The organism is Pseudomonas sp. LBUM1672, assembly GCF_059695655.1.
Window position 1 is genome coordinate 2,620,418 of record NZ_CP166781.1, and the last position, 57,671, is coordinate 2,678,088.

General features: G+C 58.0%; 40 protein-coding genes and 4 pseudogenes. 27 read left to right on the top strand and 17 right to left on the bottom strand.

The window, feature by feature from the left end; genetic code table 11:
• Window positions 1-128: 128 nt before the first annotated feature.
• A complete protein-coding gene (locus tag ACA053_RS12085) occupies window positions 129-377 on the bottom strand; it encodes a hypothetical protein (RefSeq protein WP_497317441.1) in 249 nt (82 codons plus the stop codon).
• A 178-nt stretch (window positions 378-555) separates the two neighbouring features.
• On the opposite strand from ACA053_RS12085, the gene ACA053_RS12090 reads away from it, so the two are divergent.
• The 3 genes from ACA053_RS12090 (at window position 556) to ACA053_RS12100 (ending at window position 1,509) form a co-directional block, all read left to right on the top strand.
• A complete protein-coding gene (locus ACA053_RS12090; RefSeq protein WP_109630027.1) occupies window positions 556-774 on the top strand; it encodes a hypothetical protein in 219 nt (72 codons plus the stop codon).
• A gap of 72 nt (window positions 775-846) precedes the next feature.
• On the top strand, window positions 847-1,182 hold the full coding sequence (locus ACA053_RS12095) for a hypothetical protein (protein ID WP_109630030.1): 336 nt from the start codon (window positions 847-849) through the stop codon (window positions 1,180-1,182).
• A gap of 105 nt (window positions 1,183-1,287) precedes the next feature.
• Window positions 1,288-1,509, top strand: coding sequence for a hypothetical protein (locus ACA053_RS12100; RefSeq protein ID WP_497317443.1), 222 nt, complete (start codon window positions 1,288-1,290; stop codon window positions 1,507-1,509).
• Between the two features lie 19 nt (window positions 1,510-1,528).
• On the opposite strand, the gene ACA053_RS12105 is transcribed toward ACA053_RS12100, so the two are convergent.
• From ACA053_RS12105 to ACA053_RS12115, 3 genes are all read right to left on the bottom strand, one after another.
• Window positions 1,529-1,759, bottom strand: a complete 231-nt coding sequence (locus ACA053_RS12105; RefSeq protein ID WP_497317445.1) for a DUF6555 family protein — start codon at window positions 1,757-1,759, stop codon at window positions 1,529-1,531.
• Between the two features lie 120 nt (window positions 1,760-1,879).
• The gene (locus ACA053_RS12110) at window positions 1,880-2,119 is read right to left on the bottom strand and encodes a hypothetical protein (RefSeq protein ID WP_109630037.1); all 240 of its coding nucleotides are present in this window, start codon (window positions 2,117-2,119) and stop codon (window positions 1,880-1,882) included.
• A 120-nt stretch (window positions 2,120-2,239) separates the two neighbouring features.
• Window positions 2,240-2,428, bottom strand: coding sequence for a hypothetical protein (locus tag ACA053_RS12115; RefSeq protein WP_109630039.1), 189 nt, complete (start codon window positions 2,426-2,428; stop codon window positions 2,240-2,242).
• Between the two features lie 218 nt (window positions 2,429-2,646).
• Between ACA053_RS12115 and ACA053_RS12120 the strand changes: the two are divergent.
• Window positions 2,647-2,964 (top strand): annotated as a pseudogene (locus ACA053_RS12120) (LysR substrate-binding domain-containing protein); the annotation flags it as partial.
• On the opposite strand, the gene ACA053_RS12125 reads toward ACA053_RS12120, so the two are convergent.
• Window positions 2,954-4,549, bottom strand: a complete 1,596-nt coding sequence (locus ACA053_RS12125) for a lactate dehydrogenase (protein WP_497395641.1) — start codon at window positions 4,547-4,549, stop codon at window positions 2,954-2,956. The pseudogene ACA053_RS12120 and the gene ACA053_RS12125 overlap by 11 nt on opposite strands.
• A 155-nt stretch (window positions 4,550-4,704) precedes the next feature.
• Here ACA053_RS12125 and ACA053_RS12130 point away from each other — a divergent pair, with 155 nt between their 5' ends.
• On the top strand, window positions 4,705-4,932 hold the full coding sequence (locus ACA053_RS12130) for a PLD nuclease N-terminal domain-containing protein (RefSeq protein WP_497317450.1): 228 nt from the start codon (window positions 4,705-4,707) through the stop codon (window positions 4,930-4,932).
• 137 nt (window positions 4,933-5,069) lie between these two features.
• On the top strand, window positions 5,070-5,267 hold the full coding sequence (locus tag ACA053_RS12135; protein WP_497317452.1) for a hypothetical protein: 198 nt from the start codon (window positions 5,070-5,072) through the stop codon (window positions 5,265-5,267).
• Window positions 5,268-5,382: 115 nt separating this feature from the next.
• On the opposite strand, the gene ACA053_RS12140 is transcribed toward ACA053_RS12135, so the two are convergent.
• The 4 genes from ACA053_RS12140 to ACA053_RS12155 all read right to left on the bottom strand — a co-directional run bounded on the left by ACA053_RS12140 (window position 5,383) and on the right by ACA053_RS12155 (window position 9,939).
• Entirely contained in the window at window positions 5,383-6,288 is a 906-nt protein-coding gene (locus ACA053_RS12140; RefSeq protein WP_497395643.1) for an amino acid ABC transporter substrate-binding protein, read from the bottom strand.
• Between the two features lie 48 nt (window positions 6,289-6,336).
• Entirely contained in the window at window positions 6,337-7,677 is a 1,341-nt protein-coding gene (gene potE / locus ACA053_RS12145) for a putrescine-ornithine antiporter (protein ID WP_497395645.1), read from the bottom strand.
• A gap of 300 nt (window positions 7,678-7,977) precedes the next feature.
• Window positions 7,978-9,015, bottom strand: coding sequence for an AraC family transcriptional regulator ligand-binding domain-containing protein (locus ACA053_RS12150; RefSeq protein ID WP_497317458.1), 1,038 nt, complete (start codon window positions 9,013-9,015; stop codon window positions 7,978-7,980).
• Window positions 9,016-9,024: 9 nt separating this feature from the next.
• Entirely contained in the window at window positions 9,025-9,939 is a 915-nt protein-coding gene (locus ACA053_RS12155; protein ID WP_497395647.1) for a GGDEF domain-containing protein, read from the bottom strand.
• A 496-nt stretch (window positions 9,940-10,435) separates the two neighbouring features.
• On the opposite strand from ACA053_RS12155, the gene ACA053_RS12160 reads away from it, so the two are divergent.
• The 5 genes from ACA053_RS12160 to ACA053_RS12180 all read left to right on the top strand — a co-directional run bounded on the left by ACA053_RS12160 (window position 10,436) and on the right by ACA053_RS12180 (window position 17,002).
• Window positions 10,436-12,964, top strand: coding sequence for a TonB-dependent receptor (locus tag ACA053_RS12160; protein ID WP_497395649.1), 2,529 nt, complete (start codon window positions 10,436-10,438; stop codon window positions 12,962-12,964).
• A gap of 63 nt (window positions 12,965-13,027) precedes the next feature.
• Window positions 13,028-14,941 (top strand): phytase, encoded by a 1,914-nt coding sequence (locus tag ACA053_RS12165; RefSeq protein ID WP_497395651.1) that lies wholly within the window; start codon window positions 13,028-13,030, stop codon window positions 14,939-14,941.
• A 96-nt stretch (window positions 14,942-15,037) separates the two neighbouring features.
• Complete coding sequence (tolQ, locus tag ACA053_RS12170) at window positions 15,038-15,739, top strand: protein TolQ (RefSeq protein ID WP_497395653.1); 702 nt, start codon at window positions 15,038-15,040, stop codon at window positions 15,737-15,739.
• Window positions 15,740-15,752: 13 nt separating this feature from the next.
• Window positions 15,753-16,199 carry a protein TolR gene (gene tolR, locus ACA053_RS12175; protein WP_109630070.1) on the top strand — a complete coding sequence of 149 codons (447 nt, stop codon included), beginning with the start codon at window positions 15,753-15,755 and terminating at the stop codon, window positions 16,197-16,199.
• Window positions 16,196-17,002 (top strand): energy transducer TonB, encoded by an 807-nt coding sequence (locus ACA053_RS12180; protein ID WP_497395655.1) that lies wholly within the window; start codon window positions 16,196-16,198, stop codon window positions 17,000-17,002. Before tolR ends, ACA053_RS12180 begins: the two co-directional genes overlap by 4 nt.
• A gap of 32 nt (window positions 17,003-17,034) precedes the next feature.
• Here the strand turns inward: ACA053_RS12180 and ACA053_RS12185 are convergent, their stop codons facing one another.
• Window positions 17,035-17,931 (bottom strand): LysR family transcriptional regulator, encoded by an 897-nt coding sequence (locus tag ACA053_RS12185; protein ID WP_497395657.1) that lies wholly within the window; start codon window positions 17,929-17,931, stop codon window positions 17,035-17,037.
• Between the two features lie 107 nt (window positions 17,932-18,038).
• On the opposite strand from ACA053_RS12185, the gene ACA053_RS12190 reads away from it, so the two are divergent.
• From ACA053_RS12190 to ACA053_RS12225, 8 genes are all read left to right on the top strand, one after another.
• Entirely contained in the window at window positions 18,039-19,208 is a 1,170-nt protein-coding gene (locus ACA053_RS12190; protein ID WP_497395659.1) for an MFS transporter, read from the top strand.
• Window positions 19,209-19,251: 43 nt separating this feature from the next.
• Window positions 19,252-20,076 (top strand): hypothetical protein, encoded by an 825-nt coding sequence (locus ACA053_RS12195; protein ID WP_497396151.1) that lies wholly within the window; start codon window positions 19,252-19,254, stop codon window positions 20,074-20,076.
• A 166-nt stretch (window positions 20,077-20,242) separates the two neighbouring features.
• Window positions 20,243-21,484 (top strand): ATP-grasp domain-containing protein, encoded by a 1,242-nt coding sequence (locus ACA053_RS12200; protein WP_497395661.1) that lies wholly within the window; start codon window positions 20,243-20,245, stop codon window positions 21,482-21,484.
• Between the two features lie 87 nt (window positions 21,485-21,571).
• Window positions 21,572-22,600, top strand: a complete 1,029-nt coding sequence (locus ACA053_RS12205; protein ID WP_497395663.1) for an AbrB family transcriptional regulator — start codon at window positions 21,572-21,574, stop codon at window positions 22,598-22,600.
• 48 nt (window positions 22,601-22,648) lie between these two features.
• Window positions 22,649-23,656 (top strand): 4-hydroxy-2-oxovalerate aldolase, encoded by a 1,008-nt coding sequence (gene dmpG / locus ACA053_RS12210; protein WP_497395665.1) that lies wholly within the window; start codon window positions 22,649-22,651, stop codon window positions 23,654-23,656.
• 16 nt (window positions 23,657-23,672) lie between these two features.
• Window positions 23,673-24,551 carry an acetaldehyde dehydrogenase (acetylating) gene (locus tag ACA053_RS12215; RefSeq protein ID WP_497317477.1) on the top strand — a complete coding sequence of 293 codons (879 nt, stop codon included), beginning with the start codon at window positions 23,673-23,675 and terminating at the stop codon, window positions 24,549-24,551.
• Between the two features lie 23 nt (window positions 24,552-24,574).
• On the top strand, window positions 24,575-25,762 hold the full coding sequence (locus tag ACA053_RS12220; protein WP_497395667.1) for an aminotransferase class I/II-fold pyridoxal phosphate-dependent enzyme: 1,188 nt from the start codon (window positions 24,575-24,577) through the stop codon (window positions 25,760-25,762).
• Between the two features lie 130 nt (window positions 25,763-25,892).
• On the top strand, window positions 25,893-27,416 hold the full coding sequence (locus tag ACA053_RS12225; protein ID WP_497395669.1) for an FAD/NAD(P)-binding protein: 1,524 nt from the start codon (window positions 25,893-25,895) through the stop codon (window positions 27,414-27,416).
• Between the two features lie 215 nt (window positions 27,417-27,631).
• Here the strand turns inward: ACA053_RS12225 and ACA053_RS12230 are convergent.
• Window positions 27,632-27,907 (bottom strand): annotated as a pseudogene (locus ACA053_RS12230) (helix-turn-helix transcriptional regulator); the annotation flags it as partial.
• Between the two features lie 937 nt (window positions 27,908-28,844).
• Here ACA053_RS12230 and ACA053_RS12235 point away from each other — a divergent pair.
• Together ACA053_RS12235 and ACA053_RS12240 are read left to right on the top strand one after the other, a co-directional pair.
• Entirely contained in the window at window positions 28,845-29,498 is a 654-nt protein-coding gene (locus ACA053_RS12235; RefSeq protein ID WP_497395671.1) for a hypothetical protein, read from the top strand.
• Window positions 29,499-29,706: 208 nt separating this feature from the next.
• Window positions 29,707-30,336, top strand: a complete 630-nt coding sequence (locus tag ACA053_RS12240; protein WP_057024601.1) for a DUF3885 domain-containing protein — start codon at window positions 29,707-29,709, stop codon at window positions 30,334-30,336.
• Window positions 30,337-30,441: 105 nt separating this feature from the next.
• Here ACA053_RS12240 and ACA053_RS12245 read toward each other — a convergent pair whose 3' ends face one another.
• The 4 genes and pseudogenes from ACA053_RS12245 to ACA053_RS12260 form a co-directional block, all read right to left on the bottom strand.
• Window positions 30,442-31,062 carry a tyrosine-type recombinase/integrase gene (locus ACA053_RS12245; protein ID WP_497395673.1) on the bottom strand — a complete coding sequence of 207 codons (621 nt, stop codon included), beginning with the start codon at window positions 31,060-31,062 and terminating at the stop codon, window positions 30,442-30,444.
• A gap of 141 nt (window positions 31,063-31,203) precedes the next feature.
• Window positions 31,204-31,674, bottom strand: a complete 471-nt coding sequence (locus ACA053_RS12250; RefSeq protein ID WP_497395675.1) for a hypothetical protein — start codon at window positions 31,672-31,674, stop codon at window positions 31,204-31,206.
• 447 nt (window positions 31,675-32,121) lie between these two features.
• Window positions 32,122-33,291, bottom strand: coding sequence for a restriction endonuclease subunit S (locus ACA053_RS12255; protein WP_497396153.1), 1,170 nt, complete (start codon window positions 33,289-33,291; stop codon window positions 32,122-32,124).
• Between the two features lie 84 nt (window positions 33,292-33,375).
• A pseudogene (locus ACA053_RS12260) lies at window positions 33,376-33,774 on the bottom strand (restriction endonuclease subunit S); the annotation flags it as partial.
• Window positions 33,775-34,371: 597 nt separating this feature from the next.
• Here ACA053_RS12260 and ACA053_RS12265 point away from each other — a divergent pair.
• From ACA053_RS12265 to ACA053_RS12285, 5 genes and pseudogenes are all read left to right on the top strand, one after another.
• Window positions 34,372-36,078 carry a ShlB/FhaC/HecB family hemolysin secretion/activation protein gene (locus tag ACA053_RS12265; RefSeq protein WP_497395677.1) on the top strand — a complete coding sequence of 569 codons (1,707 nt, stop codon included), beginning with the start codon at window positions 34,372-34,374 and terminating at the stop codon, window positions 36,076-36,078.
• Window positions 36,079-36,102: 24 nt separating this feature from the next.
• Window positions 36,103-49,431 (top strand): two-partner secretion domain-containing protein, encoded by a 13,329-nt coding sequence (locus tag ACA053_RS12270; protein WP_497395679.1) that lies wholly within the window; start codon window positions 36,103-36,105, stop codon window positions 49,429-49,431.
• Window positions 49,428-49,949, top strand: coding sequence for a hypothetical protein (locus ACA053_RS12275; RefSeq protein ID WP_497395681.1), 522 nt, complete (start codon window positions 49,428-49,430; stop codon window positions 49,947-49,949). Before ACA053_RS12270 ends, ACA053_RS12275 begins: the two co-directional genes overlap by 4 nt.
• A gap of 46 nt (window positions 49,950-49,995) precedes the next feature.
• Window positions 49,996-50,240, top strand: a pseudogene (locus ACA053_RS12280) (hypothetical protein); the annotation flags it as partial.
• A 654-nt stretch (window positions 50,241-50,894) separates the two neighbouring features.
• Entirely contained in the window at window positions 50,895-51,542 is a 648-nt protein-coding gene (locus ACA053_RS12285; protein ID WP_497395683.1) for a hypothetical protein, read from the top strand.
• 221 nt (window positions 51,543-51,763) lie between these two features.
• On the opposite strand, the gene ACA053_RS12290 is transcribed toward ACA053_RS12285, so the two are convergent.
• Window positions 51,764-52,426 carry a TetR/AcrR family transcriptional regulator gene (locus tag ACA053_RS12290; RefSeq protein WP_497395685.1) on the bottom strand — a complete coding sequence of 221 codons (663 nt, stop codon included), beginning with the start codon at window positions 52,424-52,426 and terminating at the stop codon, window positions 51,764-51,766.
• A gap of 93 nt (window positions 52,427-52,519) precedes the next feature.
• Here ACA053_RS12290 and ACA053_RS12295 point away from each other — a divergent pair, with 93 nt between their 5' ends.
• Complete coding sequence (locus ACA053_RS12295) at window positions 52,520-53,155, top strand: NAD(P)H-dependent oxidoreductase (RefSeq protein WP_198132750.1); 636 nt, start codon at window positions 52,520-52,522, stop codon at window positions 53,153-53,155.
• Between the two features lie 70 nt (window positions 53,156-53,225).
• Here the strand turns inward: ACA053_RS12295 and ACA053_RS12300 are convergent, their stop codons facing one another.
• On the bottom strand, window positions 53,226-57,107 hold the full coding sequence (locus ACA053_RS12300) for a hypothetical protein (protein WP_497395687.1): 3,882 nt from the start codon (window positions 57,105-57,107) through the stop codon (window positions 53,226-53,228).
• Window positions 57,108-57,671: the final 564 nt, after the last annotated feature.

A 57,671-nucleotide genomic window follows, 5' to 3' on the forward strand; every position in this document is an offset into this window, starting at 1 on the left:
CGGATAAATGGCGAGACACTTGTAATAAACCTGTTTCCGGCTAGCCCGGTACGCCGCACTGGCTAGTAACCTCCACCGCCAGCACGACGACCAGCGCGAATGGAAGCTTGTTCATGACAAGGCTCCCGCTATCGCGCTTTTTGAGCTTTCGTCCGACTGATGATTTTGGCTTTCACTTCTTCGGCATAGCCCGCCAGTCGCTGTTCATCGCCTTGAAATAGATTGCACAACTTCATGGCCGCTTGCGCATCAACATCATTGCCAGCCAGGCGTAGTTGCTCTGCAATGCGCAAGAGTTCCACCGCCGACCACCTCAGGTCTGACGCAAGTCCTTGCAGATCACGCCGAAGTTCATTTTCATCCTCGTTGAGCCACATGATGACCTCCTGCAAATACCCCGCTACAAAAGAGTAGTCCCAATTAACGGACAAGGCGTCTGTTCGTCGGCTGCTCAATGAATGGAAGACGCACCGCTTGTCGGGAGAATGAGCGCGAACGAACAGACGTGATGTCGTACTGAGGTGGCGAATTTTCGCTAGGGCAAGGGAACCTCAAATGACCAGTACCGATGATTTCAGATTCCATGCACATGAGTTGATTGTTGACCTGGACGCAGCCACCACGGAGATGATGAAGCTGATTACGGCCCATCAGTTGAGCGGGCCGGAGTGGGAACGGGTCACTCTATGGCAGCATGAAGCGTATGAGCGATGGATGACGTATTTGAACGAACGGTCTTATCCAGCGCCCGGCGATCACAATGCGGCTCCCTGAGGGCTGATTCTATTGATGGATGTCCGGTCCGCTACGCGCTACATTTCCCGTTTTTCAGGATAAGGAAGCGTCATGCGAATGTTGATTGGGGGATTAGCGATGACGATGCTGGCGGGTTGTTCATTGCCGGCATCCCTGGTTCCAGGTGAGCCTAACGTCAGCAAGTACAGTAATAAACCGCCCAAAGAGTACGCCGCGTGTCTTTTGCCATTATGGCAACAGGAAGTCTCCAGAACGACTCAGACTGCGATTTCCAATGGTTACCGGATCAACGCGCCCAGCATCATCACGGCTGACGAGATTCTGGACATCGTGAAATACAAGGACGGCAGTCGCGTATCGCTGTATCAGGGGCCGCCGTGGGCCAAATCGGACGCGATGCGTAAAGCGGTTCGCAGCTGCTTGTAACACTCGCTTCTTCTGAGCTTCATAGATAAGCGCCGTACGTCGGAATCGAGGAACGGTCATTCATTCAGAAACTTCCAAGTGAAAAACTGGCCTTGGAGTTGGGTGATGAATGACGATCAAAAGAAACAAGCCCTGGCGGCCTGGTACAAACTTCTGAACGAGCCGGAAATTCGCATGGATGTTGAAGAGCAGTACGACGAGTTGCTCAAGGCCGCCGACGAGATGGAACGTATCGGGCTGATCAACAGCACGGAATGGCGCAAGTTAGTGAAGGAAGCGGGTACCGCATTTGCAAAAGCGATAGAGGGTGTGGACGGCGGCACGTAGGTGGGCCGCACACTGGCGTTTAAGGTAACTCCTCCCAATTGACCTGTATCAAGCCATGTTCCTGTGCATGGCTGCGCACAGCATCGAAATTTTGTTGGTCGTGATTGTCCCCGTACGAAAGCCCGATTCCCGAATGCAGGCAGGCGTAGTACCAAGCGTCTGCCTCAGTCATGTGGGAGTCGGGTTGTACAAAAATATTCCGAGTCTTGTTGAAGCCATACGTGATTTGAAAATATCGAGGGCGGGTCATCCGAATCTCCAGGTGCTGCCACTACGACATTGATGGCGTAGTGCCAGTTCCTTCTATTTTCGGACTTTTGTCTGCTTCAACAAAACGCCAGGTTTTTCCGTCATTCATTTATGCACGCGCTCATGGCGTGTTCTCGCGGGGGCGCTCAGCCAGCATGCATTGAAGGCATTCAGTGTTGAGCTGCAAGCATTCCTTGTCGGCCTCTATCCGTGTCAGGTAGGTGGTGGGAAGTCTTCGTTTTTCTTCATTGTCGTAGAGGTTGAACCCGATGGGGGCGGTTTTGCAGTAGAAGCGCGTTCCGTTGCGCGTTGATCCCGTTTCCGTGGGTATTGCAGGAACAACAACGAATCTTGGAATCATCCTCGCGTACTCCTTCCGAATTCACCTTAACGTGTAGCGGCTACTGGCCACCACCGCAAGGGAGCGCTTGAAGTATCCGATGAACAGAGCAGATCTGTTGAACTGTACGGACAGAAGCCATCAGGAAGTCGGGCGGCGGCGCTCGACGCCAGAAGGGTTTCCGGTGTCTATCAGCCTTCGCTCTGCCAGGACATTATCAAGAGCCTGGCGGGCATTGCGGTCCAGCTCATTCTCTCTCTCTTTGAGTGCAAGCAAGATTGGGTTGGACCAGGCGCGATAGGTTTTCTCGGCTTTGTAAATGGACGTCATCTATCCTCCTTGATCACGCGCCCGCTGGGGAAGCAGGGCCTCTCGATTCGGTAGAAACCCTAGTCGAGGAAACGGCTTTGCGCCAGTGAGGCGCACTGCAATGGTGCGCCTGGGGGGAGCGTTGATTGCTCTATCGAGGAGCGCCATTGCGCTTTGATCAGAGATTTAGACGGTGTAAATCAGATACACAGCAACGATCAGGGATGAGCCGGGTAATCACGTTCCGGGGTGACGAGCAAACCATCCAGCTCAACGTGCATGGCCGCCTGCAAAGTAACAACGCCGACATCTTGCGCGAAGCGGCAATCGCGGACGGCGGGGTGACCCTGCTGGCCGACTGGCTGGTGCGCGACGACGTCGCCGCAGGCCGGCTGACCCGTTTGCTGGAACATTACGAAGTCAATCCCGGCAGTGCGAGCAGTTGCATCAATGCGCTGTATTTGCCCAATCACCGGGGTTCCAGCCGCATCAATGTGTTCATCGATTTTCTGGAGGAGATCCTCACGCCGCTCACTCCGTGCACCGTCAACCCTTGAGCTCGCGCGGATCGCTGATCAGCATCACGTTGTCCTGAATAGCGGCCAGGGTGTATTCGAGCAATGACGTGCCCCGTCCCAGTGTCGCGGCCTTGTCCTGCTCCAGTGCCTGTTGCAGAACGACAAGGTAATTTTGCGTCTTCGAGGCCGAGGCAGGGATCACATTGTCCTCTTCCAAATGCCCCTTTACGTATTTGGAAATGCGCGTGGACTGGCTTGCCGAATGGCTGACGGATGCTTCAACCAACTCACCTTCGACATAACCGATGCGGCTGGTGCTGCTGGCCTGATCGTTGATCTGGTAGTACCGGTAGTTTTGCGATTCCGAGTCAGTGGTCAGTTCCAGCTTTTGCCCGGCATACAGTGGCTTATGGTACTGGGCTGTCAGATGTGATTGCTGGTTCTGGACAAGGGTGCGGTTGAGCCGATTCAGACCTTTGGATTGCGTGGCTTGGGATAAGTCGTAGCTAAACGAATCGAGCTCGCCAGGCCGTGCGGGATTGCCATTTACAGTCTTCTCGGTGACCGTCGCGCTGAAATCGGCGAGGCCGGAGAGCAAGCTGCGGTCGGTGTCTGTCAGATGGTTCGAGCCAGGGGGCTGCTGCACGGTTGCGGCGAGGCTTTCCGAGTAATTTGTGTGTACGGTCTTGAACGCACTCTCGAACATCGATAGCAGGCGTGAGTCGCCATCGCCTCGATCGCGCGCCGCTTCTATTTGACGCAGGTAGCTCTCGAGCGCCTTGGCCTTCTGAGTGCTGTTGCCGAGAATCGCAGCATTTTTCAAGTCCGCGGCGATGTTGAGATCGCCCGCCGCGCCACTCATGCGCACGCGGCGCTGGCTTGCATCGGCATGCAGATCAAGGGTCTGCGTGCTGTCATCGCTGAGCTTGAACCGTGTGACCAGGTCGACCGAAGAAAACACCTTGGAATCGAACTGCATCAGCGCCTCCAGCTTGAGTTGCGGCGGCACCGCAGTCAGTCCTTGAATGGCCGACTCAAAGCCATCCGCCATTGCGCCCAGCGCAGCCAGTTCTTCTTTGCTCAGATCACCACCCTCGACCTGCGCCTGCACCGCCAGCGCATTGTCCTGGCTGGACAGGGTCAATTGGACAGTCTTGCCACTCGCTGTTTTCAGCGTGAGGCTAATGGAATTGTCCGCGACGCCACTGTGAAGTTTGGCTTGGGCAGCCGCCAGCTCACCGACCTCAAGCGGCCTTCCAGTCGATGAGCGAATCACTGACTGGGAAATGTTTTTGTTGGTTTCAGCCAATTGCAAAAGCAGTGAAGCGCCCAGGTTCTGGAACCGGCCGGCAGTCGACGAATTCCCGAAATTGCCCCTCATGTGCATGGACGCTTTGTCGTGCTGCAGGTATTCCCAGGAAAGCGGTGCATCAAGCTCCGCTATCACACCCCGAGAGGTATACGTCTGTGCATCAATGGCTTTGTTGTCTTGCAGCAAAGTGACTATCGACGAGGGCGAAGACACGGTGGCTGTCGATTCGGCGGGATGGCCGACGAGCACGGAGGTCGCTACTTTTGCGACCGTCAGTGGCTGTGTGGCGGAGATAGAAGAGATTACGGTCACGGCTGCTCCATGCTGATGAGGTCCTGGGTAATTTGTCGGCGGTGGATGCGACAACTTGAGGTTTGGGTGCGGGAGGTAAAACCTGCGAATTGAAACTTTGAACACCTTCCATCGCGACCGGCCTAATCCACTATATGAATCAGGAGGGCATGATCATGTCCGAAGCCGCCAGTTATTTTGCAATTGCCGTAGCAGTGATTATCTTGCTCGTCGACCTGTGGGCAATTGTCAGTGTGTTCCGCAGTGACAAGCCTGTGGGCATCAAAGCCGCCTGGGCCATCGGGTTGATCGTTTTCCCGGTGCTCGGATTGGTTGTCTGGGGGATTGCCGGACCGCGCGGGATCAAGGAAGGGCCTACATCACCTGAACACAGCAAGGGGTGAGCCGATTCAGACGGAGCAAAAAAATCGCCTGATCGCCGGGCCTTTTTCGCCGTTCGTCCAATGCCTGGCACTTGCTCTGCGCTCTCTGCTCTCAATTACAAGCACGGACATCCCGCGCATCAGAACGGAGAACCCGCATGGACATTGATGAAAATGCACCTGGAAACATTTCTCAGGCAGGCGTAACGAGGGGCACGGATAACGAAGCAGGTCACGATCCCAAGGGGAAGGACCCTGAGGTTGCGCTGCCGCCGGACGACGAAGCGCCTGTCGATGAAGAGTTGGCGGATGTAGACGCCGACAACTCGGTGTCGAGCGAGCATCCCAGGCCGTAAAGATTTCCAACGCCATGGCAAGACGTCCCGCTGACCGCGATGACATTGGCGACCGAGCCGAAAGGGGGCAAGTGTGTCCTGCGCACTTGTCGACCACGTTGATTCTGGTTTTTATCTAAGGTATCGCATAGACCTTGAAGAGCTTTCTGGTCGTCTCGCTGACGCCACCGAGGTACTTGTCGAATCCCTGCTCAATCTCGCCCGACCTGTACATTTCACTGAGCGCAGTATCAACCAGCAAACGAAAATTCTCATCGTTTCGGTCCACTGCCATTGCGGTGGGTGAGTACTCAAAAACGCGTTCGAGCAGCACCAGGTTGGTTGCCGACTTATCTGTGGCGAGGAGGTTCTGGAGCATCATGCGTTCGGCGAAGAACGCGTCGGCTTTGCCTTCGGAGACCAGCGTGAGGCCTGCGGCGGTGTTTTCGACGGTGACCAGAGTGGCCACCACGCCCAGTAGTCGCATCTGCTGACGAATCCATGTTTCGGTGACACCGCCAGCCGTGGCGGCATAGGTTTGGTTGGACAGCCCATGGTTGACCGTCGCTCGCCAGGTTGGCCCGGTCCGAGCCACCTTGCCATTCAGCACATTGAGCAACGCCTCTGATGCATCTTGGCGCACCACGGCCGAGAGGCCGGCCGTGTAGATCGGTACCGAGTAGCTCACTACCTTGCGCCGCTCCAGTGTGGGGGGCGTCGGTGTACAAAGAATATCGACCTTCCCCGAGCTGACGGCGCTCATCTCGTCGGTGACCGTGACGGGCAGGTAACGTATTTGCAAGCCGGGCAAACCCAACTCAGTCTTCACCTTGTCGGCGATTTTCAGGCAGAGATCGATGGCATAACCGCTGGCTTTATCGGCTGCCTGGACACTGAAAGGTGCAAAGTCCGGCAGGTAACCGAGGGTGAAGGTATTGCTCGCCCGCACGCGTTCAAGGGTATTGGCATTGGCCAGTACGGACACCAGCATGAGCAAGCAGACGAGCAGCAGGTTGTTGGTGTTGGTCAGTTTCACGTTCATATCCTGATTCCCCTAATTCAGATGTCTGTGCAGTTCTGAAATCAACGGTCAAGGGGTGTCGGCCCGGGTCTGCGCGGCGGGAGCTGCCTCGACACTACGTTTGGCGAGGAAACCATAAAGCAGGTAGCCGAATACCAGGACGAGGGTGCCGCCGAACACGGCGTCTCTGCCGCAGGCATACAGGGCGTACAAGGAATAGGCCACGGCGACCAATAACAATAGGGTGTTGCGGGTGTACACGCCGAAACTGACCTTGGCTTTGTACATCATGATCAGCAGGCCGGTGGCCGCCGTCACGTAGGGGATGAGGTTGGTCACTGCCGCCAGGCTGACAAGTTTTGCGAATTGGGCGCTGGCATTGGGCGAAATGGTCGATAGTGCCAGCAACGTCTGCAAGACACCGCAGACCAGCATTCCGACTATAGGGGCATTCCGTGCGCTGACCTTGGCGAACAGTTTCAGGAACATACCCTGGTCAGCCGTCATCTTGGCGGTTTGCGCCAAGGTGAACTGCCAGCCCAGCAGCGAACCGACACAGGCCATCACCGCCAGCGCCATGATGATGTTGCCCACCGTGGGGTTGAACATGTGTGCATAGACGAGCGCGAAAGGGGCCGATGAGTTGGCCAGTTCGGCATTGGGGATGATGCCTTGAATAACGGTTGTCGACAGCACATAAACCACTGCCGCACCCAGCGTGCCAAACAGGCACGCCAGCGGTACCGTGCGTTTGGGATCTTCCACTGCATCGGAGGCCTGTGCTGCCGATTCCATGCCGAGGAAGGCCCACAGGGTCAGGGGAATCGCCTTGCTGATGGCTTCAGAGATGGGCAGGTTGTTCGGGTTCCAGGCGGCAGCCAGCACATCGGGCTTGAACCAGAACCAGCCGATGATGCTCAAGCCGGCCACCGGGATGATCACACCCCACACGGTAATCGCACCGATCTTGCCCGTGATGTCGGGGCCGCCAAAGTTGGCCACGGTGGTCAACCAGAGCAAGCCGACCGTTCCGATGAACAGCGGAATGGCGCCGCTCCCCAGCCACGGCACGAACGATGTCATATACCCCACTGCGGAGATGGCGACCGCCACGTTGGCGATGGCCAGCGAAAGGAAGTACAGATACGAGCAAAGGAAGAACCCTGATTTGGCGTGCGCCTCTTCGGTATAGGCGGATAACCCGCCTGGACGCGGACAGTAGATGCCACACTGGGAAAAGCAATACGCGATGGCCATGGAACCGACGGCAGTGACGATCCACGACAACAATGAAACAGCGCCGAGCTGAGCCATGCTTGTCGGTAACATGATGATGCCCGAGCCCATCATGTTAACTGTCACCAGTGTGGTGAGCCCCATGAGGCTCATTTTCTTGCTTGAGTCGGCCATCGAAAACTCCTTGATCTGCTCAACGCATTGAGCCTGAATCCGGCGTTTGATTACGTGTTGTCGGGCAAGGGGCCGTCCAGAGAAAACACGGCGCCGGCACCATCGGTATAGTCGGTTTGATCGAGAGCGGAAATCTTTGTGAAATTGCGAAAGCAAATTTCATATTTAGTTGGCGACCGCTTGCTTGAAGGCGCAGAGATAAGCAGGTTGAGTTCGTCAGTTGTTGAGTCATCTGATTTGAATCAATCAATCGACAAATCCTTTGCTCCTCGCATTTGAAGTCCACACAAAAATCAGACTTCAACGGGTCTCGAACATCTCGCGAATCAAGTTAGGCGTGCTGCCGGTCCAGCGCTTGAAGGAGCGCCGAAAGTTCGCCGCATCGTTGAATCTCAGGTAGTCCGCGACTTCTTCGTTACTGAATCCCTTGATCTGATAGAGGTAAAGCGCCACATGCTTGCGCACCAAATCCACCTGTTGTTGAAATCCTGTGTCGTGTTTTTGCAGTTTGCGCTTGAGCGTGGCGGGGCTCATGGCGAAGGCCAGGGCGGCCTGTTCGAGGTTGGGGGCTTGGCGAACATGGGTTTGAAGGTAGCGATAAACACAGTCGATGAAGCTTGAGGCAAATCCCAATTGTTCGATTTGTCGGTGGGCTTCCTGGCGGGCAACCTGGCCTGCTGTGGCCGAGGCGTCGGGCCAGGACTGAGTGAGATATTCCCGGGGGATGCGCATTTGGTCCAGCGGGCGCTTGAACTGTGTGTGCTCACCCAGATGCACCCAGTATTGCTCGACATAACGGGGTTCGGCATGGCTGAAGCTGCATTCCCACGGCAGGCGCTGGCCACTCTGTGACCGGCTCATGGCCACGATCGAGGTCATGCTTGCCTCCAGCACAAAACGCCACTGTTCACCCGCTCCGCAGCTGTCCAGCCAGTAGAAATAGGCGTGTTTTTCATCCAGCACCAGTCGCGGGGTGGCCAGCGGGCTGAGCAGCGCCTGTAGCTGCACCAGCGTGTCGAGGGCCTGGTGCAGGTTTTGGGCGTGGCGCAGGGCGTGGCTGGCGGGACCGTAATGCCCCGGTAGCAGGCGCTGGCCGAACAAAAAGCTGCTGTCGTCGGCATCCAGCAAGCGCCGGCAGTTGCCGATCAAACCGAGAAACTGCTGCGGGCTGAGGCGAGTCTGGCCGACCAGGATGTCGTCATGAAACAGTCCGGTGCCGCGTAACAGACGATGGCTGTCGATTCCCCGGGACAGCGCCAGATCGATCAGGGTTGCTGGCTGGTAATGCCCGGGAATGAAACGGCTGTCGGTTTCGTACCAAGTGGTTTTCAGGGTCATGGCCTGGTCTCAGGCCGTTCTGGCCAGAGGCTGCTTGGCCCGGGCCAGCGCCAGGTTAAGGCGCTTGAGCAGGGCGTCGGGTGACTCGTTCAGTGCCATCACCACCGCCGAGCTCGCCGACAGTTGCAAGCGTTCGCCGTGCTGCCGGGTTTTGTGCGCCAGGCCCTGAACCGCTTGCTGCAGTTCCAGCGCCAGCAACCGTGCCTGGCTCTCGCCGGTGTTGGGCAGTAGCACCACGAAACGGTCGCCGGCCAGTCGGCAGAGCAAGTCCTGTCGGCGCAGGTTGAGCAGCAGCACATGACTGAGTGCTTGCAGCACGGCGTCGCCTTCGGCATGCCCGAAGGCCTGATTGATGGCCGAGAAGTTGTCCAGGTCCAGCGCCAACAATGACAGCGGCTGTTGTTGACCATGACTTTCCTCAAGACTGCCGGTCAGTTGCCGCTTGAGGTAATCGGCGCCGCCCAATGGCGTGAGTTTGTCGAACAACCGATGCTCGCGGAACAGCCGCTCGCGTTTCTCCATCTGTGCGCTGATTGCCAGTTGTTCGCGGTGCCAGTGATAGATGCCGAGGGTCAGCAATATCATGCCCACCGGCATCGGCCCGGACTCGAGCCAGTGATCCCAGGTGATGCTGTCGGGCAGGCGGATGAACTCGTCGAGGCTGTCGATCCACCAGGAGAAAAAGATGCAACTCAAACCCAGCACCAGGTAATGGGTGACGCGCCCGGCCGGCCGACTCTTGAGCACCAGTCCCAGCCAGACCAGCGCGAGCAGCGCCGAACCGCCTTCACCGACGATGTCCAGCCAGACCCATTCGCTGACCGGTTTGACCTCGCCGCAGGCCAGATGCACAAGCAACCCCAGGTTGGCGGCCAACAGCAGCAGGGCGAGTTTCCAACGGTGAGGTTTGAGCACTGAGAACATGGCCGCGATCCTTTGGCGAAGAAGCAATTCGCGCCAGCACAGCAGATGTTTGTGACAGTCGGGTGACTGGGGTGTGAGGTCGAATCAGCTCATGGTCCTGTGGGATTTTCTGGCGAGTGAGGACCAGCAAGCAGTAATGCGATCTGTAGCAGCTGTCGAGCTTGCGAGGCTGCGTTCGGCTGCGAAGCAGTCGTCAAACCAGAGATTGCGGTGTGGCAGGCAGACCGCATCAACCTGATTCACGACTGCTGCGCAGCCGAACGCAGCCTCGCAAGCTCGATAGCTGCTACAAGAGTGCGTCGCGGCAGAAATGGCATAACTGACTGGACAGCAAAGTCATTTCAGCTCACTTCCCTCCCCGAAACCCGGCAAAACCCCGGTTTACCGCACCTCCCGCCAACCCCTGTCACAGAACCGTCATCCCCCGTGCCTAGCGTGCCCTCCCAGTTGCCGGGCCACTTGCCTGGCGTTATCGGACTCTTGGGGGAGGACCACCATGTATAAGCGCAGCAGCACCGCTGGAGTCGTCGGCTTCACGCTCACCGCCCTGGCTATGGCAATCGCCAGTGAACGCCTGAGCGCCGCCGAAGCCGTGGCGAACACCGAACACGTCGAAGTGGTGGGCCAGGCGGCGAGCATTGATCAGGCGCTCAAGGAGCAGCGCAGTTCCGACAGCATCAAGAGCGTGGTGCATGCCGACGGCGTGGCGCAGTTGCCGGACGAAAACGTCGCCGAAGCGGTGCAGCGTCTGCCGGGAGTCAGCGTCGAGCGCGACCAGGGCGAAGGGCGGTTTGTCAGCGTGCGCGGCCTCGGTCCGGATCTGAACAGCGTGACCATCAACGGCACACTGGTGCCATCGCCGGAAAGCGAACGGCGGGCCGTGGCCCTCGATGTGCTGCCCTCGGAATTGGTGCAGTCATTGTCGGTGATCAAAACCCTGACACCGGACATGGACGCCAACTCTCTGGGCGGCACCGTGGATGTTAAAAGCCTCTCGGCCTTCGATCACAAAGGGCTGTTCTACACCGGCAGCAGCGAAGCCAGTTACGACAAAAACACTCACCAGACCAGCCCGAAATTTTCCGGTGCCGTCAGTGATCGCTTCAGCCTTGGCGACGGCATCGACAACTTCGGCGTCGCTGCGGCGCTGAGCTGGCAGAAGCGCGACTTCGGCTCGGACAACGTCGAAACCGGCGGCGCCTGGGACTTCGAGCAAGGCGCCAAATTGCAGGAGTTCGAGCAACGCGATTACGACATCAGCCGTGAACGCTCCGGTGGCGGCCTGAACTTCGATTACAAACCCGACGACCTCAGCAGCTATTACCTGCGCACCCTGTACAGCCGCTACAAGGACAGCGAGACGCGCAATTCCACCAGCCTGGAATTCGCCGACCCACTGGCGGCGGGGGAGTTGGGCGATGCCGAAGGCGCCCGAAAACTCAAACAACGGGAAGAGACCCAGGAAATCCAGTCTTACGTATTGGGCGGCGAGCGTATGTTCGGCCTCTGGACCCTCAGCGGCCAGGCCGGCTACAGCCGCTCCAGCGAAGACAGCCCGGGCCACATCGCCAACGCCGCGTTCAATGGCACCGACGACTTCGCCGACAGCGGTTTCTACGACACCAAAAAACCGCGACCCCTGATCGGTCAGGGCTTCTACAACCCGGACAACTTCAGCCTCGACAAGGTCGATTGGGAAAAACAGAAAACCACCGACACCGAGAAAAACCTGCGACTGGACCTGGCCCGCGACTACGACCTCAGCGGCTATGCGTCCCAGGTCAAATTCGGCGGCAAGGTCAGCCGCCGCAACAAAGACAACAACCTCGATGCCTGGGTCTATGAAGATTTCGACGATCTGGGTTTCAGCGATGAACAGCTCAACCTCAGCCGATTCCAGAAAGGCACCGTGGACTATCGCCTCGGCCAGTTCGGCCCGGGCATCAGCGGCAGCGGCATCAAGCAGTTGATCGGTGGCCTGAATCAAGCGGACTTCTATGACGAGACCGAATCGCGGGTCAACGACTTCAAGATCAGCGAAGACATCGACGCCGGCTACCTGATGAACACCATCGATATCGATGACTGGCGTTTCATTGCGGGCATGCGCTACGAAGGCACCGAGTTCGAAGCCAAGGGCACGGGCGCCACCGATGGCGAGTTCCAGTCCACCGAAACCAAACGCCGTTATCACCACTGGCTGCCGGGCCTGCATGCGCGCTATCAACTGGACAAGAACACTCAGGTGCGCGCGGCCTGGACCAAGTCCGTGGTGCGCCCGACGTTCGGCCAACTTGCGCCGGGTTTTGTCATCGACGATGACGAGGCGACCTTCGGCAACCCGGAGCTCAAGCCGCTGGAATCCAGCAACCTCGACCTGGGCATCGAGCACTACATGGGCCATGCTGGCACAGTCTCGGCGTTCGTGTTCTACAAAGACATCAAGAACTTCGTCTACAACACTGACCTGGCGGGCACCGGCGCCTGGGCCGATTTCTCCGAGGCTCATACGTTTGCCAATGGCGACAGCGCCAAGCTCTATGGCCTGGAACTGGCCTACTCGCAAAAATTCGACTGGCTGCCGGCGCCCTGGAATGGTCTGCTGCTGGGCGCCAACACCACCTTCAGCCGCTCCGATGCCGAGATCGAAGGCTTCGACGCCGCCAGCGGTATCGACCGCAAGCGCAGCATCGATTTGCCCAACCAGTCGGACACTGTCGGCAACCTGATGCTCGGTTGGGAAGATGACAAGTTGAGCCTGCGCCTGTCGGCCAACTACAAGTCCGATTACCTCTTTGAGCTGGCCTCGATCAACGACAAAGCTCACGACCTGCACGTCGATGCCCAGACCTTCGTCGATTTCAGTGCGCGGTATTCGCTGACCAAAAACCTGCAAGTCAGCTTCGAGGCGCAGAACCTCACCGACGAGCCGTATTTCGTCTACACCGGTAACCGCTCCTATAACGGCCAATACGAAGAATACGGCCCGACCTACAAGCTCGGCCTGACCTTTACCCACTTCTAAGCCCCGGGGCGGCAGCCCGGTGCTGCCGCCGTGATGGATGCACGACAAGGACTTTGCCTGTTCATGAGTATTTCGTGGTTACCCAAACACGGTCTGCTGACCACCCTGATCAGCTTGACCATCGGCCAGGCCATGGCGGCCGCGCCGAACCTGAGCCTCACACCCTGGGCGCCGAACCTGGCAGTCGACGCGGTAGCGTTTTTGCCCGCTGAGATTGGCCCTGAACGCCTGGCCGCCAGCGAACGCGTCGGCTTGCTGCTGCTCGACGCGCAAGGCAAAGAGTTGGCGCGCCTGAAAGGTTCGTTCAGTAGCCTGGACAGCCGCGCCGCCGGTCAACACGTCTTGGTGGCCAGCCTCGACAACGCTCGCCAACAAGCGTTGCTGGTCAGCCTCGATCCGGCCAAGCGCAGTTGGGGGCAACCGGTGTATCTGCCAACGCGGGATTACCCGGTGAACGGTTTGTGCCTGTACCGCGACGAAGCCAGCAATCTGTTCCTGTTTCTGGTGGGCGAGGAGGGCAAGGGTGAGCAATGGCTGGTGGGCAACGGCGCCACTTTGAACCCGCAACCGCAACGGGTGCGCGGTCTGCCACTGCCGCCGTCGGCACAGTTCTGTCAGGTCGACGACGCGGCCAATCAACTGGTGGTCAATGAAGAGAACGCCGGTTGGTGGGCCTACCCGGCGCATGCCGAGGCTGATGTAACGCGCACACCTGTGGCGATGCGCGAACCGTTCGGCGAGATCAAACAGTTCGCGGGTGCGATGGCCGTGGTGCCGGGTGGCATCGTCGGACTCGATCCGAAAGCCGCGCAACTGCATCTCTATCAGCAGCAGGGCGAACGCTGGACGGCTCAGGCCACCTTGGCGTTGCCAGGCTTGAACGAGCCGGAAAACCTCGCCCTGCGCCCGACGGCCAAAGGCTTGCAAGTACTGTTGCGCGACGATGAAAACGGCCTTCTGTATCAGGGCGAACTCAACTGGCAAGCCACGCCGGTGCCCTTGGCGCCGGTGCTGCCGAACGTAAAAGCAGTCAGCCAAAGCGACCCGGTTGGGCGCCAGGGTGATGCCGCGGATGATCCGGCGATCTGGATTCATCCGCAGCAAGCCGCCCTGAGTCGGGTGCTGGGCACCAATAAAAAGCAGGGGCTGATGGCGTACGACCTGCAAGGCAAACTGCTACAGGAGTTGCCGGTAGGCCGCCTGAACAACGTCGACATACGGCCGAATTTCAAGCTCGGTCAGCAGACCGTCGACCTCGCGGTGGCGAGCAATCGCGATCGAAACAGCCTCAGCCTGTTCAGCATCGACCGCACCAACGGTGAGTTGCGCGAAGCCGGTGAGATCCCCACGCCGCTCAAGGACATCTACGGCATCTGCCTGTTTCAACCGGCCAGCGGCGAACTTTACGCGATCGCCAACGGCAAGGATGGCACCTTCCTGCAATACCGCCTGAGCGCGCCGAACGGCAGCGTACAGGGCGAGCTGGTGCGCCAGTTCAAGGTCGACAGCCAACCTGAAGGCTGCGTCGCCGACGACCAGCGCCAGCGCCTGTTTCTCGGTGAAGAGGACGTCGGCGTCTGGGCGGTGGACGCCCGCGCCGATCAGCCGGCGACACTCAGCAGCGTGATCAAAGTCGGCGCGCAGTTGCAGGCGGATGTGGAAGGGCTGGCGCTTTATCAAAGCGCGGCGCAGGACTATCTGGTGATCTCAAGCCAAGGCAACGACAGCTATGTGGTGCTCGATGCCGAACCGCCGTTTGCGTCTCGCGGTGCATTGCGCGTAGGGCTGAACGCCGAGCTTGGTATCGACGGTGCGTCGGAAACCGACGGCCTGGAAGTCACCTCGGTGAACCTTGGCGGGCGTTGGAGCCAAGGCCTGCTGGTGGTGCAGGACGGCCGTAAACGCATGCCCGAGCAAACCCAGAACTTCAAATTCGTGCCCTGGGCCGAAGTCACCCGGGCCCTGAAGTTGCCTTGACCCGGTCTGTCATCAACGCGTCATCACATTTTCATCGAATAGCTCAACGGCCGTCGCGCATCGGCGGCCCGAGAGCATCAGACAAGGAGTTTCACCATGCAGGCCACACTCGAACACATGACGATCTGGGGGCTGATCAGCGACGCCAGCCTGTTGGTCAAGGCGGTCATGCTCACCCTGTTGCTGGCCTCGTTACTCAGTTGGTACCTGATCATGCAGCGCAGCCTCGTGCTGCAACAGCGCGAACGGCAGATGAATGCGTTTGTGAAGCGCTTTCGCAGCAGCTCGGATCTGCTGCCGCTGTACCGGGACACTACTGACAGCGAGAACGGCGTCGAGCCGATATTTCACGCCGGGCTTCACGAGTTCAATCATCTTCATCAGCACACGGGCAATGCCGCCGACGTGGTGCTCGAAGGTGTGGAACGCGCGCTGTACGTCGCCATCAGCGAGCAGGAAGTGCAGCTGGAGAAAGGCTTGCAGTTTCTCGCGACCGTCGGTTCGGTCAGCCCTTACATCGGTTTGTTTGGCACGGTTTGGGGAATCATGAATTCGTTTCTCGGCTTGTCTCAGGTACACCAAGCGACGCTGTCGACCGTGGCCCCGGGCATCGCCGAAGCGCTGATCGCCACGGCCATCGGCCTTTTTGCGGCGATTCCGGCGGTGATTGCCTACAACCGCTTTTCCTCGCGCAGCCAGACCTTGCTCACCCGTTACTACGCCTTCGGCAATGAGCTTCAAGTGCGCCTGCATCGCACGTTGCATGGCAAGCCGTTGAACCTGGCCGCCGCAGCCTGAGAGGAGAATGAAGATGCTGGTCAGACCGCAACGCAAGCACGGGCCCAAGGCCGAAATGAACGTGGTGCCCTACATCGATGTGATGCTGGTGCTGCTGGTGATTTTCATGGTCACCGCACCGATGCTGACCCAGGGCGTGAAGATCGAATTGCCCAAGGTCGCCAGTGAAGCGTTGGCCACCGATACCCGCCAGCAAATCCTTACCCTGTCGGTGAAGGCCGAGGGCAGCTACTACTGGAACCTCGGCGGAGAACTGGATACGCAGCACCAGACCGACAGTGCGGTGGGGCTCGATGAGATGCGGGCCAAGGTCGCGCAAATCGTTGCCGAGCGTCATGACACTCAGGTTTACATTCGCGCCGACAAGGACGCCGGTTACGGCAGCGTGGTCGCGGCCATGGCGGCACTGCAACAGGGCGGGGTCAGCAACCTCGGGCTGGTGACCGAGGCTGCGCAATGACGGCGATGATCATGCACGACTCCACCATGACGTTGCCGCGCAGTGCTCCCGGCGGGTTCTGGCAGAACAGTCTGGCGGCGGGCCTGGCCGTGGCGCTGCACGTCATCGTTCTGGCGTTGTTGGTACACGGCTGGTCGCTGGAGAAAACACCAGTCAGTCAGCCGGCAGTTTTGAAAACCCAATGGGTGATGTTGCCGCCGGAACCTCAGGTGCAGGCTCCCGAACGGGCACCCGCAATCGAGCAGCCAGCACCTCCTGAGCCCGTTGCAGCCGCACCCATCGAGCCGATCAAACCTGCTGTCGATCCACAACTCCAGGCTCAAAAACGCGAACAGGCAGCGTTGGCGCGAAAGCGGGTCGAAGATAAAAAACTCGAGCAGCAAGCCGAGCAGCAACGCGAGCGACTGGAGACGCAACGACGTGACCGGGAGAACCAGCAGCGGCAACTCGCCCAGCAGCAAGAACAACGTGCCGAGCAGGCCAGACTGGCTGCCGAACGCTCGCGCCGACCAGCCGCACAGAACGCTGCCGACATTCGTCAGTATTTACCTCTGAGCAAGGAAGCACCGGACTATCCGCAGCGGGCTCTGGACAAGAACATAGAGGGTGATTGCTCGGTGGAATACACCGTCAACCCACAAGGCAAAGTCGAGAATCCCAGGGTGCTTGATGGTTGCCATCCGCTGTTCATTCGACCATCGCTGGCAGCCGCTAACACCTTCCGTTACCAACCGCGAGTCGTCGACGGCCAAGCTGTTGCGGTGCCGGCTGTGCGCAATACGTTCCATTACCGGATCAAGTAAGTGGTAACCCTGTCATGTGACAGGCAAATCATTCACCTTGCTCGGGTCTGCTCGATGGTTTCGACAAATGCCTTGACCAGCGGGCTGCGTTCGCGTTTGCGCGTCAATATTAGCAAGGGTGCGGTGGCCCCGGGTTCAGCCAGGGGCCGATAGGTCACGCCGCGCTTGACCAGGGTCTGGGTGCATTGGGGCACCACGGCGACGCCACGGCCTGCGGCGACCAGGGCGATGATGGAGGTGATCTGCTTGCCCTTCGGCGCGGGCAGGGGGATCAGCGCCTGGCGCCGATAGAGCGCCTCGATGATCTCGTTCAACCCGGAACCGTAGTCGGTCGGGAAGGCGATCAACGGGTAGGCGCTCAAATCGGCGAGTGTCACCTGTTCTTTCCGGGTGAGCGGGCTGTCACTGGCAATGGCCGCGATCAGCGGCTCGTTGTCCAGGCAGATGGCTTGAATCTCGGCATCGTCGGCGGGCGGCTGCATACGGCTCATGCCGATATCCAGACGTCCCTCGATGAGCTGCGACCATTGAGTGCTGGACGCGCCTTCTTCCACCGTCAGTTGCACATCCGGGTACGCCGAGCAGAAGGTCTGAATGGTCTGGCTGAAAATGTCCGACAGCGCAATCGAACTTGCGTAGCCCACCGCGAGATGACCCGCGGAACCCGCCGCCAGCTTGCTGGTAATGCTCGCCGTCAGATCGACTTGCTCCAGCACCGCCCGGGCGTAGGGCAGAAAGTGCCGGCCCTCGGAGGTGAGCCTGACATTGCGGGTGCTGCGATCGAACAGGCGAAAACCCAGATCCGCCTCCAGTGCCGAAATCTGCCGCGTCAGGGGCGGCTGGGCAATGTGCAGGCGTGCCGCGGCACGGCCAAAGTGCAGCTCGTCGCTGACGAGCAGGAAGTAGCGCAGGCGGCGGAGGTCAATCATCGTCATCCTTGAGGTATCAATCGGTCAGAAATAGGTATTGGATCCTTTCGACGGTCTATCTTATAAAATTGTAAAAATACATTACAGATAATCCAGGGAATCGTCGCGTGAGTTGTCCTCGAGTTGCCTTGTTTCTGGCTGGGTGCGCCGCTTTTATCAACCTTTATGCCACACAAGGGCTGCTCAACGAGTTGGCTGCGGCGTTTCACATTTCCGCCAGGCAAGCGAGCTGGAGCATCACCGTCACCACCCTGGCCGTGGCAATCACCGCTCCCTTTGTCGGCCGGTTGACGGCGCGGGGCGAGCAGCACCGGGTCATCGCCGTGGCCGCGATATTGCTGGCACTGCCTGCGGTGATGGCGGCCTGCTCGGGCAGTTTCAGCGAGCTGCTGCTCTGGCGAGCGGTGCAAGGCATGCTGATTCCGGTGGTGTTTGCCACCAGCGTCGCCTACATCGGCGTGCGCTGGAGCGGCGAGTCAGTGACGGAGATGACCAGCCTCTATGTCGCTGGCACGGTTCTGGGCGGCTTTAGCGGGCGCTTTTTGTCCGGCCTGGTGACCGAGTTCGATGATTGGCGCCTGGCGTTGGCAGTGCTGGCCGGTCTGAATCTGATCATCGGTCTGGGGATTTTCCTGCTGTTGCCGCGCAATCTTCGGTCACCCGTACAAACGCCTGCCGATCGCAAGGCGATGCGCAGCGAATTGCTAAGCAGGCCGTTGCTGGCCACCTACGCCGTGGGTTTCTGCGTGCTGTTCGCCCAAGTCGCAATGTTTACCTATGTCGGCTTACACCTGAGTCGGGCGCCGTTTGCGCTGGGCACCGCTGCGCTTGGTTCGATTTATGCGGTGTTCCTGCTGGCACTGGTGGTGGTGCCGATCGCCGGGCGCATGAGCAAGGCCCGCCCTCGCAGTGAATGGGTGAGGGTGGCGGCATGGCTGGGCGTCAGCGGCTCGGTGCTGACCCTGTGGCCATCGTTGTGGCTGATCGTTGCCGGTCTGGCGCTCAGTTGCACCGGCGTGTTTCTCGCCCAGTCCGCGGCCAATGCCTTTATCACCGCTCATGCTCGGCAAAACAAGGCCGGCGCCGTGGGCGTGTATCTGACCTGCTACTACCTGGGCGGCAGCTTCGGCGCGTTTGTGCCTGGCGTGCTGTGGGAGCAATGGGGCTGGCCTGGCTGTATCGCGTTGATCGCGGTTTTCCAGTTGCTGCCGCTGCTGATCGTGCGCAGTGGCTGGAAGTATTCCCCATTGCCATCAATGCCGCTCCCGCGCCCGTGAATGTGCCTGAAATCATCATCCAACAAGGAAAAAAGAGATGACCGTGAGTAACCTGCTGACGCTGCAAAGCCAGTTGTTGAACGTGATAGAACCGGTGCTGGAGCTGATGCCGGCCGGGGTTTTGAAGCAAGCGTTGGTGGATGCGTTTCGCAGCCAGGAATCGGAATTGCTGGACATCGAAAGTACGTTTCAGACGCTCACCTCACGCCGCCATGCGGCGCCGCAGTTGCGCAAGTTCTTTGGCAGTTGGTCGAAAACCAACAACTCGGCGGCCAGTGTGTCCGGCCTGGCCAACCGCATCACGCTGCTGGCGCGTTCCGAGCAGTGGGGCGAAGCGGCGCAACGGCTCTACCGAATCTGCGGCAACCTGCAACGGATCACCGACGAGGACCTCGGCGCACTGAGCAACACGCTGCATTCCGAACTTTTTTACAACATGGCAACGCGGATCTGCGGTGACGATCAGTGGCTGCTGACAGGCAATTGCCTGCCATCGGCGCAGGCCTTCAAGGACTGGACGGACGCGCAACGCCTGCGTGACCGCGACCTGTTGCAGGGGCTGTTGGTCACCCTGGTTCACGAGGTCTACACCCACGGTGAAGTGGAGTTCATTCATCCGCTGTTCAAGCAATGGTTCGAACGTGACATGGGCGTGCCGCCCGCGAAGGTACGGGCCACCGTTGCCTGGGTCACCGTGCACACCGGCGGCACCGAAAGCAATCACTTCGCCCACGCGGTGGCAGCGGTCGAGGAGTTCGTCGATGTCATGGGCATCGTGGTGGTCAAGTCCGCCGCCCAGGAAATCTTCGGCCAATACCTGCAGCGCAAGGCTGCGGTGATGCGTGAGTGCGGCCAATACCTGGGCTGACAGACCACGATCTGACCAGCGCTTGGGAAAGTATCAATAACGACGGCATCGGTATTGGCCTGTCCTTCAGGTTTTTATCAAGATACTGAGGCTCCGGATCCGGCGTGGATGTGATGTGCCTGAAGTTGGAGATTTACAAACTATGGAAGATTGCAAGGAAAGCCGCATGCAGCTCATTGTTTTTTGCCCGCCGAAAATTCTTCTCCAGCACTCTGCCGCGAGCTGGTCTGCCGCGCTTGGCCAGGGGGGCATGCTGTTGAGCTGCGCCTCCCGATCTCAAGAGATTGCGGCGCATCTGGGCCATACCGTCCACTTTCAGCTCTTCGACAACTTTAACGACAGCGCGCTGGTCGAGATCGATGTCTATGAGCTTGCACGGGAGCTCCATGCGCCGCTGTGTGTGGCGCTGGCCGAGATCGATGTGCTGCGGGTGGCGCGCATCAATGATCGGCTCGGGATTACGGTGGGTGCCGAGGATCGCGCCTCGTTTTACCGGGACAAGTTCCTGATGAAACAACGCGCCAGGGACTGCGGGTTTGCCATCGCCGAAATGGCATTGATCAGCAATGCCACGCAAGCGGTTCGCTTCAGCGAGCGCTTCGGTTTCCCGGTGGTCATCAAGCCTTGCGATGGCCGCGGTTCGAACGGCGTCGAGGTACTCGACAACACGCAGCAGCTGCGCGAATGGCTGGCCGGGCGCACTTCAAGCACGTTCCACAACCTGATGATCGAAAGCTATGTCCGTGGCCGCCATTACATCGTCAATGGCCTGTACATCGATGGCCGTCCGATCCTGGTTTCACCGGTTCGGGTCATGACCTCGGCGCTGGATTTCCTCGGCGGCAAATCACATGACCTGCACATGCTCGACGCCGACAACCCGATGCGCGACAGGTTGGTTCGCTATGCGCGTTCGCTGGTTGAAGAGGTGCTGCCATCCGATCCGACCATGCTGTTTCATCTCGAACTTTTCGTGGATGGAAATGACGAGATCGTCCTCTGCGAAATCGCCTCGCGGTTGGGTGGGGTGTTCTTCAATCAGGAGCTGACCCACGCCTGGGGCATTGATCCGCGGATGAGCTTCCTGCGCGCGCTGCATGATCCGTTCTATCGTCCTGAGCCAATGGCCGCGCCGCTGCGGATGGTCGGGCATATCAGCATCCCGCCACAGGTCGGTCTGTTGCGCGACGTCCCGCAAACCTGCCCGCTCGACGGTGTCCTGGAGTACCGGATTTCCGCCAGGAAGATGACTTCCTATGGCGGCATGGAATTCACCAACTCGGAAATCCTCAACGCCATCGTGGCAGGTCGGGATGAGGCCGAGTTGCGCGACAAGCTGCATCAGGTCGAGGCCTGGTTCCACGAGAGTTGCGACTGGTCGGACAGCGAAATCGCCGCCGCGATATAGACCCTGCCGTACTCTCATTCGACATTAATTGAGCTGACCTCCCTGGGCTGGACGGACTCGTCACGCCTGCAGAAAAGTGGATATCCAATGAAGACAGTGTTTGAAAGCCTTATCCCGATTCCCGTGGCGGCCCTGGGCGCATGGCTCGGTTACCTGACCGGGCTTCCACTGGGTGAGCTGATCGGCGCGATCTGCCTGGTCACGGCGCTCAGTAAAATGGGCGTGCGCATGCGCATGCCGTATCCGTTCGTGGCCACCGTGCAGTTGCTGCTCGGGGTCAGTGTCGGCTCCATCGTCACCGCCTCGATGATGCATGAGCTGACGGACTTCAGCATTCTGGTCGGTCTGCTCATCTGCATGACCACGCAGGTTTTCGTCGGCTACAACTGGCTACGGCGCATGGAGCGCTGGGGGCATATAGAAAGCCTGCTCGGGTCGATTCCCGGCGCAATGGCGGCGGTGATGACCGTCTCGGGAGAGGAGGGCCCGGCCTCCGGGCGCATCGCGTTCGTGCACATTGTCCGCTTGCTCGCGCTGTTGCTGGTGGTGACGATCATTGCCGGTGGGCACGCCGAAAGCGCGGCGCCGGTGCTGGGCTCGCTTGATAATTACCTTGGCGTGATTCCTCCGGCGATCGCGGCGGTGGTGGCCGGTTATCTGCTGGAGCGCTTCGATGTTCCCGCGCCTTACATGTTGACCGGGCTGGTTTGCAGCGCCGCGGTTAACGTCGGTTTTCCTCAAGTCCATCTGCATGTTCCCGATCCGCTGGCGATCGTTGCGCTGATCCTGCTCGGCGGCCTGATCGGCATTCGTCTCAAGGACATCACGCTCAAGGATTTCGTGCGCTACATCCGCGCCGGGCTGGTGGTCACCGCCCTGACGTTCTGCACGACACTGCTGGTCGCCTTCGCGTTCAGCAAGCTGACTGGCAAGCCGTTCCTTTCGCTGTTCATGTCGTGGGTTCCGGGCGGTGTCGAGGTGATGACCGCAGCGGCTTTGCTGCTCAAGCTCGATCCTGCCTTTGTGATGCTCAATCACGTGGTGCGGATGTCGATCATCCATATTTCGCCGGCGTTCCTGCCCAAACGGCTGCTGCAGGAAAAGCCCTCGGCCTGATCGTAATGGCTGCAAAAAACTTCGAATGATGACAAGGACTTGATCTCGATGAGTATTGCAGTTCACGACCCAACGCTGCGCGACGGAAATCATGCTGTCTCCCATACGCTGAGCCTGCAGGACATTGCCGCCTACTGCCGCGCGGTCGATGGCTGCGGCCTCAGCGTTGTAGAAGTCGGCCACGGAAATGGCCTGGGTGCGTCCTCCCTGCAACTCGGACTTGCGCGCTACAAAGACAGCGAGATGCTCGAAACGGCGCGAGCCAACCTGACGCATTCCAGGCTCGGCATCCACATGATTCCCGGGTTTGCCAGGCTGAGCGATGTTGATACCGCACTGCAGATCGGCGTCGACGTACTGCGCATCGCGTCCCATTGCACCGAGGCCAGCCTGACCGAGAGCTACATCGAGCATGCGCGGTCCAAGGGCGCGTACGTCCAGGGCGTGCTGATGATGACCCACATGGCCAGCCCCGAGACGCTGCTCGAAGAAGCGTTGAAGCAGCAGGGCTATGGCGCCAATGCCCTGGTTCTGATGGATTCGGCGGGGCACTTTGACCCGGACAGCACACGCGAAAAGATCGGCCTGCTGGTCAGGGAGCTTGCTATTCCCGTGGGCTTCCATGGCCACAACAATCTTGGCTTGGCGGTTGCCAACTCGCTGGCTGCCGCCCAGGCCGGGGCGACCATCATTGACGGCTGTATGCGCGGATTCGGCGCGGGTGCCGGCAACACCCAGCTGGAGGTGCTGTGCGCGGTGCTTGAACGCTACAAATTCGAGACCGGGGTGAAGGTTTTTGACCTTTGCCGCGCCGTCGAGAGCCTAGAGGATTCAGCACCGGTCAGGACTCCCACGGTGGTGAAGACTGCCAATCTGATCAGCGGCCTCTACGGTGTTTGCAGCGGGTTCGAGAAGCACGTCGCGCGCGCGGCGGCGGAATTTCACGTCGAGCCGCGAAAAATCTATGAAGAGCTTGCGCGATGCAACGCCGTGGCCGGCCAGGAAGACCTGATCATCTCGGTGGCCAGCCGCCTTTCTCAACCCGTCGTCGCCTGACTCTGGAGCTGAAAAAATGACTTTGAAAACCGCCATCATCGGCAGTGGCAATATCGGCTGCGACATCCTGTGCAAGGTGCTGGCCCATCCGAATCTGGATTGCACGCTGGTTGCCGGTCGCTCCTTGCACTCATCGGGCCTTGCGTTTGCCCGTGAGCGCGGGGTCGCCACCACCGCGGACGGCATCGACGGCCTGTTTGCCCGGATCAACGAATTTGATCTGGTGTTCGATGCCACCTCGGCAGCCGACCATGAAGCCCACGCACCGCGCCTGATCGAGGCCGGTAAAGCGATCATCAACCTGACCCCAGCCTCTCTGGGCGCGTTGTGCGTGCCGTCCCTCAACGGCGAGGAGCTGACCGAGGCGAGCAATATCAACATGATCACCTGTGGTGGCCAGGCTTCCATCCCGCTTGCGGCCGCGATCGCCCGGGCTAATCCGGGCGTGCGCTACATCGAAGTGGTGTCATCGATCAGCGCCGAAAGCGCCGGCCCGGCCACTCGGCGAAACCTGAGCAACTACATCACTACCACCGAGCATGCGTTGAGCCATTTCACCGGCTGCAAGGACGTCAAGGCGATCCTCAACATCAATCCGGCCAAGCCGAATGTCTTTATGCAGACCGCGGTTTCGGCGCTGATAGAGACGGTTGATCTGACCGCCACCCGCCGTGAAGTGGAACGTGCCGTGGCCCAGGTGCAGTCTGCCGTGCCGGGGTATCAGGTCATCGTCGATCTGCATTACAGCGAGGGACGCTTGTTCACCATGGTGCGCGTTGAAGGGGCAGGGGACTTTCTCGATCCAAGCGCCGGCAACCTCGACATCATCACGGCGACTGCCACTCACATGGCCGCGCTCATGGCCCGAGCCCGCGTGACCGAACGCGCAGCCTGACTCAGCGTAACGGAGCCATTTTTATGCCTACTCTTTCGCCAGATCTCGAATTTGCACGGTTTTGCCCGATCCTGGGTGTCGTTCAGAAAGTCAGGGAAACCCTGCATCCAGTGATCGATCTCGGTGTCGGTGTGCCGGGTTTTCTTCCGGCGCCGCACATCGTCGAAGCGGCCGTCAAAGCTGCCTGCGAACACACCGGCGGGTATGGCTCAAGCCGCGGAGATGAAGCGCTGCTGGCGGCGTATCTGGGTTACCTGCATGGACAGGGGTTCACCCACTATCGCGAGCAGAATCTGGTGGCCGGCCTCGGCGCCAAGCACCTGTTGTTCAGTGTGCTGCGCGCGATCATCCGCCCCGGCGACGAGATCCTCGTGTCCACCCCTTGCTGGCCGACCTATTTCGACATTGCCGATCTGGTCGGAGCGGGCGTGGTCAACGTCACCTGCTCGGCACAAACCGATTTCAAGATGACGGCGCAGGCCCTTGAAGAGGCCTTGTCCGACAAGGTGCAGGTGGTGATGCTGAACTCGCCGGGCAACCCTACCGGCGCCGTGTATTGCGCCGAGGAACTCGCTGCGTTGGCACAGGTGCTGCGTAAAAAGGATGTCTGGATCATTTCGGATGACGTCTATCAGCGATTCGTCTACGACATGGATAGCTGCCCCAGTCTGCTGTCGGTCGCACCGGATCTGAGCGACCGCATCATCAAGATCGACAGCGTATCCAAACTCTATGGAATGCCGGGCTGGCGCGTCGGGCTGTTGGCGGCCAATGAACGGATTGCCGCCGCAGTCACCACGCTCAATTCCAACTCGATCTCCAATATCCCGCCGATTGCGGCGGCTGCGGCAGCGGCGGCCTTCAGCGGTGACCAGGCGTTCTCCTACGCCGCAAGAGACCGCTTGTACAGTCAGCGCCAGGCATTGCTCGCCGACTTGCAGGGGGCGCCACACCTGAGATTCTGCGAACCAGCGGGGGCGTTTTATCTGTTCATGGATATCAGCCAGGTCCTGGGCAAATCCCTGCACGGCAGGTTGATCGCCGATGACGAGGCATTTTGCGCCTTGCTGCTGGAGGAATACGGCGTCGCGCTGATTCCCGGCAGCTTTTTTGGCGCACCGGGTCATGCGCGATTGTCGTACTCCAGCGATGTCGAGCAGGTCAGGGCCGGGGCCGCGCGCTTGAGAGAGTTCCTGTCTGCCGTTTCGTGATTACCGGTCTGGCAGGGGCGAGGTCTGGCGACGTTGAAGTGTCCCGGAACGGGGGGTGGCTGGCTGCGCCACGTCTGCTGCCGGGAGGAAACACACGTAGGGAAGCGGTTCACTATAAGGAAATACCTTGATGAAAAATGCCTTTGCAATCGTAGGCTGCGGCGCGACGGCTATCGCATTCCTGCACCGTCACCTGGATCGCGTCGCGGCATGCAACGCACCGGCCGGGACTATTTACCTCTTCGAAAAACGCGAAGACTTCGGGCGCGGCGCGGCTTATGAGGCTGATTTGCAGAGCAACATCCTCAATACCAAGACAGGTTTCATTACGCCCTATCCGCATCTCCCTGGTCATTTCCAGCGCTGGTTAGAGGACCATCCCGGGGCGTGGCGGCATGCCTTTCCCGAGTTTTGTCCGACCCCGGAGAGCTTTGCTCCGCGGGCCTTGTTCGGCGTTTATTTGCAGCACCAGATCAAGAAGATCGTATTGCGTGGCGCCTCGCTCGGCTGCCAATTGGTGCTGATGAATGCCGAGGTCTGCGCTATCGATCTGATTGACGGAATGGAGACCGTGCGGACGCAATGCGGGCTGAGTATCGCCACGCACAAGGTCTTGCTGTTCTGCGGGCCGTTGGCCAAGAAAATTGATCCGGACCAGCACGACGAGCGCGTCCTGGCGACACCCTATCCGGTTGCGCGCCTGCTCAAAACAATCTCCCCGGAGGAGCGGGTGGCCGTCATCGGTGCGCGGTTGAGCGCCATCGACACGGTGATCGCGCTGATCGAAGGCGGGCATCGCGAGTTGATTCGCATGCATTCGCGTAGCGGCTATTTCCCCGTGGTTCGCGCAACCCAGGAGCGCGTCGAGCTCCAGCACCTGACCCGCGAGGGTGTTCGCGCGCTGGTCGCGCAAAACGGGCCTTTGCAGATCAGTGATCTGGTCGCACTGTTTCGCAAGGAACTGGCCACCCACGACCCGGCCTCGACGAGTGCCGTGATCCCTCTGCCAGCACCGCCGGCCGATGTCATCAGCTTTATCGAAAACGAGATCAATGCCTCGCAAGCACCGCGTGTCTGGCAGGCCATCCTCTATGCAACCAACGGCTTCATCGAACACCTTTGGCAGGCGCTGGACGACACTGCACAAGCCAGGTTCATGAAAGAGTATTTCAGCTTCTTCATGGCTTACCGCGTCTCCATCCCGGCGGAAAACGCGCGCAAGATCCTCGGTTACCTGCGAAGCGGCCAGCTGGAGTTCGTCCCCGGTGCGTTTACCGCGCCCGAGCCAGTTGATGTGCCGGGACTGAGCATTCGGGTGGCGGGCTGTGAGCATGTCTATGATCGGGTGATCTACGCAACGGGCTTTCCTCGAGATGCGAACCTCATTGAGTCGACCTTGCTGAGCTCGCTGATCAAGAACGGCACGGCCACCTGTCATCCTATGGGGGGCATCTGCGTCGACCCGGATACCTACCGCATTCAGGGCCGGACGGGCTCGGCGCGGCAGATTTATGCGGTTGGCGAGCTAACCGTGGGGCAGTTCTTCTTCACCTCTGCGCTGGAAATCAACGGGCGACACGCCTTCTGTTGCGCGGACGCGCTGCAATGGCGCGAAGAAACGCACAGGGTTGAGCGCGTGGAAGAGCATGTCTGAAAAACAGCGGCGCGGCAGTGGTGAGTGGCCTGACATTCCGAACATCTGCCTCTACACACTGGCGGACAGTTATCGAGAGTGGGCAAAGACCTGTTTGAAGTCAGAACACGATGAGAATCGAGTTTGAAACAGGTGAAATGAAGCGTCATAAAAAAAATCAATCCCGGCCTTCCGTCGTGTCTCACCCAGCCAGGCAGTCACTCAAGTATGGCTTTTCACGCAGGGCGGCGAGTTCGGCTGGTATCCCTGGATGGCGGACACCCGAATTGACGACTGTATTCTCGGCTGAATTGCGATGGGCTTTCGTAGCCCACTCGGTAACATGCACTCGCCACATCCAGCCCTTCGCCGAGCATCAGACGGCGGGCTTCCTGCAGACGGAGTTGCTTCTGATACTGCAGCGGACTCATGGCCGTCACTGCCTTGAAGCGGTGATGCAACGTAGAGCTGCCCAAATTGGCTACCCGGGCAAGTTCTTCGATGCGTAATGGGAAGGATTAAAGCGTATTGCCGCCCTCAGCGAATGTGCCGCCGACCTGCAACTGTTCAAGGATTTTGAGGGCCAAGAAGCAATAGACAACTTCAGGCTTGGTGTCGTTTTGAACATACCGGATGTGCGTTACGACATGTGAAGTGCCAAAGCGCCGATTCGCCTCTGAGGCCCCGTCCAGTACGCTGGCAACTATATCAGTCTCAACCAATGGCTCGTGAGTGCATGTCCCCTGCGGTGGTAGACACTCACAGATTGGCTCGTGCTGCTCACCAACCCCCAGGCGCAGTTGCAGGAGGTTGTGCCGAGGCCCAGTGATGCGCGAAGCGGCAAGGTACTCGCCGAGGCGGACGAAATGCATTTGATGCGCTCTACCGTTTGGTTAAGGGGCGGGCTTTAGCCCGTCTTAGTGGCCTAAGCAGGCCGGTCAACTGGAGCAGTTTGTTGGCATTATAGGTAATCACTCTGCATGAATGCCCATAGCTCTTTCACAGTGCCATCCCTCCAAGGAACCTTACCATCTTCCGGATTCCAGAGTATCGCTTTGCCCTGTTCCGGAAGCCAGCCGATAAAGTTGCCAACGCCATCGTCACCGAACCAAACCACTGCGTTGAGCTCGGATGGATACCAAACCTCTGCTCGTGAATTACCGAGGTCGAGGTGTTTCTATCGGATCTACCGGTATGCGGCTGCGCCTCTACCAGCTCTCAGAACCAGACACTATCCGCACTGACGTTGACCGGCAGCTTCTGGCCGATTACTGCCTGACATGAAGTGCCGATCGACCCAAAGCGGACGATCACATTCAACTGTTACTAGCAGCTTAGCCAGACAACTGATGAGTTTTCTTTCATTCAACGAGCACTCAAGCCCAAAGCAGCAGGGCCGATACAACTGTCCGTATAACCACCAAAAAAACCCTCAGTAAGGATACCCACGTGGGCGTTTCGCAAGCGGCAATTGCATTCCGTACTCCGCAGATCGACTTCAATCCTCAGCAGGTGGTGTCTGATCTGTTCAACAAGCGCGCAGAGCTGCTCGATCAATGCCCCCCGCGCTTCGACACTCGCCAGACTAACGAGGTGGCTGTTGAGCAATACGGTGATATCTGGGTGATTAGCAGCGACGCGCTGACTATGCCGCTGCTGGAGAATCCTCACTATAACGCCAGCGAATTGCATCGAACTTTGGGCTCGCCAGCAATGATCATCCCGTTCTGCCAATACGACTCCGGAGGCACCTATGGCTACGCGTTCATCGAGAACGGAGTTCTGACGCGATCACGACTGCATTCATGCTATAGCCCGGTGCAGCAATTCGGGCCCTTGAAACCGTTTGAAGAACGCTGGGCATCAGCTGAGTTTTACTTTGAGGAAGATGATTGCCCTGAGGATGAGCGGCAAAAGATCTACTATCTGGGCGACCGAGAGGTGGAAGTGCCGGAGTTTGGGTTGAGCAACCGTTTGAGTTATGAAGCGTTGAGCGAATACCTCGGGATTTGCCCGTGGGCCAATGCCCTCAAGCCGCGTATCTGGTACCTACGCCTTCATGACCTGCCACTGCCGCGCAAGCCATGGTGGAAATTCTGGTAGGCGGCAACGCGATAAAATCATTCGACGCTTCTTTACTGTTGGTTCTTGATGCCGAATGTCTGCTTCTGGCCGTTTTCTGTCCGTCGCGAGAGGCAGAAAATTGGCCAACAGCGGACGCTCGCGGCTTAGCTCAGATCTTACGTATACAGTAATATCCGTCTGCACCGCCCAAGCTATGGAGTCGGGCTATTAGCCATGAAGGGATCAAGTGAATCTACAACTTGAAATTGAGAGGATCTTTGGGGGTAAAGCATTTGCCAGGCCACTTTTTTATTCCTATCCAGGAGGTCTGCGTTTTGAGCTCTCTGAAACTGGCGGAGTGATTGAGCAATTTCTAACAGCACTACGAAAATCAACAAAGATCTGCAGCGATATCTTCCTTGATGACGCGACGCTTGTTGCTTGTCTGCGCATTCATTCTGGCAGCAACCGATTTGCTCATCGGCCCCTGATTCACGCTCTTCGATCTGCCGGCATTAACATACCCACGGAATTCTCAGTCTGGAGTGAGGAGATAGATCCGGAGGAATGGTTTTGCGAAAGGGAGCCGGAGTATTGGATCAACATCGCATTTGAAGCGCCTGCGACTCTGCTTCAAGCATTTCTTTGGTGTGCTTTGGCTAGGGACTTTGCCGCAATTCAGCCTAAACCCAACTGCGTTTTATACCTCTTCAATTTGAAGAAGCACGTCATGGTTTTCCCCTACGACGATAGAGGTATGGATGTGGTCGGCCCCAACAAAGATCTGCTTTCACAGCTGTATCGTCTGCATCATACATACCTGCTGGATTACGACCGACACACGATGGACACCACATTTGCAGGGCCTGCGCGCTAACCTCATTGCTTACATTGGAGCTGAAACCGTGCCCACAGCCCACATGGCCACCGTCTCCTTTGGGTCGAATAGCGACGGTCTAGCATCGACCGTCACTATGGATGATCAGACTTCAGTCTGCTCCGCCATTTCCAGGGCATCATCGACCTCGATTCCCAGGTATCTGACGGTGCTTTCAAGCTTCGTATGACCAAGCAGGAGTTGGACAGCTCTCAGGTTTTTCGTTCTGCGATAGATCAGCGATGCCTTGGTTCTCCGTAGCGTGTGAGTACCGTACATGGTTGGGTCAAGTCCAATGGCGGTCACCCAAGCTTTCACTATTCGAGCGTATTGTCTGGTCGATAGGTGTTCTGAGTCATGTAGTCGGGTTGGAAACAAGAAGTCCTCACTTCTAAGGTGGGCCCGATGCATCCAAGCCTCTAGAACCGCTCGGGTTTGCTCAGTGATTTCAAATTGCACTGGATGCTGGGTTTTCTGCTGCATCACGATGGCCCGTGACGACACATGTTCTCCATGGGCTATATCTCGCACTCGCAGCTTGGTTAAGTCACAGGCGCGAAGTTTGCTGTCGATAGCCATGTTGAAGAGTGCCAAATCCCGTGTCTTCTCCGCGAGCTGGAGTCTGACCCGAATGGCCCAGATATCTCTGACTCGGAGTGGTGCTTTCTGCCCGACAATCTTTCCCTTGTTCCAAGGCTGATGGCTGTGTGCGGCATTAGTGTTCATGGCTGATCCTCCACGTTGAGGGAGGATAAGGTTGGATCAGTCACAGTGAGTGAGGGGCGTAATCCGACCCAAAGCTGCCGGTCGCGAGAGCTTTCAAACTGTCCCATTCTGGCTATAGGTACGCGGAGCGTGTAACGCTGTTTATGAGCTGACTGTGTGTTTCTTCATCAACGCATCAAACTTTTCCAATGCAGCGTTGAAGTTCACTAAGTCAAAGCTCACCGGCTGGCTATTGGCGTCCCACCGGGTCGACACACCCACTTCGAGCTTTCCGGAAACGCTCCAACCAAAACGAGCCCAGCGCACCGTGGCGCCTTCGACAATTTGCTCCGCTACCATCACGGTACAGTCAAAATCCATGTCATCACTGCATACCAATAGCGGGACGATTGTGGAAGTGCCCTCCTGTCCTGGAATGAAGCGCCGTTTCGCAAGCGCATCTTCGTCCTCATCCAACAACCACATCAGCGAAAGACCAAGTTTGGCGACATCTGGTTCATTGAGATGACCGGATAGCCATTGCTCAATAGCGACGTCATCGATAGTCAGCCATGCGCAACTACTGCGGGAGAACGACGCTTGGTGGTAAGTGGCATCGATACGGTGAAGCATGGGAGAAGTCCTTCGGAGTGGCCTCGAGCGTCGCTAGCTCAGACGAATTAAAGATGGGAGTACAAGTCGATTATCGACCTGCTGTTAGCCATGATGACATGTAGCGAAGGGCTTGCTTTGATGAATGACTGCTTCTGGCCGCTTTCTGCCTCTCGAGACTGACAGAAAACGGCCAAATGCTGCCCTCCACGAAGGGCAGCTTTGGGTCGTTTTCGATCTGTGTAGGCAGACGAAAACAGCCCAAAAATCGCGTCCCTAAGCAAATTTCAGGTCTACTTACCAAACGGTCGACGCCAGATTTCACGTAGCAACGCTGACTTCAAAGTGACGAATGCGTTTTTACACGGCCTGGGCCAAAAGCGGCCACTTGAAGGTTCTACAAAACTTGGGGGCGATTCAAGCTTCACCGATGTGCACCCATCACAATATCGGAATAGAACGTCTTTTTTACACGATACCGGGCAAGTTGAGCATGCCGCCCCTAGTACGCTTTCCAAAGCCAGAGGGTATGAGGATTTCGTGTTTTTGCATCGCTTCCAGTACCGCCAACCATTCATTTTTGCTGAAGCGGAGTTTGGTGTCGTTCCAGCGATGCATGACTTCGTCCACGATAGCCTCTTCGGTAACAGGGCGGCGAACCAGAATAAAGTCGTTCCAAGCCGCGTAGAGTGTAACGATCATTTCGCAACGATCTGTGTTCCAGCCTCGCATCAACTCGATAATCTGCTCAATAGAAACACGCTGTGCGGCTGACCAAGCGTCTTTGTATGCCTGCAAGTGTTGGCCTGCTTGAGACAACGGGCGGTAAGCATGGCCAACAGTCTCGCGTGCTATGCGCTCGTACCACTTCAGATTTTTAAGCTCACCTTCGATCTGATTCATTAGTTGGCGATCGTGTGGACCTGCAGCATCGCGTAGGTAGTCACCTTGGATCGCGGCGAGTCTGGCCGCATGTTCGGCTAGGTAAATCACTTTCTGCAGCTTGCGTTGGCCGAAGGTACGCTGGCTATGCAAACGATGAGTAATTTCTGCTGCGAGCAAGGTACGCGCTTTTTGAGGATCTGCTGCAGTGGGGGCCTGTAACGCGTCTTTGGCAAGGGCACGGTCGACCAGAGAGCTAGTCAACTGTTCATTCCGTTGACGGCTCTGAGTTAGGCGCGTTTTGAGTTGGTCGCAGAGGGCCATGAGTTGATCGACTTTGGCGACAATGCGGAATTGTTCTGCAAGCGGGGGAAGCGGTACCGGATACTTCGCTAACTTTTCGCCGGAGAAGTGTTTAATCGTAGCTTCGGTGAAAAATTGATTCAGATAGCCAGAGGTAGTCGCGGCCTTCAAGAAAAATTGAAGGAAAAAAGGCGAAATACCCAGCCAGGGGCGAGCACGGTGCAATGCTTTCTGGATGAACATATCCTCCATTTCGCCCTGCCAGACAGCACACCGTCCAGGTTCTCCTCCTTCGCAAATTACTAAGTCGCAGGACGTAACTCGATATTCATCAAGCTCATGCTCTTCAAATCGCATACTTTTGAGATCGTCGGTCTCAAAGTTGAACCACTGGACGTTAATATTTCGAAGATACGGTCGCAGTTCGCCTTTGTTCTTGGCTTTATCAAACATCTTTCCAAGGCGGGTATTTGAGATCGAGTCGAAGCGCACCCATTTCCAGCTTGAGGGTAAAGCATGGGGCTTTTCTTCTTCGTCAATTTCTGGCAATGATTTCTGCTTTTTGAGCTTGCCTTCCACCACCAACCGGGACTTTTCTTCAGCGATGCGCTTCAGTAGTTCACTGGCCGTTTCATCGTTGGGATCTTGCGGTACCAATTTGCCCATAACGGCAAGTTACACCAGACTTTGTTTGAGGGCTTCGACGCTGGATTCTGTGGTGAATAAGATGTGGAAGTGTTCAGCCAGGCGCTGCCAGTTGCTGGCGAAATCGTTGGCGTCGTTGGCTTGAGTCAAGCTGTCGAGCAGCCCCTGCACCAGTTGGGCGTGGGCGCTTTCGGCGTTAGCTTGCCGGGCTTCCAGGCGGTCGCATAGGGCCATCAGCTCATCGACTTTGGCGACGATACGATGTTGCTCAGATAACGGTGGCAAAGGCACAAGCATTTGAGACGTCGCTAAGGCGGAAACTGTTCTTTATTCCTCGCTGGGGTGCTTCGTACTGTTTGTACGCCAACGGAGATCGCAACGCTTCAGGGAGAAAACGGCTACGGAGGGAGCAGAAAAAGCGAATCATGCAAACGTGCTGGTTTATGTACGCATCACCAAAATTTTCTGGAATTAACCCCAACAGTCCAACTTCACCAGTGATTGACAGCAGTAAGTCGCCGGTCTCCAACTTGGTTCGACTTCCCTCTCCGCCCGTAGGTGGTGAGACGCGTTGAATACTACTGAGGCGTAGCTTGTTGACGCCGACGCCGACGCCGACGCCGAATTGTCCCACGTGCCGAGGCAAGACTGACCCATCTCCAAACCCGCTTAAATCAGCACAGACAATGATTCGCGAGGGATCAGACTGGGTCAGTGAAATCTCGGCAATTGGGTCAATTCAGCTTCGGCGCCAACATCAGAGCCTACTCAGGCCATTCCAAGCCCAATATCCAGGCAAACGGCAATTCATTCGATTGACGCCAGAATGATGGCGCTCTAACATCGCGCCACTATTTTGCTATCAGTCTCCATTTCGAGGGATCGAACATGTACCCACCCGCCCTCGTGGCGAGGTTGTGCCTGGCTTTGCTGTGCCTTTCTCCGCTGAATCTTGCTCATGCCGCCCCCACTCCAGGGGAAACCGACCTCATCCGTGAACGCCAGGATCGCCTGCTCGAAGAGCAACGTCGGCGTCTCGAAGAGCTCAAGGAATTACCCGGCAAGGCAGTCAAACCCGCCGCACCGACGGCACCCGCCGACTCCCGTTGCTTCCCGATCAAGGACATCGAACTCAAAGGCGCCGACAGCCTTTCCGAGCGTGAGAAAAATCGCCTGCTCAGGCCTTACATCGGTCAGTGCCTGGGTGTCACGCAGCTCAACGAGTTGCTGAAAGTCATCACCGATCACTACATCGAAAAAGGCCTGGTCACCAGCCGTGCCTACTTGCCGCAGCAGGATTTGTCCGGCGGGCATCTGAAGGTGTTGGTGGTCGAAGGCAGGCTCGAAGGGTTGAAGGGCGCGGAGGGCAGCAAGCTGTCGGGCCGCGAGTTGGGCATGGCTTTTCCCGGCAAGAACGGCAAGTTGGTCAACCTGCGGGAAATCGAGCAACTGGTCGATCAGCTCAATCGTTTGCCATCGAATCAGGCACAGATGGAATTGGCGCCGGGCAAGAACGTCGGCGGCAGTGAAGTGCTGGTCAAGAACACGCCGCAAAAGCCCTGGCGTGCCGGGTTGTCCCGCAGCAACGACGGCCAGCGCAGTACTGGTGAGCAGCAGTGGGGCACCACGTTTGATTGGGACAGCCCGCTGGGCCTGGCGGACCAGTTGAATCTGCGCGGCGGTCACGATGCGATGACCGATCATCAGCACACCTCCAATAACGCGCTGCTCAATTACAACCTGCCGTGGGGCTGGTGGAACTTCAATTACACCTACAGCCAGAGTGAATACCGCTCGCAGGCGCAAGCCAACGGCTTCAACTTCAAGCAGACCGGCGACAGCGAGAACCATCAGCTGCGCGCCGAGCGGGTGATCCATCGCGATGCCGTGAGCAAGACCTCCCTCAGCACCGGCCTGTCGTACCTGCGCACCAACAACTTCATCGAAGACAGCAAACTCAAACTGAGCAGCAACCGCCTCAGCGAAGCGCAGTTCGGCATTAACCACGGTCGGCGAATCGGCAGTGCCTTCGTCAACCTTGACCTCGGCATGCAGCAAGGCATCGGCGCGTTCGATGCTCAGGGCAACGGTCACCCGGGCCCCGGCGAACCGGATGCGCGCTACCGCAAATACACCGCCACCGCGAGCTACCTGCAACCGTTCAAGGTGTGGGGCGAATCGTTCAGTTTCAGCAGCCTGATGACCGGCCAGCGCAGTGAAGACGTGCTGTTCAGCCCGCAGCGCACCAGCCTCGGCGGGCAGTCGTCGATTCGCGGTTACAAGGATCAATCGTTGTCCGGCGACAGCGGCGGTTACTGGCGCAACGACCTGCGCTGGAGCCGTCCGGTAACGCTGGAATGGCTGCGCCCGGTGTTCGCCGAATACGGCACCAGCCTCGGTTACGACCAGGGTGTGATTCGTGGCGATCGCTACAACGGCGACCAGCACGGACGCCTGTCCAGCAACTCGGTGGAGGTGTTTGCCCGAGGTCAGCACCTCGCCGCCAGCGTGACCTTTGCTCATTCCCTCGAACGTCCGGACACCCTGACCGAGCGCGAAGCGCCGATCTATTTCCGCATGGATTTCTTCCTCTAACTTCGTTGCATCGAGACCTACCACATGGACGTTCGCCAGTACGCCTTTCTCGCTCGCCAACCTTCTGCCGCCGTGAAAACCCGCGAGCACTTCTGGGGCATGCCCAAGCGGGGAGTGGCGTTCCTGTTGGCCAACGTAATGTTCTGGCAACCGATGTGGGCGCAGGCGGAAGGGATCGTCGTGGCCTCGCCGGGCACCAGTCTCGGTCAGGCGGGCAACGGTGTGCCGATCGTCAATATTGCCACGCCCAATGGCACCGGCCTGTCGCATAACCAGTTTCACGATTACAACGTCGGCACCCAAGGCGTCATCCTCAACAACGTCGCCAACCAGACCGGCGCGACGCAATTGGGCGGCATCATCGTCGGCAACCCCAACCTCACCAACCGCGTCGCGGCGCAAACCATCCTCAACGAAGTGGTTGGCGGCAGCCCGAGCCAGTTGCGCGGTTATACGGAAGTGGCGGGGCAGTCGGCGCGGGTGATCGTCGCCAACCCGTACGGCATCAGCTGCAACGGCTGTGGGTTTATCAATACGCCGCGTGTGACGTTGACCACCGGCAAACCGGTGCTGGACAACGGTCGTCTGGATCGCTTTCAGGTCGATCAGGGCAGCGTTTCCATCGACGGCGCCGGGCTGAATGCCAACAACGTCGACAGCTTCGAAATCATCACCCGCAGCGCGAAGATCAATGCCGAGATTCAGGCGAAAAACCTGACGATTGTGGCCGGTCGCAACGACGTCAATGCACAGACGCTCAACGCCATCGCTCGCGCCGATGACGGCAGCGCGAAACCGCAACTGGCCATCGACTCGTCGGCACTGGGCGGGATGTACGCCGGGGCGATCAAACTGGTCGGTACCGAAGCCGGGGTCGGGGTGAAACTGGCCGGCAACCTGGCGGCCAGTGGCGGTGATATCCAGATCGACGCCAATGGCCATCTGAGCCTGGCGCAGACCTCTGCCGCCGGCGCGGTGAACGTCAAAGCCGCCAGCCTCGACGCCCAGGGTCCGGTCTATGCCGGCAGCTCCGTCAATGTGCAAACCCAAGGCAACCTGACCAACCAGCAAACCCTCGCCGCCCGGGACGGTATCGCGCTGAGTGCAGGCGGGCAGTTGACCAACAACGGCATCATCGAGGCCGGGGTCAATGCCGATGACAGTCGCAACACCAACGGCGATGTCAGCCTGGTGGCGCAGAACCTTAACAACAGTGGGAAAAGCGTGGTTGCCAGCCGCAACCTGTCGATCAATACCGCACAGACATTAAGTAACCAGGGCGGCACGCTTAGCGCTCAACACGCCACCAACATCAACGCCGGGACTCTGGACAACCAGAACAATGGCCGGGTACAGGGCAGCGGCGCAGTGTCTTTGAGCGCTACTCAGGTTCTCAACACCCAGGGTGTGATCACCAGCAACGGCAACCTCACCGCCACCCTCGGGCACTTGAACAACAACAATGGCGAAGTCTCAAGCGCGGGCAATACCAGCGTTTCCGCGACAACCCTGGACAACAGTGACGGTCAGGTGACGGGTGACGTTGCGCTGAACATCGGCCTGATCGGTGCTCTGAATAACCAGAATGGTGTCCTGGGTTCGGGGCAGAACGTGAGTATCTACGCGGCCAGCCTGGACAACAGTCATGGCGGCAGCCTGGTCAGCGATGGCAGCCTGACCGCGCGCATCACGGGTTTGTTCGATAACCAGAACGGTGACCTGAGCGCCAAAGGTGTGGTCGATCTGCAGACCGGCAGCCTCGACAACCGTAATGGCAACCTGACCGGCAAGGACCGTCTGACCCTGCGCAGCGATTCGCTGGACAACCGCACCGGCAAAGTGCGCGCCGGCAACGACCTGCAGCTGAACGTCGGGCAACTGGATAACCGCCTGCAAGGTCTGCTCAACAGTCAGGCGACTATCAACTTCAGCGGCACTCATCTGGACAACCGTGGTGGCTTGCTCAGTGCGGCAGGTCCGGTGCGTCTGGACGCAGCCAGCGTCGACAACAGCAGCGGCCGCCTCTCCAGCAAAACCGATCTGATGGCGAACGTTGGGCAGTTCACCAACCAGACCGGTGAACTGGTTGCCCAAGGGATGCTGACGCTCAGCGGCAAGGGCCTCGATAACCGCAACGGCGGATTGGTGGGCGCGACAAAAGCGCTGAAACTCAACGTTGATGAGATGGACAACCGTGGTGGTGAAATCTCCAGTGCCGTTGATGTGAGTCTGCAAGGCCTGCACCTGAACAACAGCGACAACGGCAAGATTCTGGCCGGCACCGATCTGGGCCTGAAGGTGGCGCAGATCATCAATCAGAACAAAGGGCTGTTGTTCGCCAAAGGCATCACTACGGTGGCGGGCCAGAGTCTGGACAACAGCGGTGGCAGCCTGGTCACTCAGTCAGATCTGGATATTCGACTCGACAATGCCTTGAGCAATATCGATGGGCTGATCAGCAGCGAAGGCACGCTGACGGTTAATGCCGCCAGTCTCGACAACACGCGCGGTAGCCTGTCGAGCGCTGGCGCGTTGGCGGTGACCACGACTGGCGCCTTGATCAACCAGGGTGGTTCCGTCACCACCAACAACGGTCTGACGCTCAAGAGCCAAAACCTGAACAACAGCCAGAGCGGTCTGCTCAGTGGCAAAAACGCGATCACCGTCACCACCGGCGCGTTCGATAACACCCAGGGCGGTCGCTTGATAAGCGGCGACACCCTCGACCTGACCGCGACTCAAGTCAGCAATGGCGTGGGCAGCCGGATCGCCAGCGAAAAGGCGTTGACCGCCAGTGTTATCGGTTTCGATCAACAGGGCGGTCAGCTTTTCAGCAAAACCTCTCTGAGCCTGGATGTGAATAACGGGCAACTGAACAACCAGAATGGCCTGATCAACGCACCGTTGCTGATGTTGAAGAACCTCAATGACGTCAACAACCAAGGCGGTGAAATCTCCAGCGCCCAGGCCTTCACACTGGCCGCCCGCAGCCTGGACAACAGCAACGGCAGGTTGATCAGCAACCAGGGCCTGACCCTGCGCATCGAACAACTGCTTGCCAGCATCAAAGGCCTGATCGCTGCCCAGACTGTGGATGTGCACAGCGCGCGCCTGGACAACAGCGGCGGGCTGATCAGCAGTCGCGGCACGCTCGGGCTGACGGTTGAGGGTCAGCTCGTCAACCAGGACGGCACACTGATCGCCGACGGTGATGTGCACCTCAGCGCCGACAACCTCGACAACACCGGTGGCCAGATCGCCGGTAAAACCGATGTCACGGCCAACGTCGCGACGCTCGACAACCACGGCGGCCAACTGGTCGCAACCGGTGCCTTGACGCTGACGGGCACTCACCTCGACAACCGCGATGGCGGTCTCGTCGGCGCGAACAATGCGCTGCAGCTGACCATCGGATCCGTCGACAACCGAGGTGGCGAGTTGTCGAGCAAGTCGGACGTAACGTTGGTTGGCACCACGCTGAACAACAGCGATGGCGGCCAGGTGTTCGCCGAAGGTGCGTTGTCCTTGACGGTGGATCAGGTGATCAACCGCGCCAAAGGCTTGCTGTCCGGCAAGACTGACCTGATGTTGAGCGGCCGCGAACTGGACAACAGCGGCGGCACTCTGTTGAGCCAGAAAAACCTGAAGGTCGATCTCACGGCTGATCTGAACAACAGTCAGGGCGTGCTGAGCGCCGAAGGCACGTTGGGTGTCACGGCCGCCAGTCTGACCAATACCCTCGGCACCCTGTCCGCTGCCGGGCCGTTGACCCTGACTACCACAGGCGTGGTACTCAACCAGGGCGGCGAGATTGTGACGGACGCCGGCCTCACGCTTAAAAGCGCCAGCCTCGATAACCGCAACAAGGGCAGCATCAGCGGCAAAGGTGCCGTCGTCGTCAACACTGGGTCGCTCGACAACAGCCACGACGGACGCCTGAACAGCGGCGCCAGCCTGAGCCTGACGGCCACCCAACTGACCAACCAGGACAAAGGCCGTATCGCCAGTGTCGGTGCGCTGACCGCCAGCGTCACGGGCCTGGATCAACAAGGCGGGCAGCTGTTCAGCAACACGTCCCTGGAACTGGATTTGAACCATGGCCAGTTGAACAATCAAAACGGGTTGATCAGCGCACCCTTGCTGGTGCTCAAGAACCTGGCAGACGTCAACAACACCGGCAACGGTGAAATCTCCAGCGCCCAGGCCTTCACACTGGCGGCGCGCAGCCTGGACAACAGCACCGGCAAGGTGCTGAGCAATCAAAGCCTGACCCTGCGCATCGAGCAGGCGCTGACCAGCATCAAAGGCATGATTGCCGCCGCGGCGCTCGACGTCAAAGCGGCCAGCCTGGACAACAGCGGCGGCACCTTGACCAGTCTTGCCAGTCTCGACCTGAACCTCGACGGACAATTGAAAAACCGGGACCTGGGGCTGATCAACGGCACCACCGGTCTGACCATCAACAGCAGCGGTATCGACAACCAGAACGGCTCGCTGCTGGGCAGTGCGATCGCCATCGATTTCGGCGCAGCCACCGGTGACCTGAACAACAGCGGTGGCGGGATGATCACCACGACCGGTGCCCTGAGCATCCAGCACCTGCGTGACCTGAATAACCGCAGCGGCGAAATTTCCAGCAGCCAGAGTATCGACCTGAAAACCCATGCGCTGGATAACCGCAGCGGCCGACTGATCAGCAAAAACCTGCTGACGGTAAACGCTGATACCGTGAACAACCAGGGCGGGCTGATCTCCGGCTGGAAGGGCTTGAGCCTGACCAGCAACAGCCTGGACAACCGCAACAAAGGCACGCTGTCGAGTGGTCATGTCGACAACAGCGTAAACGTTCCCGGTGACATGGCCGTCACGGTCAGCGGTGACCTGCTCAACAGCGCAAACGGTGCGTTGGTCAGCCTGGGGAACCTGAGCGTCAACGCGGCGAACCTGGACAACAGCAGCACGGGTATCCTTTCCAGCGCCGGTGCCCAGACCCTGACCCTCAGTGGTCTGTTGAACAACGCCCAAGGCGGTCTGATTTCCAGTGGCGCAACCCTGGCCGTGCAAGCCATGACCCTGGGCAACGCCAGCGGCACCGTCAACGCAGAGCAGGCCCTGAGTTTCACCGGCACCACGCTGGATAACACCGGAGGCAATCTGGCCGGCAACGCCGCGGTCACCGTGGATCTGCTCGGTGCCCTGACCAACACCAATGGCAAACTGGCCAGCGGCGGCTCGCTGCTGATCCAACGCACCACCCAGATCAATAATCAGGGCGGCCAACTCGCCAGCCAAGGCTTGATGACGCTGCTCACCGATGGCCTGGACAACCGCAATCGCGGCACCGTCGCGGCCAACGACCTGTTGACCATCACCACACCGGGTGCCGTTCAGAACAGCGCCGACGGCCTGATCTACAGCCAGAATGGCGACCTGAAAATCCAGGCCGCCAGCCTCGCCAACGCCAAGGGCACGCTGCAAAGTGGCAGCGCGCTGAGCCTTACTATAGGCAGCGATATCGACAACCAAAGCGGCCGGATCGTCGCCAAGGCCGGAGACCTGAGCATCACTGCCGGCAATCTCGACAACCGGGGCGGCGTGCTCTCCAGCCTGCAAGCCGCGTTCACCGCCCAACTGACTGGCGTGCTGAAAAACGGCTATGACCTGAACAATAATCGTCAGGGCGGCATCACCCAGGCGCAACGTCTGAACCTGACCGCCCTGGGCGGGATCGACAACTATGGCGGACGCCTTTCTGCGCAAAGCGGTGACGCAATCATCGCCACCGGCAACTTCGACAACCGCAACGGCGGTCTGTACGCCAAAGGCAAGATCAATGTCACCGGCAACAATTTTGACAACAGCGGCGACAACGGTGGGCGAGTCGCCGGTCAACAAATCGACCTTAACCTCACCGGCGCGCTGAACAATCGCCTGGGCATCGTCGAGAGCGACAGCACCCTGGCGATCAAGGCTGCCAGCCTCGACAACCAGACCGGTCAACTGCGCGCCCTGGGCACCAGCGGTAAAACCAGCTTCCAGATTGGCGGCCTCTTCGATAACCGCAACGGTACGCTGGAAAGCGCCAACACCGACCTGGGCATGGCGGTGGGCAGTTTCCTCAACGGCGGCGGCAGCCTGCTGCACGTGGGCAACGGCACCTTCGACATCTCCACTGCGAACGTTACTGGTGCCGGCGGCACCATCGTTACTCGCGGCGGTTTGACGCTTAACGCCGATACTTGGAGCAACAGCAACGTCATCCAGGCCGGGCGCCTGACCGTCAACGTCAACAACTTCACCCAGACCGCAAGCGGCCAGTTGCTGGCTTCCGACAGCCTCGTCGGGACCGGCATCAATTGGTTCAACGAAGGCCTGATTGCCAGTGATGGCAGCCTGAGCGTGGGGCTGAGCGGTGCTTACTGGGGCGGCGGGCGTCTCAGCAGCCTTGGGACCCTCGGCCTGAGCGCCGCGCAAGTGAGCCTCAATGTCGCCACGTCGAGCATTGCCGGTGGTGGTAACACAACGCTCAATGTCAGCGGCCAACTGGACAATGCCGGTCGATTGACATCTGCAGCGCACCTGACGGTCAACTCAGGCGGGATCAATAACTTCGGAACGCTGGCTGGTGCTCAAAAGCTGACGGTCACTACGGGGACGTTGGTCAACAATCGTGGGCTGATCTTCAGCGGCGGCGACATGCAGCTCCTGAGCCCCAGCTTCACTAACAGCTACGGGCAGGTGTACAGCCTGGGCAGTACGCTGATTGCACGGGACAAAAACGGGACCAAGGCTGATCTGCTGGACAACAGGTCCGCAGGGATTGATAGCACGGGCGATCTGACGATTGCAGCCACGACGGTTAACAACGTCATGGATGTCTTGCAGTACACGGAACATGAGAAAAGTGTTGCGACCATCACTGAATTGCCGTGTGCAATGATCGCGGGGCCTGGGTGTGACTACCGTAGCGGTGGTCGAAGAAACGGTTTGTGGGAGATCGCTGAAACCGATCGTTTGAAGGTCACGCTTCATTCTGAAGCTGCCTCGATCAACAGCGGCGCGGACCTGACAATTAACGCAGGAGAAGTGAACAACATCAGCAGCAACGTGACGGCCTCTGGTGATTTGGCGATCACGGCTTCGACGATCAACAACAAAGGTCTGCAAGAGCAGGAAATCCTGTCCACTCGAAGGTACGTGAGCTGGGTCAATGAAACAGCCTCGGCCATCAGCATGGCTGGCATCTTCACCCAACGAAACAACCCGACGCCTTCGGCCACGGTCGAACAGGACATGAGTAATTTTCTGAAATGGATGGGAGAAACACTGCCCGCCAACAGTCGCGTCATTAATGGTGAGTCTCTGGATGCAATTATCCAGGCCGGCGGAAACGTATCCCTAAACGCTGCACAGAACATCAATAACAGCGTGGTGCGTCCGTACTACGCCTATGTCGCGGCGGGTCGTAGCAAAGCTGACACCGGAGCAGGCAGCGCTTACTCGACGCCGATCTACATCAACGCGCAACTCCCGCCCAACCTGGCGCAGCAACAAGTCAACCCGTTGGCGCTTCCCGGTTTCAGCCTGCCCACGGGCCAGAACGGCTTGTTCCGCTTGAGCGGGCAAGACAGCAGCACTCCGGTGGCCAGCGGTCCGCAGAGCTGGACGATGGGCGGTGCCACCGTCAGCCCGATCCAGCGTCAGCAACCATTACCTGATGCCAAGCCTCGGGACATTCAACTGGCCGGCAACGCTCAGGTTTCAGCGACCACCGCAGACCTGACCACGGTTGATCGTCAAGCGCCCAATATGTTTGCAGGGGCCAGCGCGATCGATGTCAGCGCACCGCTTGCCGACTCGACCAGTGCCGCACTTCCGGGACGTGCCACGGCATTGACGGTCAATCGCGTGCAAGGTTTGCCGGCCGGCAGCCAGTCCAAGCCACACAAATACTTGATCGAAACCAACCCGGTACTCACCGACCTCAAGCAATTCATGAGCTCGGATTACCTGCTGTCCAACCTCGGTTACGACCCGGACAACAGCGCCAAGCGACTGGGTGACGGCCTCTATGAACAGCGCCTGATCCAGCAAGCGGTCGTGGCGCGTACCGGTCAGCGTTTTATCGATGGTCAGACCTCCGATGAGGCGCTGTTCAAGTACCTGATGAACAACGCCATCGCCAGCAAAAACGAGCTCAACCTTGCGTTGGGCGTCTCCCTGACTTCTGAGCAAGTCGCGGCCCTGACCCACGATATTGTCTGGATGGAAAACGCCGTGGTGAACGGCGAGCAAGTACTGGTGCCGGTGCTTTACCTGGCCAACGCCAACAACCGCCTCGCCGCCAACGGTGCCCTGATCCAGGGCCGCGACGTGACCCTGATCGCCGGTCAGGACTTGAACAACGCGGGGACATTGCGCGCCTCGAACAACCTGTCCGCCACCGCGGGCAACGACCTGGTCACTAGCGGACTGGTGGAGGCCGGCAATCGCCTCGACCTGCTGGCGGGGAACAACCTCGTCAACAAGGCCGGCGGCATCATCGCAGGCCGTGACGTCACCCTCACCGCCACCCGCGGCGATGTCATCAACGAACGCAGCGTCACCACCCATGAAAGTGGTACCGGCGCCATCAACGAGCGCAAGGATTTCGTCAACAGTGCCGCCCGTATTGAAGCCGCCAATGCCCTGACCCTCAATGCCGGCCGCGATATCAACAACACCGGGGGCGTACTGAAAAGCGGCGCCGATACCACGATCAACGCCGGTCGTGACGTCAACCTTGTCTCCGCTGAACAGGTTGTCAGCAGCGAGCGGGGACTGCATCGCAATGAAACCGTGACCCAATACGGCTCAGAAATGGATGTGGGGCAGAGCCTGAAGGTCAATGCCGGGCGCGACCTTACCGTTATCGCCAGCCAGATCGACGCCAAGCGCGATGTGACCATGAGTGCGGTCGGTGATTTGACACTGGCTTCTGCGGCGGATGAACAGCATGCCTATGGCGCGAACAAGAAGTTTGTCAGTCAGGAAGATCACGTCAGTCAGGTGTCTACGACCGTCAATGCAGGGGGCAACATCACCCTCAGTGCGGGCAAGGATCTGGACCTGATTGCCAGCCGAGTGAGCGCGGGGGATGAAGCCTATTTGTTTGCGGCCAATAACCTGACGCTCCAGAGTGCAGAAGACAGTGATTACAGCTTTTACAGCAAAACCAAGAAAAGCTCCTCGGGCAAGAAGAGTCGACTCGACGAGGTGGCCAGCACTACCAACATCGCCAGCGCAGTGACCTCCGGCGGCAACAGTACGCTGCTGGCCGGCAATGACATGCTGATAAAAGGCAGCGAAATCGCGGCCGATAAAGGCGGTGTGCAGCTGGTGGCCGGCAATGACATGCAGATCGTTGCAGTCACTGATTCAAGCAGCGCCCGCCATGAAAGCAGCTCCAGCAAAAGTAGCTGGGGCGGTTTGAAGTCGAGCAAGGTCAAGGATCAGCTCAGCGAGACGCGTACTGAAGCGGTCGGCAGTATGGTGTCGGGTGACACTGTCAGGGTGGCGGCAGGGCGTGATGTCGCAGTTAAAGGCTCGTCACTGGTCAGTACCGCCGACTTGAAGGTGCAGGCTGGTCGAGACTTGACCATTGATGCAGCTGAAAACACCTTCACCCGCAACGAACTGCATAAGGAAAAAAACCGCGATCTAAGCGGAATGTTGACCGGCAACAATGGTGGTCTGGATGACATCACGGGTAATCAGCATCTATCGATCGGAGCCCAAAAACATAACGGCAAAGCACAGGAAACCACGCTGACGGGTAGCACCATCGGTTCCAGTGAAGGCGACGTCCAATTGATCGCCGGGCGTGAGCTCAAGGTGGTCGCCAGTGATTTGATCAGTACCAAGGACATGACCCTGAGCGGTTCCGACGTGATCATCACGGCGGGTACTGAAACGGCCAAGCAAAGCAGTACCGACAAGTCCAACAGTCTGGCGGTTGGTCGAGTGGTCGGCGGCATGGTCATCGACACGGCGAAAAGCATCCGCGATAACGTCCGTGCAGCACAAAACGCCGACGATGACCGGTTGAAGGCGGTAAAAACCGCACAAGCGGTGCTGGCTGCTTACAACCTGTACACGATGGGGCAAGACGCTTCAGACAACAGCAAGGAAGGAAAGCCAGCCAACAGCAGCGGTTCGCTGATTAAAATCGGCACTGAACTTGGTTCCACCCATAACAAAAGCACCAGCGAATACAGCAGCGAGACGGCGAAGCAATCGAGCCTTACCAGTGGCGCGGGGCTCGCCATTATTGCGACCGGCAAAGCGGCGGGTTCGGCTGGTGATATCCATGTCATCGGCAGCACCCTGAAAGCTGAGGACACGCTGCTGGTCGCGAAAAACAACATCACCCTGGAAAGCGCCCAGAACCGCAAGGAATGGGATAACCAGGACAGCCATAACAAAACCAGCATTGGTGCCAGCTTCAATATTGGCGCGCAGAACGGTTTCACCCTCGACCTTGGCGCGCAAACCGCCAAAGGCATGGGTACCGGAAGCGAGCTGACCCAGGTCAACAGCACCGTCGACACCGGCAGGCTGGTCCTCAAGAGCGGCCAGGACACCACCCTGGCCGGCGCCCAGGTGCGGGCCGAGCGCATTGATGCCGATATCGGCGGCAATTTGAACATCAGCTCCCGACAGGACGAAGCGAACCAGGTCAACAGCCAGAAGAGCGGTGGATTCGGCGGCAGCATCTGCATTCCGCCGATCTGCTACGGCGCACCCGTCACCGGCTCGGCCAGTATCGCCGCCAGCAAAATGGACAGCGCTTACAAGGCGGTCATCGAGCAAACCGGTCTGTTTGCCGGCAATGGCGGTTACAACATCAACGTGGGGGCTACGACTGTTCTGCAGGGTGCGGTCATCGCGAGCGATGCGACGGCTGACAAGAACCAGCTCAGCACCGACCGGTTGATCGTCAGCGATATCAAAAACAGCAGCGAAATCAAAAGCCAGGCAGCTGGCGTGAGCGTTTCATACACCGGCGGTTGGGACGGTGGGGGTAAGCCTGGCATAGGCGGCAGCGTCCCGCTGATGCTCAAGGACTCCGATCACAGCAGCACCCGCAGCGCGGTCAGCGAAGGCGCCATCACCGTTCGCAACCCCGCAGGTGCCAACGACCTCGTCGGTCTCAACCGTGATACGGCTAATGCCAATCAGAAGCTCGATCGCCCTGATGAAAAAGCCATGCAAGAGCGCATGGACCTGATTCAGGGTGTCGTGGATTTGGCCAAAGGGACCCTCGATGCCGTTGTGGCAGCCAAGCAGAAAGACGCGGCGAAGCTGAACCACGATGCAAAAACACCCGAGCAGAAACAGGCGGCAAAAGCGGCTATTACAGAGGCCGCACGCTGGGATTATGGCGGCGACAAACGAATCATGGCGGATATCGCCACTGGTTTGATCGCCGCGGGTCTGGGTGGCGCTGGTGGCGCAACAGGCATCGGCATCGTCGCCAACACCACCGCCGCAGATACCTATAAGAAAATAGGTGACTACGCCAATAAGCAATACATCGAGTCCAAGAACAGTGCGACGAAGGCCGCTTGGGCTGAAGGCGGGGCCGCACGCATTTTGCTGCACACACTGGCAGGCGCAGCTCAAGGGTTGGCAGGCGGCAATGCGCAAGGTAGCGCCATGGGGGCCGCCGCCTCCGCCGCTCTGATGCCGGCAATCGCCAAGGCGTTGGAAAACAACGGCGTGATCAGCGATGGCCAAAATGCTTGGGCGGCATTAATTGCGACCAGTCTAGGCGGGGCGGCGGGTTCTGGGGGCGGGTTGCTCTCCGGGGTTGCGGGAGGACGAGCGGGGGCTGGGGTTGAGGTTTATAATCGGCAGTTGCATCCGGATGAAGTCAAGTTCCTTCAAGACAAAGACCGCATTGCGCGCTTCATAAAGCAAGTAAAAGAAAAAACCGGAGAGGACCTGAACCCCGAGCAAGCCACTAAAGTGCTGAGTCAAGGTGGTGCCGCACTTGCTGACGCTCACTGGACTGATCTCAATGGTGCCGATCTGATTACTCAGACCTTCATACGCGAGGAGGCAGCGAAATCTGGCTTGGCTTATCAAGACGTAGATGGCCGTATGCATCTGTATTTTGTGACAATGCCTGAAGAGTACCGAAATGAAACCATAAACCTGAAAGTGCTTTTTGATGCCTATGGTGGAAAGGGTTCCAGCGTCGAAAAGTACCTGTCGGATAACTTTGTCCAAGAAGGCCAGAACACGTGGCGCGATCGATATCGGGCGGGTCAAGAGTTTGGCCTAGCGGACGCTAACAGAAACTATGAGGGAGCGGGTGGAGCCCTGCTTGGGGTAGCAGGCGATATCGGCGCGATCATTGCGGGGCTCGTTCAGTCGCCGTTTGCGGTAGGCAAATCTATTGTGAGCGATGAGGTCGGCCCACTCGACTCCACCCGTATGGCTGACTATTACCAGAAGCTCCTTCATATACAAAGCCGAGCCACAGAAGCGGGATATATTGCTGAATCCGATTATGCAACCAGCCAGCGCTTGATGCTGCTGGGGCTGCCGGTTAGTGAACTGGGTGGGCTTGCGTTGTTGAAGGCCTTCCAGGCAGGAGGAGTAGGCAGCGCAGCAAGACTTGCAATCGAGGCGGAGAAGAAAGCGCTGGATGCGCGCAGAATAGAGCTGAACTTTGGTCGTGACGCGGAAGGGTTTGGGCAAGCGGCACAGCGTGACTTTGCGCCAGGGAAGGAGCATCGTGCGGAAAATATCAATGCGGGGCAGGTTACCGACCGTGATGGCCTTCCGCGCGTTGATGATACCAAGACCGCTAATGAAAAACTCTTGGCAGAACAGGAGCTTGGGGGTAAGACTCTGTATTGGGGAACACAGCGCCCTGCCTGGAAAGAAGGCACAACTGTGACAGACCGCGTGACCACAAAGCCCGAGACCTATCGGATGGTGGTTGACGCAGATAAATATATGGAAATTAAAGAGGCTCTTAAGAGCGGTGATACTGTTACAGCAGCCAAAAAATTAGGCGGTTGGGCGACAACGGATCCAATACAAAGCACCGCAGATGTGCGCAATAATCTGGCAATCAGCAGCGAATGGAAGGGGCAAGGTGGTAATCCGATGTATGTTGTCGAGTTCACCACAAAGCCAGGTATTGGGGTGCGTGAAGGAACGGTGGGGCCGATGTACGATAAAAATATGAATACTCATTTGCCGGGGGGTGGCCATCAGGTCCAGTTCATGGATAAGTCTCCCTATATGGCTCCGGATATGTTCAGCATTGATCCAGCCAAAATTAGGAAACTACCATGACGAGTTTGGTTAAGCAGGTCATCGGTGTCTGGCAAGGCGCAGATGGTTCCATTGCGGAAATGATTTACGACGGCAGCCCTCTGGATGCAATGACCTTATTTGAGAAAGTAGAGAGTCTCCCAGACCCTGCAAGAAAAATATCCGCCTACTTGCTGCTGGAAAACGAGGAGCGGTCTGTACTGCCGTTTATTGGAGTTGCCTACATGCTCCCCGACCGAACCGGTGTTGTAGCTATCTTCGAGCCGGGGCAATACGTCAAAGAAGACGGAACAGACCATTTTCCGCAACCCAACAACGCCGCTATTTTCAATGCTGATGGCAGTCTGCGGTTTCAGTTGAAGCTCGATTGGAAAGGGGGACGCATTGAGGCATTCCACGGCGGGGCCATGCCCCGTTCATACAAAGATCATCTCGGCGTTGTAATCGCCACCCATCCAGATGCTCCGCCCGAATGGGTATATGCCATAGATCCGAATAAGCCCGAGCTTATTTCCACCGGCCAGTGGGTCAGGTGGTAAAAGGCTCGGTATTTGTCCAGTTGCAGCTATTGGTGAACGAACGGGATTGCTGGCCAACCTCGGCTACGACCCCGACCCCGACCTCAAACGCCTCGGCGATGGTTTGTATGAACAACGCCTGATCCAGCAGCGGTCGTCGCCCGCACCGGCCAGCGCTACATCGACGGTCAGACCACCGACGAAGGCCTGTTCAAGTACCTGATGAACAACGCCATCGCCAGCAAGGAGGCCCTCAATCTGTCGATGGGTGTCAGCCTTACCTCGCAGCAAGTCGCGGCGCTGAGCCACGACACCGACTAACTCGGCACGATGCGCTTCGAGTAGCTCGATGATTTTCGTCAGCTCGCTGGGACACCCAACGTGTGCAAGTGGTGCAACTGCTGTGCAGTGGGAATGCAAATGGGAGTGCAAGTCGAATGCAATTTGGTGTTCAGTTGCGATGCAACTGGGTGTGCAAGTCCATGCAATTACGCAAATCGGAACATGCGCTCCTGCAGGGCTCGGAAATTGGCAGCTCTGGAGCATCCGTCTGGGTGTTCTTGGTCATTGAGGGCCTGTACTAGGGCGTGAAGCCTAATTGGTCAGAAAGCGAGTATACACCCGCACCTGACGCCCTCGGCGGAGGCATAGCTTATTGGCACAGGCCGCCGGGAAGGGCTGGACGCCAGACGTGTGAAGTCTAACGATCAATGTAAGATTTCAGTAATTAATGCAAATTGCTCCCGGCCTGGACGAGACACGTCAAACCTCGGCTGGGCCAAGTGCCGCATTGAACCGGAAAAGCACGATATAGACACTCAGAAGAGGGGCTTGAGTTCGTTTCGAAACACGCTTCCCGAGAAAGATCTCAACGAGTATGAATCGGCCATACTCCCGCAGCACGTGCCCTGCGAGGCTTATCGGAGTCTACTGGTGTTATGGTAGTCGTCCACATAGGAGGACATCTTGGACGCGCATACACAGACATTGAGATTGGTGCAGGGGCTAGAAGACTTACTCGACCAGTTTCCCCTTTCTAGCGTAATCAGATCGCACGCGGAGTTAACTGAACAAGCACTTGATGCTTGGTCTGAGCGCCTCGGGTATCTGGGGCATCCGGGGCGCAAATACTGGGATCACCCGGCGGAGTTGATGTACGACAAAGCCGGCGTACTGCTTGGAGCCATGTTTGTGCTTATTCAGGCGGCCATCACCGAGACGGTCTCGATCGTAAAACGGATCTACGAGCTAAACGGACAGACGATACGCAAGGATGCCGTGATGTCGTTGGAGGCAGAGCTTAATCCGAAGTCAGGCCTTAGCTACGTAGCGATCGCAAACGGAGCTGCAAACTTTTATAAACATCGCTTCGAGTGGCCGGAGGACTGGCTTGGAAGCGTGTCATCGCAACAGGCAGACACAATCAACCTCGTCCGCGCCGTCGGAATGAGTCCCGAACAGGACTTGGCGGATAACCTGCTCTCCGCGGTCCACGCCATTACGAGAACAAGTGTCGACAACCCGAAAGACTTATCAGATCTGGTTGTTGGGAAATGGCGGGCGCGACTTGCGCTGAGCCTTCGCGTTCAGTTCGCGCTGACCCAGTATCCCTAAGTGATAATTGAGCGCGTGGTTAGCGACAATTTGTCCTGAATGCAGCTGCGTCAGCAACGTCGTCCTTGCTTCTTTTCATGCACCGATGAGCAGCCGTTCGGTTCTGATGCCCGCTGGACCGGAACTGGCCGATTTCTGCCTATCGCGACCAGCTTACAACGACCCTTTTCTCGAACGTCGGATAGATTCGTGAGCTAGCTGCTGTTTGGCGTTCCGGTTCACTAGGCGCTCAGCTCGCCGCCCTCGCCGACACTTTGCGTGCAACCGCGCGCGCTTCTGTCGACCATTGCGATGATCGTTTCGAAGAGTTCGTCCTGCGCCTGCTTGGGTGTGATTTCTCCGGTTGCGGCGGCATGGGACAGGGCCTCGGCCGCACCGAGCATCGCCCGAAGACTCGCGGGCGCGATAGCACCCTCTCTGGTAAATGGGGAGAGGGCCATCCGGCACTTGTTCATGAAGATCGCTTCGTATTCGCGCTTGATCTTTTCGAGCTCCGGTGAACTGGCCAACGCCGCGATCACGCCGGGTATCTCGTTGCCCTGGAGAAGCACGCATTCGACGTAAGACGATGCGATGACCGTCGCAGTTTCCAGCAAGGTGGGTTCGCTCGTCTGAAGCGCGGCGTCCATGAGTGCGGTCTGGCGAGCATCGAACTCCTGATAGAGCGCCGCCAGCAACCCGGGCCTTGTGCTGAAGTGATCGTAAACCACGGGTTTTGTCACGCCAGCTTGTTCGGCGAGCCGTCCAAGCGTCAAGGCTTCCGTGCCTTCCTCCCGGACTAGCCGCCAGGCGACATCCAGCAATTGGCGTTGCCTCTCTTCCCTTGACATGCGCCGACGCGGCTTTGTACTGGAGTCCTGCTCTCTTGTCTCGATGCTTGACATGGCTATATACCAAAAGTAACTTACTGTACGTAACTTACTATGAGTATATAAGGTTCGCCCTTTCGCCCTCAATCACTAGCAGGAGTTTTCGGCATGCACGCACTCATCGTTGTTGCTCATCACGATCCCCAGTCCCTCACCCATAGCCTCGCTGCGCAAGTCGCCGAAGGCTTATCCCTGGCCGATCCCGGCAACTCCTTCGAAATCGCGGATCTCTCGGCGCAAGCATTCGATCCGAGGTTCACCGCGGCTGATCTCGCTGTCCATCGCAGGGAGGCACCGCCCCCCGAGGATGTTGCCGCTGAGCAGGCGCGGATCGATCGGGCCGACGCCCTTGTGCTGGTCTATCCCGTCTACTGGTGGTCGATGCCAGCGCTTCTCAAGGGATGGATCGATCGCGTGTTCGCCAATGGCTGGGCGTTCGATTTCAGTTCGGATGCCAAGCTGGTGAAGAAGCTTCGCCACCTGCGGGTTCATCTTGTCGGTGTCGGCGGCGCCGACGGGGGAACCTATGAGCGGCACGGCTATGCCGACGCCATGAAGACGCAGATTGACCATGGGATCTTCGATTATTGCGGCGTATGCGTCGTGACGTCCGAACTCCTGCTCGAATCGGAAACGCAGGATTCGACTGCTCATATGGACACTGCACGAGCTCTCGGTCGCGAACTTTTCACTGTATCGAAGCGATGCAGTAATAACGGGACAGATTTATTGCCTATGGCTTGAATGCCCGCTTCTGGCCGATTGCTGCCGGTTAGGACGGGCAGCTATAGGCCAATGGATGCATCGGGCTAGCCTATTCGAAGCTACCAGTACGCTCGCGCTCTTCTTCGTCCTCGCGAAGCTCCTCCGCTGCGATTCTTCGTTCGAGGCTCGCTCTAGCTGTCGCTAATACGGGCTTCAGCTCTTCCTCGTTGCCAAGATTCAGCGCATCGAGAAGCGGAATCCGTTTCTTCAGGATTTCGGCCAAAGACCCGGACCAGCCTGAAGGCGTAAATCGCATTAAATAGCCCTCGATTACAGCCTTCTTATCAGGAGCATTAGCGAGCACAGCGAGCGCGGCCTCCGAAATAACCAACTCAGAATCTTCCACAGAGTCGATATTGGCATGTTCTTCACTCGCTCGACTTCGGGTATCGAATAGCTTACAGCTCCGTGCCGCGAAAATGTAACGATCAGACGGCGAGGCATTACACCAATCGATCAATACGTCCAATGGGACTACGCTGATTGCTGTCTCTTTCCGATCACTGTAAGGGCGCCCAATCACCGGCGACATCTGACGGTAGTAAGCTTCTTCACCGGGAACATAGATTGCGTCGAGCGCTCGTCGCGGCATGTGCGTGAGGAACGGCGAGATGGCGTCTTTTATGACATTCCTATCGGAATAACTACATTCCTTCGTACGCGCAAAGGCAACTAGATCGTTCAGTACCTCCAGCGCCGCTTCGGAAGAAGCTAATCGCTTCAGCGAAAACTCCAATATGCTCTTAAGGCGGTAACCGCTATTGGCACGATCCCCAAGAACCTTTCCCCATTCGGCTGAGCCCAGAAGATTTAGGCAGGTTGCCGCCAGTGATTCTTTATACGCATCATCGTGATCTGACGCGCAGTGGACGACCATGGAAAGGACATCAAGAAACACGACACCACCATCAGGCAGCAGTGCTATCGCAGAAAGCAACTCACCAATCTCTGCAACAGAAAATGAGTCGGTTTGTCTGCCCATCCTGAGATAGGAGTATTGCCAGGCAGGAGTATTTCCGGCCTTGATTGATTGGTGGATTCGAGCGTAAGCCGCTTGGTTCATCGGAATGCTGCAATGCAGATCCATGATCCACTTGACCCAAATTGCATCACTCACTGCGCTGTCGAGAAACTCATCGGCAGAAGCGGGAGATGCGTGATGCCAGCCGTTGAGCAAGCCGCGAAGGAAAAAGACACCGACTGTTCCAGGCGTGGCAGTGGCGATATGTTCCTTTGCCGCATCCAAAATCCAGCTTGGGTCCGCAACTTGCTTTCCAACCCCAACCCCCAAATGAAATGCACTGGCTCCTGACTTGGTTGTGATCAATTTCGGGAGTAACTCCAAAAGAAGTCCTTCAATGGTGGCAGCAGCCTCCCCAAGCTCCTCCACGGCCTGGTTTGATCTGCGGATGCGTTCACCAGTCGTTTCAGCGCGCTGATCTGCATCATCGTCATCAAGATCTAGGTCGAATTGATTCGATTCTAGAAGTCGAGCTCGAATCATGTCAGGTATAGCCTTCGGCTTGAGAAGATTCTCCAGCTCGCGCAGCTCGTTCTGAATTGACTCATCGCATTTGCCCAAGTCAAATCGAAGGATGCTTTTGACTCCAAACCAACCTTCAGGCCAGCTCACGGCTGAAGCCAGTTCTTTTACGGCTGCACACACTTCTGGCCTCAGATTCGTGCCTACCCAAAGTCCTCTTAAGCGGCGACCCAAAATAAATCTGCAACTTTCAGCAAGGTCGGACTTCTGTTTACCAATGTCGAGTGCCATACGGATGAATGGCATAAACCACGCCTCAACGTCTGAGCGGGATACCGGAGCCCATCCCTCGCTCCGCTTTCGAGCTCCGAAATCGAATCTGCTCACGGAGGTAAAATGCCATGCCTCAAGCGCCGCATCCAGCGCCAACAACCCCAACTGCTCTCGCTCTGCATCGCCGGATTCAAGCAATTTACTGACGAACTCTGCCCTTTGATTTGGGGGGGCATTCGTACCGGATAGCAGGCAGAAAAACAGAGACTTTAGAATTTCCACAATAGATTCCTGTCCCCGATTTCCGTCGGGATTTACCAAGGCGAGCCGGACAAGAATATCGGCGGCTATATCGAAATCTTCTTCTTCAAACGCGATGGCTTTCAACGTATGCGCATACTGGGCAAGCTTGCTGTTGTCGCCCGAAAGAAAGCTAGGGATATTGGCAGCCCGTCCAATCGCCGCTAGGGCGCCCTTCGGAGATACAGGTGCAATGTTGTGAAAGATCTCATGGCCAATGTCATTGAGAGCCGATAGGTCGCCAAAACGCCCGGATGGCGAGAGCCAGTCCCGTATGAGCTCGGCGGCTTTTGCGCTTTCATGTAGGTAACCAAGTCGCCGCGAGAACGACCGGACAACACGGTCGGTAGCGGTATCGACAAAGATATTCACGATTTGCGATTTGGGTATCGCTTCTAGTGCCTGGGCTGCGAGTCGATTAGCAATCGCGTGTGGCAAAACAGCACGCCATTTGCCACGCGCCTGTACGAGACCTCTACGCTGTAGATCAACGACTTTCCTCTGTAGGGTGATCAATGAAACGTCAGCAACAGCGGCAATATTGTTGAGTTCTGACCCTGGGCCATCGTCCTCGCCGTCAAGCGAGTACAGGATACTGGCCGCTTCCGCGCATCTGAGAAGATCTTCATTCTCGACGTTCTTCTGATGAAACAGGCGCTTGAACAGCTCGGAGTCTCGCAACCGTGCAAGTTCACCAGTCGTCGTTACCGTCGCTGCCAACGCAAACGCGACGCGAGCGTTACCGTCTGAGAATGCCGTGATGGTATCAACATCACTGATTGATAGGATCGGATAGCGCCGCTGAAGGAGCTGCCTAATTACGTCATCAGAGGAGCCTTCGAGACGGTAGCACCTCGTGGCGTCTGGTAAGTCGTCTCGAACATCGTACTCAACAGTAACCAGGCCAATCTTGTTGCTAGACCTCTTAAGCAGTTCGGTGAGCTTCTGATGAGTGTCAGCTCCGCAGTTGTCCACGACGAGAACACACTGACTTCCGTCTTCAATCAGCGCTTCGAGCATCGCTGAAGGTTGCGGTGACGGTCCATCTGAAAGGTCCGTATACAGCACGTCATCAGCACTCAGCGCAGCCTGATTCGCCTGTACACGCGGATCGAAGAGCGCCTGCACTAATCTCGTTTTGCCGACGCCAGATAAGCCGACAATGCGTACGCTTGCCCCCTTCGACAGGTCGATACGCAGGCGATCAATAGTGGCCGAGACATTGATGCCCTTCTCGGCGTCAGGCGTGAACACTTTGACTCGATCATCGAGCAGATATTCTGAGTCGACGGTCGTCTCCTGGTAGGCCCAACCCGAGTATGGGCGCCAACCCACAAGTGGCTTGCCTAGCTGGTGTTTGACCCAAGCTACGATCGCTGGGTGTTGCTCGACCCAGTCTGCAATCTTTCTTGCGTCATAGAAGGCAACACGCGGCGAGGAGCCGAGGCCGTTGGCCGACAAGCAATCTCTCATCGCATTAAGTCGTAGATCGAGAGCGGACTCGGAGGTGTCGTCTCGCGTCGCGGCAATGACGTAACTTCCTTTGGTCGTAGCGAGGTCGCGTATTGCTTGTCTTAGCACTCCCTTGGGCGCCATTTCCCCAGGTATCTTGCTGGGGGGGAACACTTCGGCCTTTACCTGAATGGCTGTGTTGTCATTGGGCAGATAGCCAGATATCCCCAGTGGCGGATTTATCTCTACCCTGACGTCCACCCCTCCATCTTTTGCTCTTTGATCGCCACCCCAGGTGACGGCCGACTCGGAGCCCCCGTGCTTGCGAATCTCAGCCCGACACAATCTTGCGATCAGTGCGCGTGCTTGCTCGTCGTTCAGGGCTTTTATGTCCGCTGCATCTACGTGAAATAATGTGTGCATTTTGGGGGCGTCAGGCTGACTGAAGCCTTAGCTTATAGCCTGAAGGCGCTTTTGACGCAGCAAGGACTGGCGAGACGTAATAGTCGAGGGTTGGTTCCATCCGGCTAGCATGCTGCCAACCAAACCGGGAAATCCAGAATCCTCCGGGTGTTCACCTCTGGCCGGTAGCCCCCGCTCGTGGTGAGGTTTGGCGTCTTCGGTGCCACTGCTTGGCAGGCTCGATGACTGATTCTGGCCGAGGCGGTGTCAAAACGTCCTTCAGCGCGACAAGTACTCAAAACCGGACTCGAAATCGCGCTTCTACGCAAAATCCACATCTGCTGACGTGCCGATAAATTGCAGATTTAACGTAGACGCGCAGATCTCAATTTTGGCGAAGCGTTTTTATACACTCTGGGCCGATTGCTGCCTTCGTTTCCATCCCACCACAAAGTCGAAAACGCCGCTCATTGAGCGGCGTTTTCGAATGCGTTTTATTTGTTAACCTAGGCCCCACATGCTTTCGCGTTTCATACCTGATTGAGCCTTGCTACCGCACTGATTGCCAGCGATGAGGGGTTCAAA

Bases quoted from the DNA above. Each gene is read 5' to 3' on its own strand.
- ACA053_RS12085 (WP_497317441.1), bottom strand. From the start codon at position 377: ATGTGGCTCAACGAGGATGAAAATGAACTTCGGCGTGATCTGCAAGGA.
- ACA053_RS12090 (WP_109630027.1), top strand. From the start codon at position 556: ATGACCAGTACCGATGATTTCAGATTCCATGCACATGAGTTGATTGTT.
- ACA053_RS12095 (WP_109630030.1), top strand. From the start codon at position 847: ATGCGAATGTTGATTGGGGGATTAGCGATGACGATGCTGGCGGGTTGT.
- ACA053_RS12100 (WP_497317443.1), top strand. From the start codon at position 1,288: ATGAATGACGATCAAAAGAAACAAGCCCTGGCGGCCTGGTACAAACTT.
- ACA053_RS12105 (WP_497317445.1), bottom strand. From the start codon at position 1,759: ATGACCCGCCCTCGATATTTTCAAATCACGTATGGCTTCAACAAGACT.
- ACA053_RS12110 (WP_109630037.1), bottom strand. From the start codon at position 2,119: ATGATTCCAAGATTCGTTGTTGTTCCTGCAATACCCACGGAAACGGGA.
- ACA053_RS12115 (WP_109630039.1), bottom strand. From the start codon at position 2,428: ATGACGTCCATTTACAAAGCCGAGAAAACCTATCGCGCCTGGTCCAAC.
- ACA053_RS12130 (WP_497317450.1), top strand. From the start codon at position 4,705: ATGTCCGAAGCCGCCAGTTATTTTGCAATTGCCGTAGCAGTGATTATC.
- ACA053_RS12135 (WP_497317452.1), top strand. From the start codon at position 5,070: ATGGACATTGATGAAAATGCACCTGGAAACATTTCTCAGGCAGGCGTA.
- ACA053_RS12140 (WP_497395643.1), bottom strand. From the start codon at position 6,288: ATGAACGTGAAACTGACCAACACCAACAACCTGCTGCTCGTCTGCTTG.
- potE (WP_497395645.1), bottom strand. From the start codon at position 7,677: ATGGCCGACTCAAGCAAGAAAATGAGCCTCATGGGGCTCACCACACTG.
- ACA053_RS12150 (WP_497317458.1), bottom strand. From the start codon at position 9,015: ATGACCCTGAAAACCACTTGGTACGAAACCGACAGCCGTTTCATTCCC.
- ACA053_RS12155 (WP_497395647.1), bottom strand. From the start codon at position 9,939: ATGTTCTCAGTGCTCAAACCTCACCGTTGGAAACTCGCCCTGCTGCTG.
- ACA053_RS12160 (WP_497395649.1), top strand. From the start codon at position 10,436: ATGTATAAGCGCAGCAGCACCGCTGGAGTCGTCGGCTTCACGCTCACC.
- ACA053_RS12165 (WP_497395651.1), top strand. From the start codon at position 13,028: ATGAGTATTTCGTGGTTACCCAAACACGGTCTGCTGACCACCCTGATC.
- tolQ (WP_497395653.1), top strand. From the start codon at position 15,038: ATGCAGGCCACACTCGAACACATGACGATCTGGGGGCTGATCAGCGAC.
- tolR (WP_109630070.1), top strand. From the start codon at position 15,753: ATGCTGGTCAGACCGCAACGCAAGCACGGGCCCAAGGCCGAAATGAAC.
- ACA053_RS12180 (WP_497395655.1), top strand. From the start codon at position 16,196: ATGACGGCGATGATCATGCACGACTCCACCATGACGTTGCCGCGCAGT.
- ACA053_RS12185 (WP_497395657.1), bottom strand. From the start codon at position 17,931: ATGATTGACCTCCGCCGCCTGCGCTACTTCCTGCTCGTCAGCGACGAG.
- ACA053_RS12200 (WP_497395661.1), top strand. From the start codon at position 20,243: ATGCAGCTCATTGTTTTTTGCCCGCCGAAAATTCTTCTCCAGCACTCT.
- ACA053_RS12205 (WP_497395663.1), top strand. From the start codon at position 21,572: ATGAAGACAGTGTTTGAAAGCCTTATCCCGATTCCCGTGGCGGCCCTG.
- dmpG (WP_497395665.1), top strand. From the start codon at position 22,649: ATGAGTATTGCAGTTCACGACCCAACGCTGCGCGACGGAAATCATGCT.
- ACA053_RS12215 (WP_497317477.1), top strand. From the start codon at position 23,673: ATGACTTTGAAAACCGCCATCATCGGCAGTGGCAATATCGGCTGCGAC.
- ACA053_RS12220 (WP_497395667.1), top strand. From the start codon at position 24,575: ATGCCTACTCTTTCGCCAGATCTCGAATTTGCACGGTTTTGCCCGATC.
- ACA053_RS12225 (WP_497395669.1), top strand. From the start codon at position 25,893: ATGAAAAATGCCTTTGCAATCGTAGGCTGCGGCGCGACGGCTATCGCA.
- ACA053_RS12245 (WP_497395673.1), bottom strand. From the start codon at position 31,062: ATGAACACTAATGCCGCACACAGCCATCAGCCTTGGAACAAGGGAAAG.
- ACA053_RS12250 (WP_497395675.1), bottom strand. From the start codon at position 31,674: ATGCTTCACCGTATCGATGCCACTTACCACCAAGCGTCGTTCTCCCGC.
- ACA053_RS12255 (WP_497396153.1), bottom strand. From the start codon at position 33,291: ATGTTTGATAAAGCCAAGAACAAAGGCGAACTGCGACCGTATCTTCGA.
- ACA053_RS12265 (WP_497395677.1), top strand. From the start codon at position 34,372: ATGTACCCACCCGCCCTCGTGGCGAGGTTGTGCCTGGCTTTGCTGTGC.
- ACA053_RS12270 (WP_497395679.1), top strand. From the start codon at position 36,103: ATGGACGTTCGCCAGTACGCCTTTCTCGCTCGCCAACCTTCTGCCGCC.
- ACA053_RS12275 (WP_497395681.1), top strand. From the start codon at position 49,428: ATGACGAGTTTGGTTAAGCAGGTCATCGGTGTCTGGCAAGGCGCAGAT.
- ACA053_RS12290 (WP_497395685.1), bottom strand. From the start codon at position 52,426: ATGTCAAGCATCGAGACAAGAGAGCAGGACTCCAGTACAAAGCCGCGT.
- ACA053_RS12295 (WP_198132750.1), top strand. From the start codon at position 52,520: ATGCACGCACTCATCGTTGTTGCTCATCACGATCCCCAGTCCCTCACC.
- ACA053_RS12300 (WP_497395687.1), bottom strand. From the start codon at position 57,107: ATGCACACATTATTTCACGTAGATGCAGCGGACATAAAAGCCCTGAAC.